We start from the raw sequence: 55,655 nt of genomic DNA, 5'->3' as shown, positions 1-55,655 counted from the left end.
CCAGATCACCCCGCATGACACACAGCGCACCCATGTTGTGCGCACCAGTCGGATCACCGAGTTCCGAGGCGCGGCGGAAGTACGTCGCAGCTTTCTCGTGGTCGTTCTCCGCGGTCAGAAGAGCCCCGAGGTTGACCAGGGCCTCACGGTCGTCCACGGCCACGAGCGGACGCAGCACGTCTTTCGCGGTGTTCGGATGTCCGGCGACCCTGGCCACCGTCGACACCACTACGCGACGCGCGTCCTCCACGACGCGTAGCGCCTCGGCCCACACTTCCGCTGGTAGATCATTCGGCCGGGACCGGCGCGCGACATGGGACACCAGGTAGTCGCACGGCTTCCACGTCCCGCCCCGGCCAGGTACCAGCGGACTGGTCACGCCCAGCACGATCCGCCCCGCCCAGCGCCACGCCTCGTCCAGTCCTTCCGGCCGCAGCGCGGGACCGCCCGCCTGGTCGAGGTAGTGCTCATGCAGACGCTCCACGGCGTCGGGCGGCAGGGCGGAGTCCACGCCGGTGCGTACGAGGTCGATTGCGGCGGCGACGAGCGCGGCTCCTCGCGGGTTGCCTCTCACACGGGAAGCGGAGCGCCACAGCGTGAGCACCTGTGGGCCTGCCGCGAGATATTCGGCCACTCCGTAGGCCCTGTCAGACCTCAACGCCTCTACGATACGCGGATCAGTGCTGTGGGAAGCGCTCCGCCGTTCACTGTCGCACCAGATGCGCTCAAGGGGGAGGCGCTGTGCCCTGCGGAGTATCCGGGCCGGAGAAGAGGGAAGTCGGGGGTCGGTGCCCCGGGTCAGGAGCGGTGTGTCCTTGTCATCGGTGTAGTGCTCGTAGAACTCCGTGCGCAGTGTGGCGAGCACCAGGACCCGGCGGCGAACCAGCCCGTCGAGCAGTGACAGGGTCAGTCCGTCGGAGCGCAGGTAGTCCTGCAGGTCGTCGAGCCATACGACCCTGTCTTCGCCGCCGGTGAAGGAGGGGAGCGCGGACAAATCCGCATCGGGGTCGGGCATGCAGACCAGCCGGTCACCCAGCTTTCGGCGCATACTCTCGAAAAGGGAGCGGGTCTTCCCCGCCGCCGAATCGCCCGTCAGCAGGAGCATGCCGCCGGAGTCGGCCAGTGCGTCGAGGTGCGCGTCCAACTGGGCGTCGACGGCGCGGCCTACGTACTCGACCACTTGCGAATGGCCTGGAGCCTCTGGTGCAGGGTGAATTCCGAATCTCATCGGATCGGCTTCCCGGACCGGCTGCCAGATGAATTCGAAGGAGTCAGGAGGTGGTTGAGCAGCTTCCGCTACCGGACTGACGGCATCCACCAACTCCGGTCGCACCCCGGCCGCTTCCCACACCGCACGATCGAACGAGGGATCGCCGACCAGGATGGAGACCGGTACCGCTTCGACGCGGGCGTGTCCCCACTGCACAGGGTCACCGCACACCACGCCGATTAGGTACTCCCCGGCGAAGAGGCCGGCTCCCGACATCCCTTGCCACGGCGACGGAGACGAGCCATCTACGCTGGGCGGAGGGGAATGGGCGCTGTCCAAGACGTAACGACCACGCAAGAGCGAGGAGCCGGGCTTCAAAGTTCCGACGATCTGCTCGGTGTCCGGCCGCTTTCCCTCCCCGAGGGAAATCCGGGGGTAGCCGATCGCCTCGCAATTCTCCCAAGAAGCCAGGCTCGCGACCCTGCCCCACATGACGTCGGATATCGGGCATGTCGCCGGGGCAGCCACCAGGTCGTCGGCGGTTTCCAGTAACGCGGCGTCACACGACGCGTCCCGACGGCGCCACAAAAGCCGGCCGTGCTGGACGCCCGTACCGCCCGGAACGGCGACGCGGGCGCCCTCCGTCCCGTCGAAAAGATGGGCCGAGGTCAGAACCAGCCGCGAGGTGAGCAGGAATCCGCTGCCCTGCCGGGCCGCCTGCACCATGGCGACACGCTCGGCGGACCGGGCGCTCATGCACAGTGCCCTTCGAGCGGGGCGCCGAAAACCTCCATGCTCACGTCGTCCTGATGCCCGATCTCCACCGGCCTGCCGTCCCGGGAGTCCTTCGGTTTCAGCTTCACGGCCACCTTGTGGGTGGCGGTGCGGGCCGCTCCCGCCTGCACGTCACCGGACATGACCCAAGCCTTGAACCCGGCCTTGGCATGCGCGTCGCGGCGCAGTTCGACGGCGAACTCCAGGTTGATTTCCTCGACCTCGAACCTGATGGGCTGTCCGTCCGACGCATCCACGGCGGACATGAGCTGATCCCTCAGCCCCTGCACAGCCGCGGTGAGTTCCACGTTCTCCAGAGGGTCCTGCGTGCCCATACCTTCCCCCGCTCCGACAGCCCGGGCGGCCGTCGCCATCACAAATCCGTGGCAGCGAACGTAGCATTCGGAGCTGCCAGGCGCGGGCGGTACGGGAGGTCATGCTGCCAGTGCCCGCAACTCCCGTCCCACCACCTCGGCGTACCGCCGCACCAGCAGCCGGGCGAGTTCCGGCGCCGGGCCGAGAACATCGGCGAGGACATCGGCCCCGGCCTCCTCGGCGCCGCGGGCGATGCGGTCCGGGAGGCGGCCGGGGGCGATCACGTACGGGGCCACCGCCACCCGTTCGGCGCCCTCGGCCCGCAGGGCCCGTACGGCGTCGGCCGTGCGGGGGAGGGAGGCGGAGGCGAACGCAGGCCGCACGGCGTACCAACCGGTGGTACGCCGCCACTCCCGCGCGATTTCAGCGATCACTGCGATCGCCTCCGGGTCGGAGGAGCCCGCCGAGGCCAGCACGACCCCGGTCGAGCGCCGGTCGCCGGGCCGCAGCCCGGCCTCGGACAGCCGCCGGTCCAGCGCGGCGGTCAGCAGCGGGGACGGGCCGAGGACATCGGCCCGGTGGACGGTCAGGCGGGGCAGCCGCGCGCCGGCCTCCCGCAGCACCGCCGGAATGTCCGTCTTGGCGTGGAACGCCCGGGTGAGCAGCAGCGGCAGGGCCACCACGTCCCGTACGCCGTCCGCCGCCAGCCGCTCAAGGGCCCGGGGCACGCCCGGCGCGTTGAAGTCGAGAAAGGCGACCTCGGTACGCAGGCCGGGGCGCAGCGCCCGTACCCGCGCGCAGAGCGCGGTGACGGCAGCCGCGTGCCGCGGGTCGCGGCTGCCGTGGGCGATGACGAGAAGGGCGGGGCGGGCGGATCGGGTGTCCATCGGTCAGCTCTTCACCAGCAGGCCGCGGCTGCGCAGCACCCGTCGCTCGATCGGCGCGAAGATCAGCAGCTCGATGCCGATGCCGACGACGAGGATGAGGAGGATGGCGGAGAGCACCCAGGACATGTCCTGGAGTTCGCGGCCCTGTTCCAGGAGCTGGCCGAGGCCGGTGCCCAGGTCGGCGGCGTTGACGATGAGTTCGGCGGCCATCAGGGAGCGCCAGGAGAACGCCCAGCCCTGCTTGAGCCCGGCGAGGTAGCCGGGCAGCGCGGCGGGCAGCAGGATGTGCCGTACGCCGGTCAGGCCGCGCGCGCCGATGGTGCGGCCCGCGCGGAGGTAGAGCGGTGAGATCTGGTCGACGCCGGCGACCAGGCCGTTGGCGATGGAGGGGACCGCGCCGAGCAGCACCACCGCGTAGATGGTGGCGTCGCTCAGGCCGAACCAGATGATGGCGGCGGGCACCCAGGCCACCGAGGGCAGCGACTGGAGGCCGCTGAGGATGGGGCCGATCGCGGCCCGTACCGGCTTGACGCGGGCGACCAGCAGGCCGAGCGGCGTACCGATCGCCACCGAGGCCAGGAAGCCGAGGGCGCCGCGCGACACGCTCGTCCACACGTAGTCGAGCAGGGTGCCTTCGAGCCACTTGTCCTGGAGCGAGCGGGCCACGTCGACCGGGCTGGGCAGCAGGTAGTGGTCCTTCAGCTCGAAGTGGTAGGCGAGCTGCCACAGGCCGAGCACGAGGGCGATCGCGACGACCGGGGGGACGGCCTTGGCGGTCAGCGTGCGCAGCCAGGGCTGGCGGTCGGAGACCTTGGCGTCCAAGGCGTCCAGGCCGGCTTCCAGGCCGGCGAGGTCGCCGGAGCCGCTGTCCGGCTTCTTCGCGGCGACGGGGGCTTCCTCGGCGGCGGGCGCCCCCGTGCCCGCGCCGTCGGCGGGCCCGTCGGCGGTTCCGGCGGCCTCGGCGGCCGTTCCGGTCTCAGTGCTGGCCATGGCGGCGGATCTCCCCACGGAGCTGTTCGGTGATCTCTACGGAAAGGTCGGCGACCGCCGCGTCCTCGATGCGCCGCGGATGCGGGATGTCCACGGTCCACTCGCGGGCGATCCGGCCGGGCCGGGAGGACAGCAGCACCACCCGCTCGGCGAGCCGCACCGCCTCCCGGACGTTGTGGGTGACGAACAGGACGGACAGGCCGCTGCCGGCGGCGCCGTCGTTGGCGTCCCGCCAGATGCGGGTCAGCTCGTCGTGCAGCACGTCGCGCGTGATGGCGTCGAGGGCGGCGAACGGTTCGTCCATCAGCAGAAGTCGGCTGTCCTGGGCGAGCGCGCGGGCCATCGCGACCCGCTGCCGCATGCCGCCCGACAGCTCGTGCACCCGCTTGCCGTACGCGCCCTTGAGCCGTACGAGCTCCAGCAGCCGCTCGGCCTCGCCCCGGCGCTCCGCGCGCGGCACCCCGCGCAGCCGCAGCGCCAGTTCGATGTTGCGGCCCGCGGTGAGCCACGGGAACAGCGCGTGCTCCTGGAACATCAGGGCCGGCCGGCCGCCCGGCGTCTCGATGCTGCCCGCGGTGGGTCCGTCGAGTCCGGCGACGAGGTTGAGCAGCGTCGACTTGCCGCAGCCGGACGCCCCCAGCAGGCAGACGAACTCGCCCGGCGCGACATCGATGCTGATGTCGTCCAGCACGTGCTGCTGCGCGCCGGGGCGGCCGAAGGACTTCGAGACGTGGTCGATGCGAGCGGCGTACGAAGGGTCCGCGCCGCCCGCGTCCGCCGTGGCGGACGGCCGGCTGCCGGGCTTGCTGAGCGTGGTGGTCGTCATCGGTGTCACCTCCTGGATGCGTGCGCGGACTGTTCGCTGCCGAGACCGGCGTCGTCGACGGCCGGCTTGCCCTCGGCCTTGAGCACCTTGTTGAGCAGCGTGAGGTCGTAGATACCCTTGAGGGCGGGCTTCTTCAGCAGGCCGGCCCGGACCGCGTGGTCCGCCTCCAGCTGGAGGGTGGCGGCCAGCGGGTCGTCGGTGACGTCGGTGTTGCGGAACGCCGGGTCGATCACGGACGGCGGCAGCGCCTTGCCGGCCGCGGCGGCCAGCTTGTCGTTGAGCGCCTGCTTGGCCTCGGCCGGGTGCGTCCTGATGTAGGTGTTGGTCTTCACCGAGCCGCGCAGCACCGCCTCGACGGCCTTCGGGTGCTCCTTGAGGAACTTCTGCGAGACGATCACGTTCGTGATGACGAACTTGCCGTCCTTCCACAGCTTCTTCTCGTCCAGCAGCACCTTGCCGCCCTCGGCGACCAGCTTGGAGGCGGTCGGCTCGGGCACCCACGCTGCGTCGATGCTGCCCTGCCGGAAGGCGACCGGAGTGACCTTGTTCTCGGTGCGCTGGACGGTCACGTCGCCCTTGCCGGTGGTCGCGTCGACCTTGTAGCCCTTCTCGGCCAGGTAGTTGAGCAGCGCCACGTCCTGGGTGTTGCCCAGCTGCGGGGTGGCGATCGTCTTGCCCTTGAGGTCGTCCAGGCTCTTGATCTTCTTGGGATCGACGACCAGCGAGACACCACCGGACGCCGACCCCGAGATGATCTTCAGACTCTTTCCCTGGGAGGTGGTCCACCCGTTGATGGCGGGGGACGGGCCGATCCAGCCGATGTCGATGGCGCCGGAGTTCAGCGCCTCGATCTCCGCCGGGCCCGCGTTGAACACCGACGGCGCGAACTTCGTACCGCCCAGCTCCTTCTGGAAGAAGCCCTTCCGGTCGCCGACCAGCGCGGTCGCGTGCGTGGTGTTGGCGAAGTAGCCGACCTTGACCCGGTCCAGGCCGTCGATCTTCGGACCCTTCGCCGCGACCGCGCCCTGTTCGTCCTGCTTGGCCCGGGAGCCGTAGCCGCAGGCGCCGAGCGCGCCCAGCAGGAGGGGGACGGTGGCGGCGGCCGCCAGCAGGCGGAGGCGTCGTACGGCAGGCACGGGAGGGGGTCCTCTCGGAGGGCCGGGCGGCGAGCGCCTACGGCGGGCCCGGCAGAGCGGTGGAATGTCGGAACAGGGACAGGTGGCGGTACGTCATCGGCGCACACATCGCCCGACGCCGCCCTGCCCGCTGCCCAGCGCGCCGCTGCCGATCCGGCCGCCTTCCTTGGCGAAGGTCGCGAAGACGTCCCCGAACAGGGACGTGGGCAGATCCCGCAGCGTCATGTCAGAAGTCCCATTCCGCGTCGTCGTCCGCGGCGGCCGCCGCGGCCTCGGCCGCCTCGGCGAACGCGGACCCGGCCATGCCCGCGGTCAGCGTGGTGCCGTCCGCCGGGTCGATGAGCAGGAACGATCCGGTACGCCGGGAGTCGGCGTACGGGTCCAGCGCGAGCGGCTCGGCGGTGCGCAGCACGACCCGGCCGATGTCGTTGGCGGCCAGCTCGCCGGGTGCCGGGTGCTGGGAGAGGTCGGCCAGCGTCAGCCGGGACGGGATGTCCTTGACGATCGCCTTGACCGTGCGGGTGGTGTGCTTGAGCAGGACCCGCCGGCCGGCCTTCAGCGGCCGGTCGGCGACGTGGCAGACGGTCGCCTCGACGTCGCGGGTGACGGCGGGCGGCGCGGCGGCCGGGGCGATCAGGTCGCCGCGCGAGATGTCCAGGTCGTTGGCGAGCCGTACGGTCACCGACTGCGGCGCCCAGGCCACGTCCACCGCCTCGCCCAGCACGTCCAGCGCCGCGACGGTGCTGGACCGGCCCGACGGCAGCACCGTCACCGCGTCGCCGACGCGCAGCACGCCCGAGGCGATCTGCCCCGCGTAGCCGCGGTAGTCGGGCAGTTCGGGGGTCTGCGGGCGGATGACGTACTGCACCGGGAAGCGCGCCGGGTCCTCGGACGGGTCGGCCACCACCGGCACGGTCTCCAGGTGCTCCAGCACGGTCGGCCCGCCGTACCAGTCCATGTTCGTGGACGGGGTCACGACGTTGTCGCCGGCCAGCGCCGAGATCGGGATGGCGGTGATCTCCGGTACGCCCAGGGACGCGGCGTACGTGGTGAACTCCGCGGCGATCGCCGCGAAGACCGGCTCCGCGTAGTCCACCAGGTCCATCTTGTTGACGGCGAGGACGACGTGCGGGACGCGCAGCAGCGCGGCGACGGCGGCGTGCCGGCGGGTCTGCTCGACCACGCCGTTGCGGGCGTCGACCAGCACCACGGCCAGCTCGGCGGTGGACGCGCCGGTGACCATGTTGCGGGTGTACTGCACATGGCCCGGGGTGTCGGCGAGGATGAAGCGGCGCCGGGGCGTGGCGAAGTAGCGGTAGGCGACATCGATGGTGATGCCCTGCTCCCGCTCGGCCCGCAGCCCGTCGGTCAGAAGGGCCAGGTCCGGCGCCTCCTGGCCGCGGCCCAGCGAGGCCCGTTCGACCGCTTCGAGCTGGTCGGCCAGCACCGACTTCGAATCGTGCAGCAGCCGCCCCACCAGCGTCGACTTGCCGTCGTCCACCGAACCGGCGGTGGCGAAGCGCAGCAGCGAGGTGGCGGCCGTACCGGCTGCATCGACCGGGTCCACGGGATCGACAATCGTGCTCATGATTAGAAATACCCCTCGCGCTTGCGGTCCTCCATGGCGGCCTCGGACAGCTTGTCGTCGGCCCGCGTCGCGCCCCGCTCGGTGAGCCGGGAGGCGGCGATCTCCGCGATGACGGCCTCGATGGTGTCCGCGTCGGAGTCGACGGCGCCGGTGCAGGACATGTCACCGACGGTGCGGTAGCGCACCTGCCGCGTCTCGACCCGCTCGCCGTCCTTGGGGCCGCCCCACCCGCCGGGCGCCAGCCACATGCCGTTGCGGGCGAAGACCTCGCGCTCGTGGGCGTAGTAGATGGCGGGCAGCTCGATCTTCTCGCGGGCGATGTACTGCCACACGTCCAGCTCGGTCCAGTTGGACAGCGGGAAGACGCGGACGTGCTCGCCGGGGGAGTGCCGGCCGTTGTAGAGCTGCCACAGCTCGGGGCGCTGGCGGCGCGGGTCCCAGCCGCCGAACTCGTCGCGCAGCGAGAAGACCCGTTCCTTGGCGCGCGCCTTCTCCTCGTCCCGGCGCCCGCCGCCGAACACCGCGTCGAAGCGGTTCGACTCGATGGCGTGCAGCAGCGGCACGGTCTGGAGGGGGTTGCGGGTGCCGTCGGGGCGCTCGCGGAGTTCGCCGCGGTCGATGAAGTCCTGTACGGAGGCGACGTGCAGCCGCAGTCCGTGCCGGGCCACCGTGCGGTCGCGGTAGTCGAGCACCTCGGGGAAGTTGTGGCCGGTGTCCACGTGCAGCAGCGCGAAGGGCACCGGTGCCGGCGCGAACGCCTTCAGCGCCAGGTGCAGCATGAGGATCGAGTCCTTGCCGCCGGAGAAGAGGATCACCGGCCGTTCGAACTCGCCCGCCACCTCGCGGAAGATGTGCACCGCCTCGGACTCCAGCGCGTCCAGGTGACTCAGCGCGTACGGGGTGTCGGTGTCCCCGGCGCTTCCGGCGTCTTGGGTACCGCCGGAGTTCCCGGCGCCCGTGCTCACGGCAGCGGCGGTCGTCATGCCAGTCCCCTCTCGGTGAGCAGCGCGTACAGCGCCGCCGCGGACTCCTGCACCGTCTGGGTGTGCGACGCGAGGCGCAGATCGGGCGACTCGGGCTGCTCGTACGGGTCGTCGACGCCGGTCAGCCCGGATATCTCGCCCGCCGCCTGCTTCGCGTACAGGCCCTTCACGTCCCGCTCGGAGCACACCTCGACGGGCGTGGCCACGTGGATCTCCAGGTACGGCGTGCCCTCGCGCTGGTGGCGCTTGCGCACCGCTTCCCGCGAGTCCGCGTACGGAGCGATCACCGGCACCAGTGCCTTGACGCCGTTGCTCGCCAGCAGCTCGGCGACGAAGCCGATGCGCTGCACGTTGGTGTCCCGGTCCGCCCGGCTGAACCCGAGCCCCGCCGAGAGGAACTCGCGGATCTCGTCGCCGTCCAGCACCTCGACGCGGTGGCCCTCGCCCCGCAGCCGCTCCGCCAGCGCGTACGCGATCGTGGTCTTGCCGGCGCTGGGCAGTCCGGTCAGCCACACCGTGGCGCCCGTCATCTTTCGCTCCCGAGAATCCTGGATGTCCTGGTGGTCCGGCGCCTGATGGCCGGACTCCCCGGGGCCGCTCATCAGTGCAGCCCGCATTCGGTCTTGTTGCTGCCGGCCCAGCGGCCGGCCCGCGCGTCCTCGCCCGCCAGCACCCGGCGGGTGCAGGGCGCGCAGCCCACCGAGGCGTAGCCGTCCAGCAGCAGCGGGTTGGTGAGCACGCCGTGCTCGGCGACGTACGTGTCCACGTCCTGCTGCGTCCAGCGTGCGATCGGCGAGACCTTCACCTTGCGGCGCCGTGCGTCCCAGCCCACGACCGGGGTGCCGGCGCGGGTCGGCGACTCGTCGCGGCGCAGCCCGGTCGCCCAGGCGTCGTACCCGGCCAGACCCTCTTCGAGCGGCGCGACCTTGCGCAGCGCGCAGCACCGGTCCGGGTCGCGGTCGTGCAGCTTCGGCCCGTACTCGGCGTCCTGCTCGGCCACCGTCCGCCGCGGCGTCAGGGTGATGACGTTGACGTCCATCACCTCGGCCACCGCGTCCCGGGTGCCGATGGTCTCCGGGAAGTGGTAGCCGGTGTCGAGGAAGACCACGTCGACACCGGGGAAGGCGCGCGCGGCCAGGTGCGCGACGACCGCGTCCTCCATGGAGGAGGTGACGCAGAAGCGGTCGCCGAAAACCCCGGCGGCCCAGGTGAGGATCTCCAGCGGGGAGGCGTCCTCCAGGTCGCGGCCCGCCCGCTCGGCGAGCGCCGCCAGCTCGGCTTCCGTACGTTCCTGAGTTGCCGTCATGTACTGCTGCCCCCTTGGCGGTTGTCGTGCTGCCGGGCCGGGGCGGTGACGCCCTTGGCCAGCAGTCCGAGGAACGAGAGCCGGAACGCACGGGCGCACGCCCCGCATTCCCACGAGCCGTGTCCCTCCTCGGACGGACGCAGGTCCTCGTCCCCGCAGTACGGGCAGTAGAACGGCGTGGCACGCGCGCTCACTTCAGCGCACCCTCTTCCGCGCGGGCGGCCCAGGTGGCGAACCGTTCGCCCTCCTCGCGCTGCTCCTGGAAGTTGGTCAGCACCCGCTCCACGTAGTCGGGCAGCTCGTCGGCGGTGACCTTCAGACCGCGCACCTTGCGGCCGAAGCCCGCCTGGAGGCCGAGCGCGCCGCCCAGGTGCACCTGGTAGCCCTCGACCTGGTTGCCGTCGGCGTCCAGCACCAGCTGGCCCTTGAGGCCGATGTCCGCGGTCTGGATGCGGGCGCAGGCGTTCGGGCAGCCGTTGATGTTGATGCTGACCGGCTCCTCGAAGTCCGGCATCCGGCGCTCCAGTTCGTCGATGAGCGAGGCGCCGCGCGCCTTGGTCTCGACGATCGCCAGCTTGCAGAACTCGATGCCGGTGCAGGCCATCGTGCCGCGCCGGAAGGGCGAGGGCCGGACCTGGAAGTCCAGTGCCTCCAGCCCCGCGACCAGCGGCTCGACCTGGTCCTCGGTCACATCGAGGATGATCATCTTCTGTTCGACGGTGGTGTTCAGCCGGTCCGAGCCGTGCGCCGCGGCCAGTTCGGCGATCTTGACGAGGGTGGCGCCGTCCACCCGGCCCACGCGCGGCGCGAAGCCCACGTAGAACCGGCCGTCCTTCTGGCGGTGCACGCCCACGTGGTCGCGCCAGCGGCTGCTGGGCTCGGCGGGCGCCGGGCCGTCGCTGAGCTTGCGCTTCAGGTACTCGTTCTCCAGCACCTCACGGAACTTCTCCGGGCCCCAGTCCGCCATCAGGAACTTCAGCCGGGCGCGGTTGCGCAGCCGCCGGTAGCCGTAGTCACGGAAGATCCCCACGACTCCGGCCCACACCTCGGGTACGTCCTCCAACGCCACCCACGCGCCCAGCCGTTCGCCGAGCCGCGGGTTGGTGGACAGGCCGCCGCCCACCCACAGGTCGAAGCCGGGGCCGTGCTCGGGGTGCTCGACGCCCACGAACGCGATGTCGTTGATCTCGTGCACCACGTCCTGCACGGGCGAGCCGGAGATTGCCGATTTGAACTTGCGCGGCAGGTTGGAGAACTCCTTGCTGCCGATGAAGCGCCGCTCGATCTCCGCGATCGCCGGCGAGCCGTCGATGATCTCGTCGGCCGCGATGCCGGCGACCGGCGAGCCGATGATGACGCGGGGGCAGTCGCCGCACGCCTCGGTCGTCGACAGGCCGACGGACTCCAGCTTCTCCCAGATCGCCGGGACGTCCTCGATGCGGATCCAGTGCAACTGGATGTTCTGCCGGTCGGTGATGTCCGCGGTGCCGCGCGCGTACTCCTGGGAGACCTCGCCGATGGCCCGCAGCTGCGCGACGCTCAGCCGCCCGCCGTCGACCCGGACCCGCAGCATGAAGTGGGTGTCGTCCAGCTCCTCCGGCTCCAGAACGGCGGTCTTGCCGCCGTCGATGCCGGGCTTGCGCTGGGTGTACAGGCCCCACCAGCGCATCCGGCCGCGCAGGTCGCTCGGGTCGATCGAGTCGAAACCGCGCTTGGCGTAGATCGTCTCAATGCGTGTCCGCACATTGAGACCGTCGTCGTCCTTCTTGAACTGTTCGTTGCCGTTCAGCGGGGTGAAGTGACCTACGGCCCACTGGCCCTCACCGCGGTGGCGTCCGGCCTTGCGGCGGGTCGTGGCGGGACCGGTTCGTTCGGGGGTGGCGGCCATGGCGGTATGTCCTTCTGGGCGGCTCGGTGAGGGCGGGGGCGGGCAGCGGCAACCCCACCGTGACCTGCGAGGACGCGTCTCGCTGCGGGGTGGCGCGAGGTGCTGGGAACAGAGCTGTCCGGGGCAGGTCGGATCAGGGTGCCCGCGCGTCCGCGACGGTGGGGACGGCGAAAAGGCGACGATGCTGCGACGTTGCTGAGGCTGTCAGCCCGCCGGACAGATGGCGCTGGACAGGCGGCCGAGGTCGACGTGCCGCCGACTCACCAAGGCAATTCCAGCTGTAGACATGACGGAAGCGTGTCATGGCGTTCTTGAGCCAGTCCACCGTCTTCCAGAATATGGACAAGAGTGTCCCGCATGGCGAGATTCCGTGGCGCCGGTCACGCCACGGAAGGGCGGATTCCGCGTCTCCCGCCCTCCCGTTTTACGGCATACCGTCACAAACGTCCGCCCGTGCGCGGCCGTCCGTGATCAGGCGCCCGGCCACGGCCCCGGAGTGGGCACCTCCGCCTCCTCCGTCTCCTCGGTCGCGTACACCCGGAAACCGCGCCGCCGGTAGTTGTCCAGCGCGTACCGCCCGTCCTTGCTGCACGTGTGCACCCACACCCGGCGCGTCTTCTCCCGCTCCGGCCACCGCCCGTCCAGATCCCAGGCCCGCGCGGTCCCGTACGCCAGCAGATGCCCGCCGATCCGCCGCCCCCGGAACGCCGGCAGCAGCCCGAAGTAGCTGATCTCGACGGCCCCTTCGGCCTGCGCGTCCAGCTCCACGAACCCGGCCGGCGTGTCCCGTTCGTACGCCACCCACGTCTCCACACCGGGCCGCCCGAGGAACTCCTCCCACTGCCCGTACGACCACCCCAGCCGGTCGGTCCAGGTGATGTCCCCGCCGACCGACGTGTACAGGAACCGGCTGAACTCCGGCGAGGCCACCTCCGCCCGCGCGATCCGGACCCGCTGCTCCGCAGGGGGAGCGGCGGCGGGGACAAGGTCGTCGGGCGAGGTCTGTTCGAGGTACCAGGTGGTCACGGTGAGAGTCATGGGGGCAGCACATCACAGGCACCGCTCAGAGCCCCGATGTACCTGGCTGACCTGCGGACTTCTATGATCGGCGCCACGACCTGCGGGGGGTCGCGCTGCATGGGGGTTTCCTGTCCGTGTCCTCATCCTCGCCCGGGACCGGGCCGGGGTCACAGCACCGCGTCGGCGATGCGGTCCACCTGGTCCGGGTCGGTGGCCCAGCAGTAGAGCATCACCTCGTCGGCGCCGATGCCGCGGAAGGCGGTCACCGCGTCGCGGATGCCGCGTTCCGTGGTGAGCAGCCCGTTCACGACATGGTCGGTGTACTCGAACGGGCCGTAGTACGCGCGGGCCTCGCGTCGGGCCTCGTCGAGGACGGGGTCCGGGCCGAGCGCCACGTTCACCTGCGCCACCAGCCGCGGACGGCCGGGCCGGTCCGCCGCGTCCCAGGCCTTCTCCACATCGCGGAACAGCCCGTCCATCAGCGACGGGGGCAGGGCCGCGCCGAGGAAGCCGTCGCCCCAGCGGGCCACCCGCCGGACCACGGCCGGTACGAAGCCGCCGAAGAGTACTTCCGGGCCGCCGGGACGGGCCGGCGCGGGGCCGACCGGGCCGACACCCTCGCCGTACGGCTCACCGGCCCAGACGGAGCGCAGCCGGGACATCTGGCCGTCCAGCCGGCGGCCACGGGTGTGCTGGTCGACACCCGCCGCCGCGTAGTCGTCCTCGCGTCCGCCCAGCCCGATGCCGAGCGTGAACCGGGAGCCGGAGAGCACGTCGAGGGTGGCGGCCTGCTTGGCGAGCAGCGCGGTGCGGTGCAGCGGCGCGAGCAGCACCTCGGTCTGCAGCCGTACGCGGGAGGTGGCGCCGGCCAGGGCGGCCAGGGTGATCAGGGGTTCCGGGTTGCCGTACGCCAGCCGGTCGAGCAGCGCGATGCTGCGGAACGGGACGGCGTCGGCACGCCGCGCCCAGGTCAGCAGGGATACGGGGGCGCCGATGGGCAGGCCGAGGCCGATGGACATGACAGGTCCTCCAGGAGGGCAGGGTCGAGCGCGAAAGGTCGTGTCGCCCGCTCGCCTGGCCGCACGCGCGCTGTGGCGTGGGCTGCTCCCGTTCTGCGACGTCCTCCTGGGGAGCTGATGTTCGAAGCGCCGCCAGATTACCTGAGGGGCGCGTGCGGCCGCACCGCATTTGAGCGGGGGTACGGGGTGCGGGCCCGCCCCCTCACGCGCGCCGCGCCGCCAGCACCGCCGGTGCCGTCGAGTGCGGCAGCAGGTCCACCGGACTCGGCGGCAGCCGCAGTTCCACGTCCACCCCGTCGGCGAAGCGGTACGGGCGGTGTGCCAGGACGCTCGCGAGATGGCGGCGCAGCCGGGACAGCTCGGCCCGTACCGTCACCGTCCGGGCACGGTCCCCGAAGAGATCCTGCGCCAGGTCGGCGGCGCTGCGCCCCTCCGGCCGCCGCGCCAGCACGAACAGCACCTCCGCGTGGCGCGGACTCAGCTCGTGCGTCCAGCTGCCCGCCGGGCCGGTGACCGTGACCGCCGGCCGCGTGCGGCTGCCGAGGTCCAGCAGCACCCGGCTGGCCCGCGGCTCCCCGCCCTGCGGCGCGCCGACGCGGATCAGCCAGCCGCCGGGCAGCGGCTCCAGCGTGCACATCCCGTAGCGCGGCAGCCACAGCGGCCCGGCCTCCGGGGACTTGGGCAGGGCGACCCGGTCCGGCGGCGCCAGCCCGGTGACCGCCGCGGTCCAGCCGTCCTTGTCGACGGCCAGCGCCTGCCCGCCGAGCCGGGCCAGTACGGGCGCGGCGCTCGCCCGCAGCCGGTCCAGCGCGCCGTGGTGCCGTTCGCGCAGCTCGCTCTCCGCGAGCCGGGCCACCGCGGAGACCAGCGACAGGGTGCTGGGGTGGAAGGTGTACGCCGGGCCGCTCACGTCCACGATGCCCAGCAGCCGCCCGTCGCGCGGATCGTGCAGCGGCGCCGCGGCGCACGTCCACTGGTGGTGGGTACGGACGAAGTGCTCGGCGGAGTGCACCAGGACGGGGCGGCGGGCCACCAGCGCGGTCCCGATGGCGTTGGTGCCGACGATCTCCTCGGTCCAGTCCGCGCCCTTGTCGAAGCCGTGCCGGTCGGCCATCCGCCGGACCGGCGCGCAGCCCTCCCGCCACAGCACCCGGCCCTCGGCGTCCGTGACGACCATGATCTGCTGGGCGGCGTCCGCGGCCGGCAGCAGACCGCTGTTGAACAGCGGCAGCAGCGAGGCGAGCCGGGAGCTGTGCCGCCGGTGCTCCAGCTCCTCGACGGTCAGCGGCCGTTCGCGCCGGTCCCGGTCCGGGTCGACGCCGCGGTCCAGCGCCCGGCGCCAGGATTCGCAGATCACGGCACGGGGCGCGGTGGCCGTCCGGCCGCCGCAGAGCGCGGCCTCACGGAGCGAGGCGAGCCGCCGCGTCGTCTCGCGTACCTCCTGGGCCGACCAGATGCCCATGTCGCTCGGTCTGTCGCTCACGCTCTTCTCTCCGTCGTGCACTGTCCGTGGGGTTGCCGCCCATGGTGCCGTCACCGGGCCGCTCCGAACGCGGGATTGCGTCAATTGGTTGCAACCGGCTGCAACTGTTGTGGCCTATGACGGCGGCGAGGAAGGTGACCGGCAGGACGAGAGGGGGCGACGCCATGGTGAGCGGAATCCCTCGTGCCGTCCTGGCCGCCGGTTTCGGAACCCGTGCCGCCGGGAGCCGCCGCGCTCCGGCCGTACAGTACGGGCCGCCGCGGCGACGGGCGGCGACAGACCTCGCGGGCCGGTCCTGAGGACCGGTCCGAGACCGGGGAGCGGCGCCGGGTCGGCGCGGCACCGCTCCCCGCCCACACGGTGGCGGGCCCTGGACCCCGACCCCCCTCCTGAGGGAACCGGGCCCGCCACCGCGTACCTCCCCGCGTACCGCACCGCGTCGTCGTCGCGTACCGCACCGGGCCGTCACCGCGTACCGCACCGCTCCCGCCCTCGGTACGTCACCGCCGACGTCACCGCTCCGCCACCGGCCGTGCCCGCTCCACGATCGCGCGCAGCGCGAGGGTGGGCGGCAGAGTGCCGAAGGAGGCGCCGTGGTCGGTGCCCAGGCGCGAGGCGCAGAACGCGTCGGCGACCTCGGGCGGCGCGTACCGTACGAGCAGGGAACCCTGGAGGACCAGCGCCAGCCGCTCCGCCAGCCGCCGGGCGCGGGCCTCGATGCCCTCCAGGTCGGCCAGTTCGGTCAGCAGCCCCTTGATCGCGCCGTCCAGCCGGTGGTCGGCGCCCCGGGCCGTACCGATCTCCGTCAGGAACGCGTGCAGCGCCGCCGGTTCGCGGCGCAGCGCCCGCAGCAGGTCCAGGGCCTGGATGTTGCCCGATCCCTCCCAGACGGAGTTCAGCGGCGACTCGCGCAGCAGCCGCGGCATCCCGGACTCCTCCACGTAACCGTTGCCGCCCAGACATTCCAGCGCCTCGGCAGCCACCGGTGTGCAGCGCTTGGTCACCCAGAACTTGGCCGCGGGCACCGCCAGCCGCAGGAAGTGCCGCTCCTGGTCGGTGTCCGCGTCGTACGCCGCCGCCAGCCGCAGTGCCAGCGCCGTCGCCGCCTCCGACTCCAGCGCTAGGTCCGCGAGGACGTTGCGCATCAGCGGCTGCCCGGCGAGGGGCTTGCCGAACGCCTCCCGGTACGTGGCGTGGTGCAGCGCCTGGGCCACCGCCTGCCGCATCACCGCCGCCGAGCCCGTCACGCAGTCCAGCCGGGTCGCCGCCACCATCTCGATGATCGTCGCGATGCCGCGCCCCTCCTCGCCGACCCGCCGCGCCCAGGTCGTACCGTCGAACTCGACCTCGGCCGACGCGTTCGCGCGGTTGCCGAGCTTGTCCTTGAGCCGCTGGATGCGGAAGGAGTTGCGGCGGCCGTCCGGCAGCACCCGGGGCAGCAGGAAACAGGAGAGCCCGGCCCCTTCCGCCTCCCCGCCCTCCCGCCGCGAGACGTCCCCCGACGTCCGCGCCAGCACCAGGAACGCGTCCGACATCGGCGCCGAACAGAACCACTTGTGCCCCGTCAGTACGTACTCCCCGTCGGACGCCAGGGGCTCCGCGACCGTCGTGGTCGCCCGCACGTCACTCCCGCCCTGCTTCTCCGTCATCGCCATCCCGGCCAGCGCGCCCGGCTTCTCCGCCACCGGCCGCAGCCCCGGCTCGTACACCCGCGAGGTCAGCAGCGGCTCCCACTCCGCCGCCAGCGCGGGGTCGGCCCGCAGTGCGGGAACCGCCGCGTGCGTCATCGACAGCGGACAGCCGTGCCCCGCCTCGGCCTGCGTCCACACCAGGAACCCCGCGGCACGCCGGACGTGCCCGGCCGGCCGCGACCAGGCGTCGGTGAGCCCGGAGGAGACGGCGTGTCCCAGCAGCCGGTGCCACGCCGGGTGGAATTCCACCTCGTCCACCCGGTGGCCGTAACGGTCGTGGGTACGCAGGACGGGTGGATTACCGTCGGCCAGCGCCCCCCAGCGCTGCGCGTGGGCGGACCCCGCGGCCCGGCCCAGTTCGCCCAGCTCCGTCCGCGCCTCGTCCCGGAGAGCGGGCGGAACGTGCCGTTCGACGCCCTCGGTGAGCGCCGCGTCCGCCGCGAAGACGTCGTACCCGACCAGCGGCGGAGGCTGGTTCGTGACCGTATGAGTGGTGGGTGCCATGGCAGATACGGTAAGGACGTGCAGCCAGTGAAAGAAGCAGCGCAGCGGCCGGCCGGCCGTCTGCACAGGGCCCGGGTCCTGTACCGGAACGTCTCCAAACGCCGCCTCGCCTGGCTGCTGCTGAAGGACACCGTCAACTCCTGCATGGAGTACCGCGTCACCGGGCTCGCCGCCGAGGCCGCGTTCTTCTGCCTGCTGTCGCTGCCGCCGCTGCTCCTCGGCTTCATCGGCCTGCTCGGCTACATGGAGCCCTGGATCGGCCAGGAGACCATCGACCACATCCGGGAGAACATCCTCAGCGCGTCCGACACGCTGCTGTCCAGCAAGGGCGTCAACGAGATCGCCCGGCCGCTGCTGGACGACATCTTCACCGGCCGCCGCCCGGACGTCATCTCCCTCGGCTTCGCCATCGCCCTGTGGTCCGGCTCCCGCGCGGTCAACGTCTTCGTCGACACCATCACGATCATGTACGGGCTGGACGGGCGGCGCGGCATCGTCCGGACCCGGCTGCTGGCCTTCGTGCTCTACCTCGCCGCGCTGGTCGTCGGCGCGGTCGCGCTGCCGCTGATGGTGGTCGGTCCGGACACCGTCGTCAGCTGGCTGCCGGCGAGCGAGACCGCCATCCGCATCCTGTACTGGCCGGTCGTCCTCATCCTCTCCGTCGCCTTCCTCACCACCCTCTACCACGTGTCCGTCCCCGTCCGCTCACCCTGGCGCGAGGACATTCCCGGCGCGGTCGTCGCCCTCGCCATGTGGGTCCTGGGCAGCCTGCTGCTGCGCGTCTACCTCACCCAGACCGTGGAAGGCCCCACCATCTACGGCTCCCTGGCCGCACCCGTCGCCGTCCTTCTCTGGATCGGCGTCTCCGCCTTCGCGGTCCTGGTGGGCGCGGCCATGAACGCCGCCCTCGACCGTGTATGGCCCTCGGTCGCCACCGCGGCGGGCCGCGCCGAGAAGGAACGCCGGGCCCGCGAGGTGACCGCGGCCCAGCGCTCCGCCCTGGCCGCCGTCGGCCTCGGCGCCACGGCCGCCGCCGGGGAGGCCGCCCTCACCGGCGCCCCGGAGCCGGACGGCGAGGAGGACGACGGCGACGAGGACGACGACCCGGGCGCGCCGCCCCCGGCCGAATACCCCGAACGCTGGGCCCACTTCCTGCCACCGGCCGACGTGCGGGCACGACTGCTCACGCACCCGAAGCGCCACTGGCGGCTCTGAAGGCGCGCTCACCCGGCGGCGCTGCCGAAGGTTGCGTAGCTGGAGCCACCTTCCGGTACGTGCCGGATCGTGTTCGGCGCAAACCGGTAGACGGCGCGGGTGTTCACTGGTGGCCTACCGGGTGGCGTCGCAGGTAGACGTTGCAGTCCGTCACGGTGGTCAGGTCGCCGACGGCGCGGGCCCGATCCCGGACGCTGGCGAGTTCGGTGCAGCCCGCGCAGCCTTCGACGGGGGCAGGGGCCCTCTCCAGCGGCAGGGGCAGGATGATCGGGGCAGTGGGGTACGGCGTCGGATTGGTCATGCGAGCCAGGGTGAAGCACCCTCAAGGACGCATCTCTACCTGGTCGAGGACGGTTGGGCCGTCGAGGCGCTACGTTCGCGAGAAGGCCCAGACGTCCAGGGGAGGGGTCTTGAACACTGCTCTACGCTCGGCTATGGCGAGCGCCGGGCTCAGCCCCCGTCGCCTTGCCGTGCGCGTCGGCGTCACCGGCAAGACGGTCGAGAGACGGCTGGCCGACGCGGAACTGACACCCCATGCACGAAAGCGCGAGGACGCCTGTCGGGCGTTGGGAGTGGGTGAAGAGATGATCTGGCCGCAGTCGGTCAAGGACCGCGTCAAGACCGGGCACGACCGGGAAGTGGTGCACAGCTATCCGTACCGGTCTGCCTGCCCTTCCGACGTATGGGGCGAGCTGACCCGGGGCGCGAGCAGGGAGCTGTTCTTCGCGGGGTACACGAATTACTTCTTGTGGTCGCAGATTCCGGCGTTTTCCGAAACACTGCGGCGGAAGGCGGGCGCGGGATGCCGGGTGCGGTTCCTGGTCGGTGATCCGGAAGGGGCGGTCACTCGCGGGCGGGAGCGCGCGGAGAATGTGGCGCTGTCGGTCTCCACGCGGATTCGGACCACATTGGAGCAACTGGAGCGTATGGGGCCGGTGGACGGCCTGGAGGTCCGGTTCAGTGACCCTGAGGATGCCGTCTATCACGTGGGGCTTTCGGTGTTCCGGTTTGATGACGACGCGCTGGTGACGCCGCATCTGGCCCGCCTTGTAGGACACGATTCGCCGCTCCTGCACCTGCACCGGCAGGAGGACAGTGGAATGTTCGACCGTTTCACGGAGCACGCCGAGGAATTGTGGGAGCGGGGGAGTCGCGTTCCCGCGTAGGGCGGGCCGGCAGATCCGGTGTGCTGGATTCGGGTGATCGGCGGGCGCGGCGGCGGTGAATGGGTGACGGGGCGGGGGTGGGTGCCGCATGGTGCTTTTCAGTGTCCGGCACCCTCGCCGTTCTCGGGAGACCTGTGAATCCGATGCTGATCTCGCCGGCCGCGCTGGGAGCGGTGGTGTTTCTCGTGGGGGCGGTGCTGCTGGCCGTGCTGCGGGATCTGGCGCATGCCCGGCGGAGGCGGAGGCGAGGGAGGGGGAAGAGGAGACGGCGTGGTGAACACAGCTTGGTGATCATGGAACGGATTCCTCGGGGCAGGAGGTGAACGACCAGCCGTAATCGTTCACCCGAAGCGAAGGAGCACCGCCGGTGGCCGCATTCCCGGGAAATGACGGGCCGTCGGCCCGGCGTCGTGTCCGTACGTATCCGATGCGGCGGACGGTGTTCGTCCTCGGCGTCCTCGGTGCCCTGGTGACGGGTGGGTTCCTCGCCGCGCGCGGAATGTTCCGGTGGGCGGTGGGGCACCCGGGTACGGCCACCCTCGTGACCGTCCTCGTCCTCCCGTTCGTCCTGGCGTTGGTCGTCGTGGCGGTGCGGGGGATGCCGCGCCTGCGCGAGCTGCGGCGGGCGGCCCGGGTGGGCAAGGCCGAGGCGGAGGCGGAAGTGGCCAAGGCCGTCGCGGCGGAGGAGGCTGCACCGGCCGTGGTGGACGAGCCCGAGCCGACAGTCGTCATGTGGAGCGTCGAGGACTTCCTCGCCATGGACGCGTACGCCTTCGAGCAGGCGATAGCCCGCCTCTGTGAACGCGACGGCTGCCGGGATGTCCAGGTGGTCGGCGGTGCGGGGGACCTGGGCGCGGACGTCCTGGCCATCACGTCCGACGGCCGGCGGATCATCGTCCAGTGCAAGCGCTACTGCGCGACGAACAAGGTCGGCTCCCAGGACATGCAGCGCTTCGGCGGCACCTGCTACACGGTGCACGAGGCCGATGTCGCGGCCGTCGTCACCACCAGCGCCTTCACCGAACCGGCCACCGAATACGCCGACACCTGCGGCATCCGCTGTTTCGACGGCGACCGGCTGGTGGCCTGGTCGAACGGCACCGGGCCGACGCCCTGGGGGTGACGGCGCGCTGGGTGCTTTCGCCGCATCCCGTTCGATCGCGAGGACGACGGCGCTCCGGATGGAGCAACTGGCCGGGCCGGGCGGGCCGGCCGCGACCGTGTGCCCCTCACGTTGGCGCTGCGTAACAGTGGATGGTCACTGTCTGGTCCGGGCGCCACGCCTGCTCGACGGTGGCCAGAAGCTCCCAGCCGAGCCGCTCGTACAAGGCCGCCGCTGCACCATCGGTATGCGACCACCAATGATTGAGATCAATTCTCGCGAACAGACCCTGGACGGCCTATGCGGTTGTGGCGATGCCGCCGTCGACGGGGATCACGGCGCCTGTCAGGTATGCGCCTGCCCGGCTGGCGAGGAACACCGCGACACCCGCCATGTCGTCGTCGCGGCCGATCCGCCGTAGTGGGGCCGACGCCGCGATCGCCTCGCCGAACTCGTCAAGGGTCGCAGCCATCATCGTCGACGGGAACGGTCCCGGCGCCACGGCGTTCACGGTGACGTGCTGCGGTCCTAGTTCCTTGGCGAGCACTCTGGTGAGCTGATGCAGTGCGGCCTTGCTGCTGGAGTACGAGTAGTTGGGCCGCTGGGGGATGTGGATGGCGGCGATGCTGCCGATGTTGATGATCCGCGCGGGATCGTCGGCGGTGCCCGCCTTGCGAAGTGCGGGCAGCAGCGCCTGAATCAGCCAGAACGGCGACTTCAGGTTGAGGTCGACGACCGTGTCCCAGGCCGCGTCCGGGAATGTCGCCAGCGGCTCGTCCCACATGGCGCCCGCGTTGTTGACGAGGATGTCGAGGCGCTCGGAGTCGGCGGTGACGAGGTCGGACAGCCGCCGGCACTCGTCGTGGCGGGACAGGTCGGCGGGGATGGCCCGTACCTCACCGAATTGGGAGAGCTGTTCCTGCGCCTGAGCGCACGCTTCTGCGTTGCGTGAGCTGATGACCACGCCGGCGCCCGCCTGGAGAAGGCCACGCGCGATCATCATTCCGATGCCTCGGGTGCCACCGGTGACCAGCGCGCGTTTTCCGCACAGGTCGAAAAGTTGTGCATGCGTGGTGAATTGGTTGACTGCCACTTGACGCCTTTCCAGTTGGTCGTGCGGGATGATGCGTCGACGCGTTGGGGGTTCGGTTCAGCTGTCTCAACGCTATGGCCTTGGAGTGCGCTCCAAGCAAGCGGATCCCGGCCCCGACGGACCGCTTCCGCAACCGCCTCAAGCGCGGATGGCGGGCGACCGTGCCGGCGCCGCCGCCCCGCTCGGGCGAGCGGAACCCGCAGATACCGCCCCGCTCAGGCGAGCGGCACCCGCACATACCGCCCCGCCGTGCGCAGATCCGCCTCGATGCGGGCGGCGGCCGTGCGCAGGTGGGGCAGGAGGGTGTCGCGGTCCTCGGTGGGGGAGCGGTGGCCCGCGTGGGTGGACACGTTGATCGCGGCGACGACCCGGGCGTGCCGGTCGCGTACGGGGACGGCGATCGACCGCAGGCCCTCCTCCAGCTCCTCGTCCACCAGCGCGTACCCGTCCTTGTGTGTCTGCTCCAGGATGGTGGCCAGGCTGTCGGGGGAGGTGACGGTGTGGCGGGTGAGGGGGATGAGGCCGGTTTGGGCGAGGTGGGCGGTGCGTTCCGCCGGGGGGAGGCCCGCCAGCAGGACCCGGCCCATGGAGGTCGGGTACGCGGGGAAGCGGGTGCCCACGGTGATGTTGACGCTCATGATCCGCACGGTGGGGACCCGGGCCACGTACCGGATGTCCGTGCCGGACAGCACCGCCATCGACGCGGAGTCGTGCACCCGCTCCACCAGCGCGGCCAGGTGGGGCTGGGCGATGTCCGGGAGGGACAGGCCGGAGAGCGGGGCGAAGCCCAGTTCCAGCACCTTCGGCGTGGGGCGGAAGAGCCGGCCGTCCGAGGTGAGGTAGCCGAGGTGTTCGAGGGTGAGCAGGGCGCGGCGCGCGGTGGCGCGGGCCAGGCCGGTGGCCTCGGCTACGGCGGTCAGGGGGAGGGCGGCCCGGCCGGTGCCGAACGCGGTGAGCGTGAGCAGGCCGCGGGCCAGGGACTCGACGAACTCGGGGCCCAGTTCCTGCTTGGCGGCGTGGGTCCAGGAAGCGTGGCGGGCGGGAGGCGGTTCGGGCGGCGAGGCGGATGGGGGTGTGGATGGGGGTGTGGATGGGGGTGGGGCTGGGGCGGCCAGGGAGTTCTCCATCTCGGCCACCGTTTTGCGCAGTTGCGGGAGTACGGCGGCGGGGAGGTCCTCGGCGGTCAGCCGGCTGGTGTGGCTGACGACGCTCACCGCGCACACCGGGCGGCCCCGGGGATCGCGTACGGGCATGGCGACGGCGACCAGGCCCGGTTCGATCAGCTGGTCGTCCAGTGACCAGCCGGCGGTCCGGGCCGCCTCGACCCGGGAGGTGAACTCCGCGACGGACCCACGGTGTGCCGTACCGGCGTCCTCGCCCCGGCGCGGCGGTACGGCCGGGAACCCGGCGTCCGTGGGGTCCGCCGCGCGCCGCTGCCGCCAGCGCAGCCACGCGTCCTCGTCCCAGTCGGCGGCGAACAGCGCGCCGACCGCGCCCCGTTCGGCGGGCAGCAGGTCGCCGATGCGGAACGCGAGCGACATCGCCCGCCGCCGCGTCGCCTGGTGCACGAAACGCACCCCGTCGCCGTCCGGTACGGCGAGCGAGACCGACTCGTCGAGCGCGTCGGCGAGCCGGTCGGCGGCCGGGGCGAGCCGGTCGGGCAGCTCGGAGGCGGCCAGATAGGCGTTGCCGAGTTCCAGCAGGCCGGGGGCGAGCACCGCGTCCCGGCCCTCGACGCGTACGTGGCCCAGGCGGGCGAGGGTGCTCAAGACGCGGTCGACGGTGGAGCGCGCCAGTCCGGTCGCGCGGACGAGGTCGCCGACGGCCTGCCGTCCGCCGCTCGCGGAGAGCGCGCGCAGTACGGACAGGCTGCGCATCAGCGGGCCCACCGCCTCCCGGGGCGGCGGTGGCGGGTCGGTGGCGGGGTGCGTCATGGGGCTCTCCACGGTGCGGGCATCTCGTCGGAACCGTACCCGGCGCCCCGTTGACAGGGCTGGGAGCGGGGGTCAGACTCGGGACGCGGTCAAATTTGAACGTAAGTTCACTGGGCGAACAAGGCCGGTGCGGCGGGGCGGTGGCGAGGTCCGCCGGGCACCGGCACCCGGGACGACGCGAGGGTGAGGACATGGCCGACATCCGTTCCCTGCACGACGCCGTGCGGGACCTGGTCCACGACGGGGACACCGTCGCGCTGGAGGGCTTCACCCACCTGATCCCGTTCGCCGCGGCGCACGAGATCATCCGGCAGGGCGTCACCGGCCTGACCCTGGCCCGGATGACCCCGGACGTGGTCTACGACCAGCTGATCGGCGCGGGCGCCGCCCGCCGACTGGTCTTCTCCTGGGGCGGCAACCCCGGCGTCGGCTCGCTGCACCGCTTCCGCGACGCGGTCGAGAACGGCTGGCCGCACCCGCTGGAACTGGATGAACACAGCCACGCCGGCATGGCCAACCGGTATGTCGCCGGCGCCTCGAAACTGCCGTTCGCGGTGCTGCGCGGCTACCGCGGCAGCGGCCTGCCCGCCCGTACGGACACCATCTCCACCGTCACCTGCCCGTTCACCGGCGAGGAACTGGCCGCCGTGGCCGCTCTCAACCCGGACGTCACGATCGTCCACGCCCAGCAGGCCGACCGGCAGGGCAATGTGCAGCTCTGGGGCCTGACCGGGGTGCAGAAGGAAGCGGTGCTGGCCGCCGGGCGGGTGCTGGTCACCGTCGAGGAGATCGTCGAGGGTGCCCTGGAGCCCCGGCCCGGCTCGGTGGTCCTGCCCGGCTGGGTGATCGACGCCGTCGCGCTCGTGCCCGGCGGCGCCCACCCCTCGTACGCGGCCGGGTACTCGGTCCGGGACAACGAGTTCTACCAGCGGTGGGACGCCGTCTCCCGCGACCGGGACACGTTCTTGCGGTGGCTCGACGAGAACGTGCGGAATGTGCGCACCGTACGGAAGGGCTCCTGATGAGCGGTACGCACGACGCCGCGCGCTGCGGCCGCGACGAACTGATGGAGGTCAACGCGGCCCGCGCGCTGGCCGGCGCGCGGAGCTGCTTCGTCGGCATCGGACTGCCCAGCACGGCCGCCAACCTGGCGCGCCGCACCGTCAACCCGGACCTGGTCCTGGTGTACGAGTCCGGCACCATCGGCTCCCGGCCGACCCAGCTGCCGCTGTCCATCGGCGACGGCGAACTGGCCGACACCGCCGACGCGGTGGTGTCCGTACCGGAGATGTTCAACTACTGGCTGCAGGGCGGCCGGATCGACGTGGGCTTCCTCGGGGCCGCCCAGCTCGACCGGTTCGCCAACATCAACACCACCGTCGTGGACCGCGGCCCGGACCGGCCCGAAGGCCGGCTGCCCGGCGCGGGCGGCGCCCCCGAGATCGCCGCGAACTGCGGCGCGGTCCTCATCGTGCTGCGGCACACCCGCCGCAACCTGGTGCCCGTACTCGACTTCGTCACCACCGTCGGGCACGGCGCCGGGCCGGGCGACCGCGCCGCCCTCGGCATGCGCGGCGCCGGGCCCACCGCCGTCATCACCGACCTCGGCGTGCTGCGCCCGGACCCGGACACCGCCGAACTCGTGCTGAGCGCGCTGCACCCCGGCGTGACGCCGGCACAGGCCCGGGAGGCGACCGGCTGGGACCTGCGTGTCGCACCGGACCTGACGACCACCCAGGCGCCCACCGACGCCGAACTGGCCGCCCTGCGCGCCCTCAAAGCCGCCGGCGGGAAGGCACCATGAGCAGCCGGACGCCTCCGCAGCCGTCTCAGGCTCTACCCCTGGAGAACTTCCGATGACTCCACCTGGCGCATCCGCCGCCCCGGCAACCCCGGCCCAACCGGTCCCCGCGGGCCCGGCGACACCGCCCCCTCACCCCGTATCCGAACAGCAGTCCGCCATCGACCGCGAGATCGCCGCCCTGCACACGGCCGCCGCCGACGCCCGCACGGCGGGCGGCCCGGTACCGGCGCACCCCGGCCGCGACTTCGCCCCGTACCGCAGCACCCGGCTGCGCCACCCCGTCCAGCCCCTGGCCGCGATCGACGCGCTGCGCGACCCGGAGGCCGTCGAACTGGCCGGGCCCGCCTTCGGGGGCACCGATGTCACCGCCCTGGACGCCGACCTCACCCGGCAGCACGCCGGCGAGCCGCTCGGCGAGCGGATCACCGTCACCGGCCGGGTACGGGACCGGGCCGGACGCCCGGTGCGCGGCCAGCTCGTCGAGATCTGGCAGGCCAACGCCGCCGGCCGGTACGCGCACCGGCGCGACCAGCACCCGGCCCCGCTCGACCCGAACTTCACCGGCGTCGGCCGCTGCCTGACGGACGACGCGGGCCGGTACGCGTTCACCACCGTCCGGCCCGGCGCCTACCCGTGGCGCAACCACCACAACGCCTGGCGCCCGGCCCACATCCACTTCTCGCTCTTCGGCACCGCCTTCACCCAGCGGCTGGTGACGCAGATGTACTTCCCCGGCGACCCGCTGTTCCCGTACGACCCGATCCTCGCCTCGTGCACCGACCCGCAGGCCCGCGCCCGGCTGGTCTGCGCGTACGCCCCGGAACTCGCCCGCGCGGAATGGTCCCTGGGCTACCGCTGGGACATCGTGCTGGACGGCCCGTCCGCCACCTGGACCGAGGAGGACCGCTGATGTCCGCGACACCGGGCGAGGCCACACCGGGCGAGGCCGCGCCGCGGCACGAGGGCGTACCGCAGCAGCCCGGCTTCCCGGACGTGTCCGGGAAGCCGGCGGAGGAAGCGCACGATCAGCTCCTCGCCCCCACCCCCTCCCAGACCATCGGCCCCTTCTACGGCTACGCGCTGCCGTTCCCCGGCGGCGGCGACATGGCCCCCACCGGCCACCCGGACACCGTCACCCTGCACGGCCGGGTCGTGGACGGCGCGGGGGAGCCGGTGCCGGACGCGCTGCTGGAGTTCTGGCAGGCCGGTCCGGACGGGAGCCTGCGCGGCGCGCCCGGCTCGCTGCGCCGCGACCCGGCGACCGGCGCGGTCGTCGGCCGTGACGGCGTGGACTTCACCGGCTTCGGCCGGGTGCCCACCGACACGGACGGCCGTTACGTCCTGCGGACCCTGCCCGCCACGGCCCCGGCGGGGCGCCCGGACGCGGCGCCGTACATCGCGGTGTGCGTCTTCGCCCGCGGTCTGCTGCACCACCTGTTCACCCGGGTCTACTTCCCCGAGGACACGGCGGCCCACGCGGCCGACCCGCTGCTGTCCCGGCTGCCCGCGCGCCGGGCGCGCACGCTGGTCGCGCGGGCCGACGGCGAGCGCCGGTACCGCTTCGACATCCGCCTTCAGGCGGCCGACGCCGGGGACGGCGGCGAGGAGTGCGACGAGGAGACGGTTTTCCTTGAGTTCCGCTGAGTACGGTCTGCTGGCGCCGGGCCGGGCGGACTCCGCCGTCGAGGCCGCGACCGGCGACGCCGCGTACGTACGGGCCCTGCTGGACGCGGAAGCGGCCCTGACCCGGGCGCAGGCGACGGTCGGCCTGGCGCCCCCCACGGCGGCCGAGGCCGTCACCGCCGCGGCGGCCGACACCGGCCGTCACGATCCCCGTGACCTCGTGGTACGGGCTCGCTCCGGCGGCAACCCGGTCATCCCGCTCGTCGCCGCGCTCACCACCGCCGTGGCCGGGCGCGACGCCGGGGCCGCCGCGTACGTCCACCGCGGCGCCACCAGCCAGGACATCCTCGACACCGCCACGATGCTGGTCTGTTCGCGGGCGCTGGAAGCCGTCCTCGGCGACCTGGACGAGACCGCCGCGGCCCTGGGACGGCTGGCGGCCGAGCACCGCGACACCCCGATGGCGGGCCGTACGCTCACCCAGCACGCGGTACCGGTCACCTTCGGTCTCAAGGCGGCGGGCTGGCGCACGCTGGTCCTGGACGCCCGGGACCGGATCGCCGCCGTACGGGCCGCGCTGCCCGCGCAGTTGGGCGGCGCGGCGGGCACCCTCGCGGCGTTCCACGCCTTCGCGGAGGCCGACGGTTCGAGGCCGGATCCCGGGGCCGGCGCGGACCTCGGGCTGCGGCTGCTCGCTGCGTACGCGGTCGAGACCGGCCTCGCCGGGCCCGCCCTGCCCTGGCACACGCTGCGCACTCCCGTCGCCGACCTCGCGGGCGCGCTGGCCCACACCGCCGGTGCCCTCGGCAAGATCGCCGCCGATGTGCTGGCCCTGTCCCGTACGGAGACCGCGGAGCTGGCCGAAGGCAGCGGCGGCGGCTCGTCGGCCATGCCGCACAAGTCCAACCCGGTACGGGCCACCCTGATCGCCGCCGCTGCCCGGCAGGTCCCGGCCCTGGCCGGGGTGCTGTACGGGTCGCTGGCCGCCGAGGACGAACGGCCGGCCGGGGCCTGGCACGCGGAGTGGCAGCCCCTGCGCGACGCCCTGCGCCTGGTGGGCGGCGCGGTCCGGGACGCCGCCGAACTGACCGCGGGCCTACGGGTGCGCCCCGACCGGATGCGTGCGAACCTCGCCGCGACCGGCGGCGGGATCGTCGCCGAACGCCTCGCGGCCGTGCTCGGCGCCCCTCTCGGGCGGGACACGGCGCAACGGCTGCTCACCGACGTGGCGCGGCGGGCCGCCGAGGACGGCACCGGCCTGGCCGAGGAACTGGACCGCGCCCTGCGCACCCGGCATCCCGCGGTCGCCGACGCCTTCCCCGCGGCACGGCTGCGGGAACTGACCGACCCGGCCGCGTACACGGGCTCGGCGGGCGCGCTCGTGGACCGCGCCCTGCGCCGCCCCGGCACCCACCGCGCCGCACCGACCGCTCAGGAGAACGCATGACGTCCCCCGCTCTCCCGCACCATCGCGAGGACGGCCCGGCCGACGCGCCCCCGCTCGTCCTGGGGCCGTCGCTGGGCACCTCGCTCTCCGTCTGGGAACCCCAGGCGGAGGCGCTGGCGCACCGGTTCCGGGTCGTGCGCTGGGACCTGCCGGGGCACGGCGGGACACCGTACGACGTGCTCACGGGCACTGGCGCAGGCGCCGGCGCGGGCACTGGCGCAGGCACCGGCACGGGCTCAGGCACGGTCCCGGGCGGCGGCACGGACACAGGCTCACGCACGGACACAGGCTCGGACACCGGCCGTACGGACGGGCCCTGCACGGTCGCCGGCCTCGGCGGCCTCGTCCTCGCCCTCGCCGACTCCCTCGGCATCGACCGGTTCGCGTACGCGGGCATCTCTCTGGGCGGCGCGGTCGGCGCCTGGCTCGCCGTGCACCACCCCGAGCGGATCGCCTCCCTGGCCCTGGTGTGCTCCTCGGCCCGCTTCGGCGACCCGGAAGGGTGGTACGAACGGGCCGCGCTCGTACGGGACCAGGGCCTCGCGCCGGTCGCCGCCACGGCCGCCGACCGCTGGTTCACCCCGGCCTTCGCCGGATCACCGGCGGCGGACGAACTGCTGGCCGGGCTGCATACGGTGGCCCCCGAGGGATACGCCGCCTGCTGCGACGCGCTCGCCACCTACGACCTGCGCGGCGAACTGGGCCGGATCGCGGCGCCCACCCTCGTCGTCGCGGGCCGCGACGACCCCGCGACGCCGCCTGCCCACGCCCGCGAACTCGCGGACAACATCCCCGCCGCGAGCCTGACCGAGATCGCCGGGGCCGCCCACCTGGCCGGCACCGAGCGGCCCGTACCCGTCCTCGCCGCGCTCCTCGGCCACCTCACGGCCTCCCCGTCGCCGGAACGCCCCACCGACGACCGCACCCGGCACGCCGCCGGTACCGCGGTCCGCCGCGCCGTCCTGGGGGACGACCACGTCGACCGCGCGGCCGCCCGCACCACCGCCTTCACCGCCGTCTTCCAGGACTTCATCACCCGCTACGCCTGGGGCGAGATCTGGACCCGCCCCGGCCTGTCCCGGCGCACCCGCAGCTGCGTCACGATCACCGCCCTGGTGGCGCGCGGCCACCACGACGAACTGGCCCTGCACCTGCGCGCGGCCCTGCGCAACGGGCTGACCCCCGAAGACATCCGCGAAGTACTGCTCCAGTCGGCCGTCTACTGCGGCGTGCCGGCGGCGAACTCCGCGTTCGCGCTGGCCGACCGCGTCCTCGCCGAGCACCGCGAAGAGAGCTGATCCCGATGCGCCCCACGTCTCCCGCCCCTGCCACGACCACGGTCGGCATCGTCGGCGGCGGCCCGGCGGGACTGCTCCTGGCGCGGCTGCTGCACCGCTGCGGCATCGACAGCGTCGTCCTGGAGAGCCGCGACCGCGCCTACGTCGAACACCGTCAGCGCGCCGGAGTCCTGGAACAGGGCACCGTCGACACACTGCGTGCCTGTGGCGCGGGGGAGCGTCTGGACCGGTACGGACTCGTCCACCACGGCATCCGGCTGCGCTACGACGGCCGCTCGCACCGGATCGATCTCCCCGCCCTGACCGGCGGCCGCAGCGTGGTCGTCTACGCGCAGACCGAGGTGGTCAAGGACCTCATCGGCCTCCAGCTCGCCGGCGGCGGACCGCTGGTCTTCGGGGCGCGGGCGCTCGCCGTGACCGGCGCGGACACCGCACGGCCCGTGATCCACTATGCGCACGAGGGCCGCGAACACACCCTGACCTGCGACTACGTCATAGGCTGCGACGGGTTCCACGGCGTCACCCGGGACGCGGTGCCGACCGGGGCCCGCCGCCTGTACGAGCGCGCGTACCCGTACTCCTGGCTCGGCGTCCTCGCCGACGTGCCGCCGTCCTGCGACGAGCTGGTGTACGCCCACTCCGAGCGCGGCTTCGCCCTGTTCAGCATGCGCTCGCCCACCGTCAGCCGTCTCTATCTCCAAGTGCCCAACGGCACCGACCCGGCCGACTGGCCCGACGAGCGGATCTGGGAGGAACTCGACGCCCGTTCCGCCACCGACGGCCCCTGGGAACTGGCGCGCGGCCCGATCACCGCCAAGTCCGTCCTGCCGATGCGCAGCGTGGTCACCGAACCCCTGCGGTACGGGCGGGTGCTGCTCGCCGGGGACGCGGCGCACATCGTCCCGCCGGCCGGGGCGAAGGGGCTGAACCTCGCCGTGTCCGACGTCACCGAGCTGGCCCGCGCCTTCGCCCACCTGAAGGAGACCGGTTCCGGTGAGCTGCTGGACGGCTGGTCCGACGCCTGCCTGCGCCGTGTCTGGCGGGCCGAGCACTTCTCGTACTTCATGACGACGACGCTGCACACGGCCCCCGGCCAGAGCACGTTCGACACCCGTCTCCAGCTCGCCCAGCTCGACCGCATCGCCTCGTCCCCGCACGCGGCCGCCGAACTGGCCGAGAACTACACGGGCGTCCCGCAGGCGCCCGTGCCCGTCCCCGTCGCCTCGCCGTCCTAGCCGTCCCCGCCGGACTCCGCCGCCACGTCCTCGGCCACCTGCTTGAGCGTGTGCCCGCTCAGCGCGGAGCGCGCCCGGCGGGGGTCGGGCGTGCCGTGCCCGTCGGCGTGGGCGTCGTCCGCCTTCACCAGCAGCCACGACTCCCGCTCGTCACTGCCGGGGCCGCCGCGGAACCGGGTGAGGGCATAACCGCCGTGCAGTTTCTTCCCCTCCATCCAGAACGTCGCATGGCCCTTTTCCAGCGATTCGGCGAAAGGGACCGCGCGGCCTTTCTTGTCGTGCGACATCGGGCGGTACCGGCCCTGGTCCCACACGATGACCGTACCGCCGCCGTATTCGCCCTTCGGGATGACGCCTTCGAAATCGCGGTAGTCCAGCGGGTGGTCCTCGGTCGGCATCGCCAGCCGTTTGTCCTTCGGGTCCGTGGACGGCCCTTTCGGTACGGACCATGATTTGAGCACCCCGTCGACCTCCAGCCGGAAGTCGAAATGCATGGTGCTCGCGTCGTGGATCTGCACCACGAAGCGCGGCTTCCCGGCGGAATCCGAGGATTCCGATGCGTCCGGGGATTTCTCCGCATCGCCGCCCCGCGGTTCCGACGTCCGGTCGAAATGCCGTTTGGACTGATAGGTCCGCAGCGGTTCCTTGCCCATGGCCGGTCCGCCGGATCAGCGGCCGAGGGCCTTGGCCAGCTGGTCCTTGTTCATGTTCGACCGGCCTTCCACGCCGCGCTGCTTGGCCTCGTTGTAGAGCTGGTCCCGCGTCGGGCCCTTGGAGCCGGTGCGGTTGCCGGAGCGCTGGCCGCCGCGCTCGGGTGCCGACTTGCGGTCCTTGGTCGAGGACTTGCTGGCGGTCTTGGACTCGCCGGAGCGGGCGCGTTCCTTGTTGACCGTACGGGCCGCGATCTCCTTGGCCCGGCCCTTGGACGTACCGCGCTTCTCGGCGCCTTCCTTGATGTGCTCGTACTGGCGCTCACGCTTGGCGTTCGATCCTGCGGGCATGATATTTCCCTTCGTCTCGCACACACCGCGGACCCGTACGGCGTACCGGTCCGGGCCTGCCGTGCACCGTTTCTCGCAGCTACGGTTACCCGTGAATGAAAGGTCGTAACGAATGGCCGCCGCGATCACACGACGGACTTGCGGGCCCGTACGCACCGGATGAATTCCTCCGCGTACGGCAGGGCGACGCAGGTGCCCACCCCGGCCGCGATGCCGGCCAGGTACTTCTTGGGCAGCGGCCGCTCCTTGGGCAGCAGTTTCCAGGCGTCCGGCTGCTTTCCGCCGCGCGCGAGGTCCCGTACGGACTCCCAGTGCAGGCAGGACGTGATGACCACGGCGGCCAGCGGCAGTACCTCCAGGAAACTGTGGATGTGCTGCTCCACCGGGCGTACCTCGCGGTCCTCGGTGGCCACCGTCACGTCCCAGATGGCGGTCGCGCTGTGCAGGGCGGCGGCCCCGCCCATCATGGACAGCACCAGCGGGTTGATCCGCGCGACCAGTCCGGCCAGCACCGGCACCCCGGCCTCCGCCATCATCAGCGCGTGGATCGCCGACTCCTTGACGCCGGTGGTCCGCTCGATGTCCGTACGCCGGTGCATCACCCAGTCGGCGACGGCCGGCACGAACCACATGGGCAGTACCCCGTACATCAGGACGCGCTGCGTCGCGTTCTCCACGTCGTCCGCGCCGGGGGCGGGGCGCAGGGCCCGCCCCCGCCGCCAGTGCCGCCAGTCCTTGAGTGCCGTCAACCTGGCCACGGGTCCTCCTTGTGATGCGCGTCGTCCGGTTCTGGCCGCGGTCCGGGCCCGGCGGTGGCGCGCCGGGCCCGGACCGGCCGGTCACTTGTCGCTGTCCCCGTGGCTCTTGCCCGGCAGGAACTCCTGGATCTTCGCCTTGACGCCCTGCTTGAGCACCCCGGCCGTCTCCGGGTCGCCCTTGAGGATCGCGGTCGCCGCCGCCTCGATCTGGTCCAGCGTGGCGTGCGGCGGGATCGGCGGCACGTTGGGGTCGGTACGGAAGTCGATGACGAACGGCCGGTCCGCGGCGAGCGCCTGCCGCCACGCGCTCTCCACCTCCTCGGGCTTCTCGACCCGGACGCCGCCGAGGCCGATGGAGCGCGCGAAGTCGGCGTACGGCACGTCCGGGATGCGCTGCGACTCCTCGAACTGCGGCGCCCCGGACATGGCCCGCATCTCCCACGTCACCTGGTTGAGGTCCTCGTTGTTCAGGACCGCGACGATCATGCGCGGGTCGCTCCACTCCCGCCAGTACTTGGACGCGGTGATCAGCTCCGCCATACCGTTCATCTGCATCGCCCCGTCACCGACGATGGCCAGCGCGGGCCGCTCCGGGTGGGCGAACTTGGCGCCGATGACGTACGGCACGCCCGGCCCCATGGTGGCCAGCGTCCCGGACAGCGAGCCGCGCATCGATCCGCGCAGCCGCAGGTGGCGCGCGTACCAGTTGGCCGCCGAGCCGGAGTCCGCGGCCAGGATCACGTCGTCGGGCAGCAGCGCGTCGAGCGCGTGCACCACGTACTCCGGGTTGACCGGGTCGGCCTGCACGGCGGCGCGCCGCTCCATGACCTTCCACCAGCGCTCGACGTCGGACTCGATCCGCTCCCGCCACTTGCGCGCCTTCTTGTGCTTGAGCAGCGGCAGCAGCCGCTCCAGCGTCGCGGACGCGTCACCGACGAGGTTGACCTCGAAGGGGTAGCGCAGGCCGACCATGAACGGGTCGATGTCGATCTGTACGGCGCGGGCCTGCCCGTACTCGGGCAGGAACTGCGAGTACGGGAAGCTGGAGCCGATCACCAGCAGCGTGTCGCACTCCTGCATCAGCTCGTAACTGGGCCGGGTGCCCAGCAGCCCGACGGCGCCGGTCACGTACGGCAGCTCGTCGGACAGCGCGTCCTTGCCGAGCAGCGCCTTGGCCACGCCCGCCCCCAGCAGCTCGGCGATCTCCTCGACCCGCTCACGGGCGCCCCGGGCCCCCTGGCCGACCAGGATCGCCACCTTCTCGCCCGCGTTGAGCACCTCGGCGGCGCGCCGCAGGTCCTCGTCGGCCGGCACCGGCGCGTACTGCGAGACGCCCAGGCTGGACGGCACCATCTTGAACTCGTGGGTCGGCGCGCTGTACTCCAGCTCCTGCACGTCACCGGGGATGATGACCGCGGTGACGGTGCGCTTGGCGTACGCGGTCCGCATCGCCCGGTCGATGACGTTCGGCAGTTGCTCGGGGACGGTCACCATCTCGCAGAACTCGGACGCGACGTCCTTGTAGAGGCTCATCAGGTCGACTTCCTGCTGGTAGGAGCCGCCCATCGCGCTGCGCGCGGTCTGGCCCACGATGGCCACCACGGGGACGTGGTCCAGCTTCGCGTCGTAGAGCCCGTTCAGCAGGTGGATCGCACCGGGCCCGGACGTCGCCGCGCACACGCCCACCTTGCCGGAGAACTTGGCGTACCCGACGGCCTCGAACGCGGCCATCTCCTCGTGCCGGGCCTGCACGAACTTCGGCTGGTTGTCCGCCCGTCCCCAGGCCGCGAGGAGGCCGTTGATGCCGTCTCCCGCGTAGGAGAAGACATGGTCGACGTCCCATTCGCGCAGGCGCTGGAGGATGTGGTCGGAAACTTTGGTGGTCATGCGGTTCTTTCCTCTCACAAATCGCGACGGCAAGTGCCGGCCCGGCTTTCCGTGTGCCCGCCCCGGCGCCACGGATGCACGGCCGACCGGACCGTTCTCAAACGGGCGTACCCCTCTCAAACGGTTGCACGATTCCTGGCCCGGTGATCAGCGGCGCAGCCTGCGCACCAGCAAACGGGTGACGGCCGCCAGCGCGCCGCCGGTGGTCACGGCCGCGGCGACGGTCAGCAGACGGCCGGTGCCGGCCGGGGGCGGGGCCGGACGGTCGGCGGTCCGCTCCGGACGGTCGGCGGGCAGCCGCCGGTCGAGCGCCAGGGCCAGCGCCTCGGCCAGGTGCACGGGCTGCCGTCCGGTGCCGCCCTGCTCGATCTGCGTACGGCAGCTGAAGCCATCGGCCAGCACGAGGGAGCCGGGCGGCGTGTCCCGTACGGCCGGGAGCACGCCCTGCTCCGCGATGGCCTTCGAGAGCCCGTGGTGCCCCCGCTCGAAGCCGAAGTTCCCGGCGAGCCCGCAGCATCCGGCGTCCAGCACCTCGGCGGCCACCCCGGCCCGGCGCATCAGCTCCCGGTCGGCGTCGAACGCCAGCACCGCGTGCTGGTGGCAGTGGGTCTGCACGGTCGCCGACCGGCCCAGTGACGGTGGCCGCCAGCCCTCGGGGGCGTGATTGACCAACTGCTCGGAGAAGGTGCGGAACTGCCGCGCCAGCCGCTGCACGTCCTCGTCGTCCGGCATCAGCTCGGGCGCGTCGGCCCGGAACACGGCGGTGCAGGACGGCTCCAGCCCGATGACGGGCGTACCGGCCTCGATCCACGGCCGCAGCACGTCCAGGGTCCGCCGCAGCACCCGCCCGGCGGTGTCCAGCTGGCCGGTGGAGATCCACGTCAGCCCGCAGCACACCGCCCGCTCCGGCACGGCGACCCGGAACCCGGCGTCCTCCAGCACCCGCACCGCCGCCTTCGCGACGCCCGGATGGAAGTACGTACTGAACGTGTCGGGCCACAGCACGACCGTCCGCGGGTCCGCCGGGTCCGGCTCGGGGGTGCCGCGCGCCCGCCACCACTGCACAAACGATTCGGGCGCGAAGACCGGCGCGTCCCGCTCGGCGGCCACCCCGGCCAGGCGCTTGCCGAGCCGGGCCAGTCCCGGCGCGTTCAGCGCGGCGTTGACCAGCTCCGGAGCGAGCCGGGAGAGCCGGGCCCACAGCGGCAGCCAGCCCATCGAGTAGTGCGCAGCGGGCCGCAGCCGCCCCGCGTAGTGGTGGGACAGGAACTCCGCCTTGTACGTCGCCATGTCGACACCGACCGGGCAGTCCGACTTGCAGCCCTTGCACGCCAGACAGAGGTCCAGGGCGTCCCGTACCTCCGTGGAGCGCCAGCCGTCGGTGACCGGGGAGTCCGCGTGGCCGCCCAGCATCTCGAACAGCAGCCGGGCCCTGCCGCGCGTGGAGTGCTCCTCCTCGCCCGTGGCCCGGTACGAGGGGCACATCACGCCGCCCTCGTGCGTACGGCAGTTGCCGACGCCGACGCAGCGCATCACGGCCTGGGTGAAGCTGTGGTCGTCGTCGGAATAGGCGAAGTGGGTGTCCGGGCTCCGCGGCCGCCAGGCGGCGCCCAGGCGCAGGTGCTCGTCGACCGCGGCCGGGTGCACGACCTTGCCGGGGTTCATCCGGTCGTCCGGGTCGAACAGCCCCTTGAGCTCGGCGAACGCCGTCATCAGCCGCTCGCCGAACATCCGCGGCAGCAGTTCCCCGCGGGCCTGTCCGTCGCCGTGCTCGCCGGACAGCGACCCGCCGTACGAGGCGACCAGGTCGGCGGCGCGGAAGAGGAACGCGCGGAAGTCCGCGACGCCCTCGGCGCTCTTGAGGTCGAACGGGACACGGGTGTGCACACAGCCCTGTCCGAAGTGTCCGTACAGCGCCGCGTGGTCGTAGCCGAACTCGTGGAACAGATCGCCCAGGTCCCGCAGATAGTCCCCGAGCCGGTCCGGCGGCACCGCGGAGTCCTCCCAGCCCTCCCAGGTCTCCCGGTCGTCCGGCGGCCGGGCGGTCACGCCGAGCCCCGCCTCCCGCGCCTTGAGCATCTTCTGCTCACGCCCGGGATCGTCGGAGAAGGCCACCGACGCGTCCTCCTGGGACCGGCCGATCCCGTCGAGCAGCGCCTGGCACTGGGAATCCACCTCCTCCCGGCTGTCACCGCTGAACTGCAACAGCAGCCAGCTGTCGCCCTCAGGGAAGTTCTCCAGCGAGTCCAGATAGGCGCCTTCTTCCCGCATCAGCTGCGCCATCCGGCCGTCTATGGCCTCCAGCTGCGTCGGGTCGCCGTGCTGGAGGAGGTGCGGCACGTCGTCGGCGGCCGTGCAGATGTCCGGGTAGCCGAGGACCAGCATCGCCTCGTAAGGCAGTACGGGGACGAGCTCCAGCTCCGCGCGCAGGACGGTGACCAGCGTGCCTTCGCTGCCCACCAGCGCGCGGGCGAGGTTGAAGCCGTGCTCCGGCAGCAGCGCGTCCAGGTTGTAGCCGGAGACCCGCCGGGGAATGTCCGGGAAGTCGCGGCGGACATCGGCCATATAGCGCGTGGCGATGCTCCGCAGCCCCTCGTAGAGCTGCCCCTTGCGCCCACCCTCGGCGACCGCCGCCTCGTACGCGTCCTCGGACGTCGCGCCGACCCAGCAGCGCAGTCCGTCGTACGTCAGGACCTCCAGCCGCCGTACGTTGTCCGCCGTCTTGCCGTACGCCTGCGCGGACGCGCCGCACGAGTTGTTGCCGATCATGCCGCCCAGTGCGCAGTGGCTGTGCGTCGACGGCTTGGGCCCGAACTTCAGTCCGTGCGGCGCCAGCTGCCGGTTCAGCTCGTCCAGCACGATGCCGGGTTCCACCACACACGTACGGGCGTCGGGGTCCACGGTCAGCAGCGCGTTGCAGTACTTGGTCCAGTCGATGACCACGGCGGTGTTGGTGCACTGGCCGCCCAGGCTCGTCCCACCGCCCCGCGACAGCACCGGCGCGCCGAACTCCGCGCACACCGCGACGGCTTCCGCGCCCGCGTCGGTCGTCCGCGGCACCACCACGCCGATCGGCACCTGACGGTAGTTCGACCCGTCGGTGGCATACGCGCCCCGGCTGCCCGCGTCGAACCGCACCTCGCCGTCCACACGGGCACGCAGCGCGGCCTCCAGCGCCGCGGTGCGCGCCTCCGGCCACGGCGCGGGGCGGTGTCCGTCGGGGACCGGCCCCGCCGTCATCGCCTTCCCGGCGCCGCGAGCAGGCTGCTGTCCAGCCGCTCGGCCAGGTCCGCCGGGCCCTCGTACACCTCGTGCGCGCCCGCCTCCCGCAGGTCACGCTCCGGGAAGCCGCCGCTGAGCACCCCCAGGCACGGCACACCGGCACGGTGGCTGGCCCGTACGTCCCAGACGGTGTCACCGATGAAGACGGCGGAGTCCGCGGCGGCACCGCTCTGCTCCAGGGCGCTCTGCACCAGGTCGGGGGCCGGCTTGCTCGCCGACACGTCGTCGGAGCTGGTCACGGAGGTGATGGCGTCCTCCGCGTCCAGCGCGCGGCGCATCGCCTCCAGCTCGGGGCCGTGCGCCGAACTGGCCAGCACCACCGTCCAGCCGCGCTTCGCGCACGCCCGCAGCAGCTCGGCGGCGCCGTCGAGCGGGGCCAGCCGCTCCCAGTACTGGGCGAAGAGCGTGCCGTGCGCCGTCCGGATGGTCTCGTCCTCGTCCTCGGCGCGGTCCCGGCCCTCGCCCAGCAGATGGTCGATCAGGTGGTCCGACCCCATGCCGATGGTCCGGTGGATCTCCGCCATCGGCACCCGGTGCCCGGACTGCCGGAACGCCTCCCACCAGGTGACGGCGTGCAGGTAGGTGCTGTCGACCAGCGTTCCGTCGACGTCGAAGAGTGCGGCTCCGCGTGGGCTCACCCGTGTCCATCCTTCCGCGTGGGCCGGTCACGCACGGACCGGCCGTGTTGCCTTGTCGCCGGGGTCCGGCCCCGTGCACACCGGGCCGGACCACCGGTCAGCGGGTGGGCGGCGCTGCCCGCCCGTACTGGTTCAGGCGTCCGGCGGCCCGGTCGTTGAGCGCGCTGAACACCTTGCGCAGCCGTGAGGCGGGGGCCCGCCCGCCGTTCTCCACCGCGATGCCCTCGGTCACGCCCGGCTCGCCCACCGCGTCCCGCGGCAGGACCCGGGCCAGAACGGACGACAGGCGGGTGGTGGTCACGGGTGCCAGGCCGTGGGCCTTCGCGGCCAGGTGGGCGGCCGGCGTCAGGACGACACGGGGGCGGCGGCGCTGTACGCCGGAGACGATGCGCTCGGCGGCGCGCGCGGCGTTCATCGACAGCACGGGCGTGCCCGCCAGCGCCGAGAACCAGGCGTACTCCCGAGGGGCGTCCCCGCCGAACTGCGCGTGCAGATGGGAACCGGTCCGCATCAGCCCCGGATGCACCGCCGTCACCGACACCCCGTACCCGCTCTCCTCCGCGTGCAGCCCCTCGGCCAGCGCGGCGACCGCGAACTTGGCGCACGAGTACGGCAGCAGATGCGGCACGGCCAGCAGACCGCCGACCGAACCGATCAGCGCCAGCCGCCCGCCGGCCGGACTGCGCCGCAGATGGGGCAGGGCCGCCAGGGACGTGTTGAGCGCCCCGTCGAAGATCGTCCGCATGGCGTCGTGGAACGCCGCGTGCCCCACGGAGGCGGACGGCCCCACCTGGATGACCCCGGCGTTGCCGATGACGATGTCCAGCCCGCCCTCCCGCGCCGCGACCTCCTCGACGGCGGCCTCGACCGCCGCCCGGTCGCGGACGTCGCACACCGCCGTACCGACCGGCGGCCCGCCGGGACGGGACAGCGACCGGGCGGCCTCCGCCAGTTCCTTCCCGTCGCGCGCCAGGATCGTCACCCGGCAGCCGCGCCCCACGAGCTGACGTGCCATCAGCAGTCCCAGGCCGCGCGACCCGCCCGTCACCAGGGCCGTCAGCCCCGCGATCGGCGGTGCGGCAGCGAAATGCGGCATGACCGGTCCTTTCACCTCGCCCCGTGCGTACCCGGGCGCGCCATGTGCCGCCCCGTCACGGGGTGAACAGCACCTTGATCGCCCCGTCGGTCTTCTTCTGGAACATCTCGTACGCCTCGGGCGCCCGGTCCAGCGGCAGCCGGTGGGTGGCGAAGTCGTCCACGCCCAGCGGGTCCTCGTCGGTCAGCAGCGGAAGGATGTCGTCCGCCCAGTGCCGGACATTGGCCTGCCCCATCCGGAACGTGAGCTGCTTGTCGAACATCACCAGCATCGGCATCGGGTCGCTCATCCCGCCGTACACCCCGCTGATGGAGATCGTGCCGCCGCGCCGCGCCATCGAGATCGCCAGGTGCAGGGCGCTCAGCCGGTCCACCCCCGCCTTGCTCATCAGCTTCTCGGCCCAGCGCGACGGCATCAGCCCGGCCGCCTGCTGCGCCAGTTTTCCGGCGGGGCTGCCGTGTGCCTCCGTGCCCACCGCGTCGATGACGGCGTCCGGGCCGCGCCCGTCGGTGACGTCCTTGACGGCGTCCAGCAGCCCGTCCTCGTCGTCGAAGGCGTCCAGGTCGAAGACGGTCGCCCCGTCGCGGCGGGCCCGCGCCAGCCGCTCGGGCACATGATCGACGCCGATCACCTGCCCGGCTCCGAGATGCCGGGCGATCCGGCAGGCCATCGCGCCGATCGGCCCCAGTCCCAGGACGGCGACGCTGCTGCCCTTGGTGACACCCGCGTACCGCACGGCCTGCCAGGCGGTGGGCAGCACGTCCGACAGGTAGACGAAGCGGTCGTCGGCTGGCCCGTGCGGCACCTTGATCGGTCCGTACTGGGCCTGCGGCACCCGCAGGAACTCGGCCTGCGCACCCGGCACCGAGCCGTAGAGCTTGGTGTAGCCGAACAGCGCGGCGCCCGAGCCGTGCTCGCGCACCTGCGTGGTCTCGCACTGGGTCTGCAGGCCTTCGCCGCACATCCGGCAGGAGCCGCAGGCGATCTGGAAGGGGATCACCACCCGGTCGCCCGGCCTGAGGTTCGTCACCTCGGAGCCGACCTCCTCCACGATGCCCATCGGCTCGTGCCCCAGAATGTCGCCCGGCGTCATGAACGGCGTGAGGACCTCGTACAGATGCAGGTCCGACCCGCACAGGCCACTGGACGTGACCTTGATGACCGCGTCGGTCGGCTTCTCGATCTGCGGGTCGGGCACGTTCTCCACGCGGACGTCACGCTTGCCGTGCCAGACGTTCGCTCGCATCGCGGATCTCCTAGTTCTGGCGGCCGGTCCGGCGGCCGGCCCGGTGACCGGTCCGGCAGTCGGCCGGTCGGGATCACCACTCTCCAGCCACCCAAAAGCCGCTTTCGAGTCTAAAGCGGTGTTCTTTGTCGTGGCAGCTCCAGTACCCCGATCACCCGACCCGAATCGTTTCCGTACGGCAGCGGCACGCCGGTGGTCCGCCGGCGGTACGGCCCCGGCGTACGCCGCGCGGGTTTTCCCGGCCGCGAAAGGGTTACCCGGCGCAGCACCCACGGGGGCGAGCCACCAGCCACCCACCCCGGCCCTCCGCGGGCCGTCGAGACCGCACGGAGCCCCGATGACCGACTACGGATACTTCCTCTCCTGCGAGGAGCACAGCCCGGCGGACCTGGTCGAACAGGCCCGCATGGCGGAGCAGGCCGGCTTCACCAAGCTGTGGATCTCCGACCACTTCCACCCGTGGAACGACGCCCAGGGCCAGAGCCCCTTCGTCTGGTCGATGATCGGAGCGCTGTCCCAGGTCACCTCACTGCCCGTGGAGACCGCGGTGACCTGCCCGATCATGCGGCTGCACCCCGTGGTCACGGCGCAGGCGGCGGCCACCAGCGCGGTCCTCCTCGACGGCCGCTTCCGGCTCGGCGTGGGCAGCGGCGAGGCCCTCAACGAGCACATCCTCGGCGACCACTGGCCGCAGGCCTCGGTACGGCTGGAGATGCTGGAGGAGGCCGTCCAGGTGATGCGGCAGCTCTTCGAGGGCGGCGAGGTCAGCCACCACGGCAAGCACTACACCGTGGAGAACGCCCGGCTCTACACCGTTCCCGCGGAACCGGTGCCCATCGACGTCTCCGCGTTCGGCCCCAACGCCACCGAACTGGCCGCCCGCGTCGGCGACGGCTTCGTGACCATGACACCGGACGCGGACGCCGTCGAACGCTTCCGGCGCGGTGGCGGCGGCAACAAACCCGTGCTGGGCGGCGTGAAGGTCTGCTGGAACCCGGACCGCGACGAGGCCGTGCGCACCGCGCACCGCCTGTGGGCCAACGAACAGCTCCCCGGCGAACTGCCGCAGATCCTCCCCACGCCCCGCCACTTCGAGCAGGCGTCCCAACTGGTCACCCCCGAACGCGTCGCGGAGGCGGTCACCTGCGGCGACGACGTGGACGCGCACGTGTCCGCGCTCCAGGCGTACGCCGAGGCCGGTTTCGACACCGTCTACGTCAACCAGATCGGCCCGGAGCAGCGGGGATTCTTCGACTTCTACCGTACGAAGGTGCTGCCGCAACTGACGGACTGAGCACCGGCGCCGGTACCGCCCACCCGCCTACCCGTCCGTGCGCCGGGCGGCCCGATGCCGTTCCACCGCGGCCTGCAACTGCGTACGCACCGGTTCCGGCGCGGCGGTCCCGGTGGCACTCGCGACCACCTCGCCGGCGACCTCGTACACCTTGGTGTTCGTGTGCTGGGACGTCTGCCGCAGGATGTCCCAGGCCTGCTCGGCGGTGCAGGACTCGGTGGCCATCAGGATGCCGCGGGCCTGGTCGATCACCGGCCGGCTGTCGAGCGCCTGCCGCAACTGCGCGTTCTCCGCCCGCAGCTGGTCGACCACCGTCTCGTCACGGCTGCGCGCCGCCTCGTCCGGGCCGTCGGACGCCTCCGCCGTCTTCGCGCGCCGCGCACTCGGGACGGTGGCCAGCCGCAGGGCCGCCAGGGAACGCCGCCTCACTGCGGTTCCTGCGCGGTCGGCACCCCGGCCGGGGCCGCCGGGCCGGGAACCGCGCCCGGCCGCGGCGTGCCGGGCCACTTACGGGCCAGTTCCATCACCCGCTGGGGCTGCCGCCGCAGGTTGAGCGCCCGCACCGGAATGCGCCGCCGCTGCCCGTAGGCGTCCAGGCGCCGCAGGAAGTGCAGCCCGGCCGCGTCCATGAACGTGACCCCGGTCATCTCCACGACCACACTCCCCAGGCCGGACGGCAACGCTTCGACGGCCTCGTCCAGAACCGGCACGGTGCCGTAGTCGATCTCGCCCCGTACGGTCAGCACGGCACAGGAGCCGAACAGCCGGGTACGGACCCCCAGGGCATCCGGACCGGCCAGGGAAGACCGGTCTGTCTGTAGGGACATGGCCCCATCGTGGCAGGAGCCAAACCGGTCTGTCCACGCCCGCACCGGAGCCACCCCGACGACCGAGAGCACACCGCGGGCACACGCCCGGTACCGCACGCCGGGGCGGACCCGGGGGCCGCGGAACGGGCCCTGGGCGCCGCCTGGATGCCGCCCGGTCCTGCCCGCGCCCGGGAAAACGGCGGCCCTTCGCCGAGTATCAGGCCAACAGCTCCGCGAACGCGGCCATGTCGGCCTCCGGGTCCACCACGGGCTGGATCACCAGCTCGTCGACCCCCGACTTCTCCAGCCCGTCGATCCGCTCGATGACCTCGCTCCTGGTGCCGACCAGGCCGAATCTGTCCACCAGGGAGGGCACGATGAGCTCGCGGTCCCCGGGCGACAGCCGGCCCAGGTAGTTGCGGTAGAGCGCCTGGTGGCGCTCGGGATCGGTGGGGGTGGTGCCGCGCGACTGGAGCAGACGGCCGACGGCCGCGGCCTCTTCCGGAGGGAGGGCCGCGTGGAAGGCGGGGTTCTCCGCGGCGAGGATCAGTGCGCTCAGGGCGATGTGCCCCATCGAGTCCTTGACCCGGTCGCCGTAGCGGTCCTCGCCGTCGGCGAGGACGTGCAGGGAGGACATGAGATACGAACGGGACCGCACGGCGCTGCCCGCGTCCCGCGCCGCCGTCCGCCGGGCCTGGCCGAGGGCGGACCAGACCGCGGGGTCGTGCATCGCGAAGGAGATCACTCCCGCGCCGAGCCGGCCGGCGACCGCGGCGGCCTTCGGGCCGAACGCGGCCACCACGAACTCCACGGGGGCCTCGGTGTCGACGTACGGCCCGACGTGCAGGAAGCGCACCTTGCTGGACCGGTCACCCTCGCGGTAGTCCGCCTCGCGGCCCGCGGTGAGATTCTGCAGGGCGGCCGTGAACGACTCCAGCTCCGCCAACTTCGTGGGCCGCATGCCGAGCGTACGGCGCGCCGTGTTGCCGGTGCCGACCCCGCAGACGATGCGGCCGGGGGCGAGGGCGTTGAGGCTGCCGACGGCCGCCGCCGCGGCGGGCGCGGAGCGCAGTGCCGGTGAGGTGACACCGATGCCGAGCCTGATCCGGCGGGTGGCCTTGGCGCAGAGCGCGAGGCTCACGAACGGATCGCCGTGGAGCATCGGCGTGTCGAACACCCAGAAACTGTCGAAACCGAGGTCCTCCGCGCGGGCGGCCAGGTGTTCCACACCCGGCCCTGCTGTCATGACGATGCCGGTCCGCATGGCGACTCTCCTCGCCGTCCAGTGAGGTGGCTGATCCGTTCCCGGTGCAGTTCGCTGTCGTCCAGCTTCGTGCAGATCGGGTGCCCGTGGAGCGAAGCGGTGAAAAAAACCGTTGGCGTCACAGCGCGCGCACCTCTACGGTGATGGTGTTCGACGCGGCCGTGACCGGCCGTCATGTCCGGCTGGGTGAGGAAAGGGAGGTGTGACCGATGGCTGTCTCTGTGACGGGCCCTGCCCGCGACCAGAAGTTCATCCACTCCACCTCCGTGGTCTCCGGCTGACCCTTCCGCACTTTCTGCCGCGCGCCGTGCGCGTGGAGCCGGGGCCACCCTTGTGAAGGGTTTCCCTTGCAATCGTCTTCCGCTTCTTCCTCCGCTTCGCCGCGCCCGCTGACCGATTACGGCTGGGACGACGGCTTCGCGGAAAGTTTCGCCTCCTTCGCCGGGCAGGGGTACGTGCCCGGCCGAATCGTCCGCGTCGACCGCGGGCGGGTGGACGCCGTGGTACCCGACGGGGACGGCGTCCGGACCGTACTGGCGGACACCGCGCTGGTGGCGACCGGCGACCCCATGCGGGTGCCGTGCACCGGTGACTGGGCGGTGATCGACCTCGGCGAGATCGGCGCGGGCCGGGACGGTGCGGTGCGGGCGCTGCTGCCGCGGCGTACCGCGTTCGTGCGGTCCACCTCCTCCAAGCGGTCCGAGGGACAGGTACTGGCGGCGAACGTGGACCACGCCGTGGTCGCGGTCTCGCTCGCCGTAGAGCTGGACCTCGGACGCATCGAACGCTTCGTCTCCCTGGCCTGGGAGAGCGGGGCACAGCCGCTGGTCGTCCTGACCAAGGCCGACCTGGTCGGCGACCCGGCAGGGCTGGCACACCTGGTGGCTGACGCGGAGACCGCCGCGCCCGGGGTGCGGGTGCTGGCGGTCAGTTCGGCCGCCGGTGAAGGGCTGGACGTCCTCGCCTCGGTGGTCGCGGGCGGAACGTCCGTCCTGCTCGGACAGTCCGGCGCGGGCAAGTCCACGCTCGCCAACGCGCTGCTGGGCGAGGACGTCCAGGACGTACGGGCGGCCCGCGACCGGGACGGCAAGGGCCGGCACACCACGACCACCCGGGACCTGCTGGTGCTGCCCGGCGGCGGGGTGCTCATCGACACCCCGGGGCTGCGCGGCGTCGGCATGTGGGACGCCGACGCGGGCCTCGCGCGCGCCTTCTCGGACGTCGAGGAACTGGCCGCGCGCTGCCGCTTCCACGACTGCGCGCACGCTACGGAGCCGGGCTGCGCGGTGCTGTCGGCCGTCGACAGCGGCGCACTGCCGCAGCGACGGCTGGACAGTTACCGCAAGCTCCTGCGCGAGAACGAACGCCTCGTAGCCAAGACGGACGCCCGGCTGCGCGCGGAGATGCGCCGGGACTGGAAGCAGAAGCAGGCCCTGGGCCGCCACATGGTGGAGCGGAAGCGGGGTGGTTCCCGAAGGTGAGGTGACCCCACGGAATCGGTGAACTCGTCACCCAGCAGCGCCCCGTCACCAACCAGCGGATGACGGGGCGCTCGGGCCTGCACGTCCGGTGACACAAGAGGGCAGGCAGCGTCAGCCTGAGTGACTGGGTGCGGCGGTCCGGGTGGGAACAGCCGTACCCGCTTGGTGCGAGTCGGAATGTGCGGCTGACAGACAGGGCAACACCGCAAAACCGCGACACCTGGGGCAGTGAAGTATCGGCCCGACCCCGAGAACATCGACGTCCCGCACCGACGTCCCGCATCGGCGTAGGTGTCTCGGTCCCGACCGGAAGGGACGGATCGAGGCTGCCTACGCCACCGATCCCGCCCATGACAGGGACGGTAAGGACCGGTGGACCGCACCGTCATCATCGTCGTTCTCGCCATCGCTGGCGTGGCATCCGTGCGTCTCTTCGCTCTGAAGAGGCTTCTGGACCATAGCGGGCGCACCGGGCCGGGCTCTGCCCCAGCGCGATGTCCGTTTTCCGCCAGAAGCGGTGCGGCTGGTGGCGCACACTGGATCGTGTGATGGACGACGAGACCAGGTACGAGGCGGTGTCCAGCCGGGACGCGCGGTTCGACGGGGAGTTCTTCTTCGCTGTCGTGACGACCGGCATCTACTGCCGTCCGAGCTGCCCGGCCGTCACGCCCAAGCGCGCGAACGTGCGGTTCTACCTGTCCGCCGCGGCCGCGCAGGGGGCCGGGTTCCGGGCCTGTCGCCGGTGCCGGCCGGACGCCGTGCCGGGGTCGGCGGAGTGGAACGTCCGGGCCGACCTGGTCGGGCGTGCCATGCGCTTCATCGGTGACGGTGTGATCGACCGGGAGGGTGTCGGCGGGCTCGCGCGGCGGCTGGGGTACAGCGCGCGGCAGGTGCAGCGGCAGCTCACCGCCGAGCTGGGTGCCGGGCCCGTGGCCCTGGCGCGGGCCCGGCGTGCGCACACCGCCCGCCTGCTGCTCCAGACCACCGGCCTGCCGGTCACCGACCTGGCCTTCGCCGCCGGGTTCGCCAGCATCCGGCAGTTCAACGACACGATGCGGGAGATCTACGCCAGTACGCCGAGTGAGCTGCGGGCGGCGGCGGGGCCCCGGGCGGGTAAGGGAGCGCCGGGTGAGGCAGGGGCCGGTGCCGGGCGGCAGGCGGCACCTGCCGGGGTGCCGTTGCGGCTCGCTCATCGGGGCCCGTACGCGGCCGCCGAGATCTTCGACTTCCTCCAGGTGCGCGCGGTGCCCGGCGTGGAGGAGGTACGTGGCGGCCGGGGTTCCCGTACGTACCGCCGTACGCTGCGCCTAACCCACGGCAGCGGTGTCGCCGAGGTCGACGAGCACACCGGGGCCCGGCAGCCGCGCCGGCCACGCGCCGGGCTGGTGTGCCCGGCCGCCCGGGGCGCGGACGGCGGCTGGCTGGAGTGCCGTCTGCACCTGACCGATCTGCGGGACCTGTCCACCGCCGTCCAGCGGATGCGCCGCCTGTTCGACCTGGACGCCGATCCGTTCGCCGTCGCCGAGCGGCTGGGCGCCGATCCGCTGCTCGGCCCGCTCGTCGCGGCCCGCCCCGGGCTGCGCTCGCCGGGCGCGGCCGACCCGGAGGAGCTGGCCGTACGGACCGTGCTCGGCGGGCCGCCCGAGCGCGCCGCCGAGCTGGTACGGACGTACGGCAAGCCGCTGGACGCGGCGGACGGCGCGCTGACCCACCTCTTCCCCGAGCCCGCCGCGCTGACCGGGGACGGGGTGCCGGAGGCGGTGCGTACGCTGTGCGTCGCCCTCGCGGACGGCACGGTCACGCTGGACGCGGGCGCGGACCGGGAAGCCGCCGAACGGGCGCTGCGCGATCTGCCCGGGGTGAGCCCGGCGGCCGCCGCGTACATCAGGATGCGGGCGCTGGGCGATCCGGACGTGGGGCCGGTGGACGGAGGCGGCGACGGGGCGGCCCGGGACGCGTGGCGGCCGTGGCGGTCGTACGCCCTGCACCACCTGTGGCAGGAGGCGGGCACCGGCCCCCAGGCGGGTCAGCTCGCGATGACCGCACCCGTCCAGGCGCCCACCACCAGCAGGCAGGCGAGGAGTTCGGTCAGCACGGCGAGCCCGATGGACCGCATGGCCGTACGGGTGGCGGCCCACGCGTCGCCGTGACTGCCCAGCCGCTGCCGCTCCAGCAGGTACAGCACACCGACCGAGCCCAGCACGGCCCCCACCACGGGTACGAGGAAGAAGCCGGCGATCCCCGCGACGCCCGCCAAGAACAGCGTGCGGTACGGCGCGCCCGCGGCCCTCGGGTCGCGCGGCGGCAGCAGCCATTTCAGGACCTGGTCGATCAGCAGCACGGCGCTCGCGCCGAACAGGACGTACCAGGCCAGGGCGGTCTGCTCGGTCATCGCCCACCACAGCACGCCCGCCCAGACGATCGGCGGCCCCGGCACCCCGGGGACCAGCACGCCGAGCAGGCCGAGCAGGAAGACGAGACCGACCGCGAGCAACTGCCACACGCCCATGGCCCCAGCGTGCCGGAAGCGGGCCCGGCGCGCTTCCTGGCCGGGGCCGGGCGTTCGGGGGCAGGCGTACGGGGCCGGGCGTACGGGAGGCGGGCATCCGGGGCCGGGCGTACGGGAGGCGGGCATCCGGGGCCGGACCGCCGGTACCGCGCCGCCGGGGCCGGGGCGAGGTGGCCGCGGGTGGCCTGAACCGGCCGGGCACCCTCCGTGGCGCGTACCCGCCGGGCGGCCCGCCGGGAGCCCTCCGGGCCCCTGTCTCCGGGCCGCCGACCGGTGGACAATACGCCGCATGAACCCACAGGGGGATCGGCGCCACCACGAGAACTCCTGGTGGCGGGAGTTGTACGAGGACCACGGCGAAGCGGCGCGGGACACCGGCCCCGCGACGGCCCCGGACACGCTCGACGACCGTGTGGACTCCGCCTTCCGCGCGGTGAACCGGACACCAGGGACCGGCCCCGAGCCGATGGCCCTGCCCGCCGCGGACCCGGCCGCGCTCGACGACCTCGTACCCGACACGGAACTGGACGGCGCCGGATACGGCCCGCTCACCCTGCGCGCCGCCTCGCTGCGCGGCGAAGCGGCCCGCCGCCGGGCCGAGCCGCGCGGGGACGCCCTGCTCACCGCCCGGTTCGGCGCCGGGCAGCACGCCCTGATCCTGGTCGCCGTGGCCACCGCGGGCGGCGGCGACGGCGGGGCGTACGCGTACGCGGGCGCCCACCGCGCCGCCCGCGACGTCTGCCGCTGGATCGGCGGCGCCGTCGGCCGCAGCTACCCCCGGCTGGCCGAGGACGTCCGTACGGGCGACCGCTGCGCCCTCAAGTCCGGCCTGCACCGCCTCACCGACCGCAGCTACGGCAGGCTTCGCGCGTACGCGGGCGAGCACGGCTTGGAACCCGGGCAGTACACGGCGGCGCTGCGCTGTCTGTTGCTGCCCGCCGATCCGGCCTGCCGCACCCGGGTGTTCTTCGGCGTCGGCGCGGGCGGCTTCCTCCGGCTGCGCGACGGCGCCTGGCAGGACCTGGAGCCCGCGCCGACCCGGGACGGCGCGGCGGCCGCCGGAGACGGCCCGGACGCCGCCGGGCAGCCGGGCGACGGTCCGGCGGGCGGCGAGGCACGTGCGCAGGAGGCGCCGGGCGCCACGCCGCCCTGGCCGGTCCCCGACGACCCTGCCACGGACGCGCTCCGCGAGGGGGCCGGGCAACCACCCGGCCCCCGTCCCGATCTCCGGCTGCCGTCCGGCCCCCGCCCCGACCTCCGTACGCCGTCCGACACCCGCCCCGACCTCCGGCAACCGTCCGCCACCCGTTCCGACCTGCGGCTGCCCTCCGATGCCGGTCCCGGCCCCGGCCTTTTGCCGCCCGGCCCGGAACCGGGCGGCACCCTTCCCGGGCTGCCTCGCGCGCCGTCCGGCCAGCCGTGGCGTCCGCCGTACGACTCCGCGCCGCGGACGTGGCCGGAGCCGTTCCGCTTCCGGGCCTGTGTGACCCGGCCCGGTGACGCCCTGCTGCTGTGCAGCGCCGGGTTCGCCGGTCCGCTGAGCGAGGCGGCCGGTTTCGCGGGCCGGCTGGCGGCCCGCTGGTCCAGCACCGGGCCGCCGGACCTCGCGGCCTTCCTGGCCGATGTCCGGCTGCACGCGGAGGGGTACGGGCGGGACCGTACGGCCGTGGTGGTCTGGGAGGGGCGCGACGGCCCCGGTGCAGAGAAAGGGGAGTGACGCGGCAGGCGTAGTCCGGCCGGACACGGACCCGGGGGAGTGGTAGAACCGAAGGAATGCCGCAAAAGGGCCATTGTCGGGCATGCGTCCGCCCCTCGGTCCAGCACCGGAGGAGCGAGGCGACATGGCGAAACAGACCGTGGCCGGGCAGTTCGTCGACATTCTGGTGCGCGCCGGGGTGCAGCGGCTCTACGGGGTCGTCGGCGACAGCCTCAACCCCGTCGTCGACGCGATCCGCCGCAACGCCGCGATCGACTGGGTGCAGGTCCGCCACGAAGAGGTCGCCGCCTTCGCGGCGGGCGCCGAGGCGCAGATCACCGGCCGGCTGACGGCCTGCGCGGGCTCCTGCGGCCCCGGCAACCTGCACCTGATCAACGGCCTCTTCGACGCCCACCGCTCGATGGCCCCGGTGCTCGCGCTCGCCTCGCACATCCCCTCCAGCGAGATCGGCACCGGTTTCTTCCAGGAGACCCACCCGGACCGGCTGTTCACCGAGTGCAGTCACTACAGCGAGATGATCTCCACCCGCGACCAGATGCCGCGGGTGCTGCAGACCGCCGTGCAGAACGCCATCGGGCTCAGCGGTGTCGCGGTCGTCTCACTGCCCGGCGACATCGCCGACGAGGAGGCGCCCGAGCGCTCCATCGAGACCGCGCTGGTCACCTCGCGCCCCTCGGTACGCCCCGGCGACGCGGAGATCGACCGGCTGGTCCGCATGATCGAGGACGCCGGGAAGGTCACGCTGTTCTGCGGCAGCGGCACGGCGGGGGCGCACGCCGAGGTGATGGAGTTCGCCGAACGGCTCAAAGCCCCGGTGGGCCACGCGCTGCGCGGCAAGGAGTGGATCCAGTACGACAATCCGTACGACGTGGGCATGAGCGGCCTGCTCGGCTACGGCGCGGCCTACGAGGCCACGCACGAGTGCGATCTGCTGATCCTGCTGGGCACGGACTTCCCGTACAACGCCTTCCTGCCGGACGACGTGAAGATCGTGCAGGTCGACGTGCGTCCGGAGCGGCTGGGCCGGCGCTCCAAGCTGGACCTCGCGGTCTGGGGCGACGTACGCGAGACGCTGCGCTGCCTCAACCCGCGCGTCACGCCCAAGAAGAGCCGCAAGTTCCTCGACCGGATGCTCAAGAAGCACGCCGATGCCCTGGAAGGCGTCGTCAAGGCGTACACGCGCAAGGTCGACAAGCACACGCCGATCCACCCCGAGTACGTCGCGTCCGTGCTGGACGAGGAGGCGGCGGAGGACGCGGTCTTCACGGTCGACACGGGGATGTGCAATGTCTGGGCGGCGCGCTACATCAGTCCCAACGGCCGCCGCCGGGTGATCGGTTCCTTCACCCACGGATCGATGGCCAACGCCTTGCCGCAGGCGATCGGCGCGCAGTTCACCGACCGGCGCCGCCAGGTCGTCTCGATGTCCGGCGACGGCGGCTTCTCCATGCTGATGGGCGACTTCCTCACCCTCGTCCAGCACGACCTGCCGGTGAAGGTGATCCTCTTCAACAACTCCTCGCTCGGCATGGTCGAGCTGGAGATGATGGTCGCCGGCCTGCCCGCGTACGGGACCGACAACCACAACCCCGACTTCGCCGCCATCGCGCGGGCCGCCGGGGCGCACGGCGTACGGGTCGAGAAGCCCAAGGAACTGCGCGGCGCGTTGCGCGACGCCTTCAAGCACAAGGGACCGGCCCTGGTCGACATCGTCACCGACCCCAACGCGCTGTCCATGCCGCCGAAGATCAGCAAGGACATGGTCCAGGGCTTCGCGCTCTCGGCCGGCAAGATCGTGCTGGACGGCGGGGTCGGCCGGATGCTCCAGATGGCCCGCTCCAACCTCCGCAACATCCCGCGCCCCTGAAAACGGCGCCGGACCGGGCATTCCCCGAGGTGAGCCGCGGGCACATGCCTGCGGTCTGCTGTCGTGCCGAGTCGTGGGCCGAAGCATGGCGCCGGGTCGGGTGGGAATGCATGACCGTGAAGCTGTTCGAGACCACGGTACGGAAATGCGTACGGGGCGGGGAGGATGAAGCGTCAGTCTGTGCGGCGCGAGGACAGAACCGGACCGGTGGACGGACGCGCCGGCGTCCGCAACGGCACCCGGTTGCCGGGGAAGATGGAGCGCACACTGCGGCGTGCGGACCTGACGGCGGTGGCGGGCGTACGCGCCGAGCTGCGTCAGCTGCTGCGCCAGTGGGGGGAGTCCGGGGACGCCGACATAGCGGAACTGCTCATCAGCGAGCTGGTCACCAACGCTCTCGTGCACACCAACGGGGGTGCCGTGGTGACCGCCACGGTCACCGACCGGCTGCGCGTGGAGGTACGGGACTTCGTGGGGCGGCGGCCCAGGCTGCGCCCGCCGACGACGGACGGCACCTCGGGAAGGGGGCTGATGCTGGTGCACTCCCTCGCGGACGCGTGGGGGGTCAAGGCCCACGGCGTGGGCAAGTGCGTCTGGTTCGAGCTGGGCGGCGGACCGGCCTGACGGGCCGTGCCGAGCGGTGGAGCGGCCTGGCGAATGAGCTGGGCGGCGGACCGGCCTGACTGAGGCCCTGTCGGGCCGAGGCCGGGGGTGCGGGCTCGGCCCGCCGCGGGTCAGCCGAACTGCTTCTCGATCTGGGCCAGTTTCTTCTCCAGCGAGTCCAGCCGGGGCAGTGCCTGGGTGTCGTCCTCGGCGGTCAGGTCCACCGTTCGCCGGTACGGGCCCGCCGGGTCGGCGCCGGGGCCGTGCACGGCCTTCAGCGCCGGGCGGGAACCAGCCGGATGCAGTGGGTCGGACCCCGTGGACAGCGGTCCGGGCGGCAGGGATTCGGGGTCGCCGGCTATCGCAGGTTCCGCGCCGGCCTGCTGCGCGGCGGCGGGGGAGCCGTGGGACGTCGGGACGCCCGCCGTCAGCGGGACCTGCCGGCCGCCGCGGCCGCGGCTCCAGTGCCGGTGCTGGCGGTTGATCGCCTTGATGCGGGCACGGTCCAGCTTGTCCCGCTCCCGCCTGCGGTGACGGTTCTGCTCCTTCTGCCGCCGGTCCTCGCGTACCTCTTCGACTGCCTCGTCCAGGGTCCGTACGCCTTCCAGCAGCATCAGCGACCAGGCGCCGAACGTCTCCCGGGGGGCCCGCAGCCACCGTACGACGCGGATCTGCGGCAACGGGCGCGGCACCAGTCCCTGTTCGCGCAGCGCGGCCCGCCGGGTCTGCTTGAGTGCCCGGTCGAACAGGACCGCCGCCGACAGGGACATCCCGGCGAAGAACTGGGGCGCGCCGTCGTGGCCGAAGCCCCGGGGCGCGTGCACCCAGTTGAACCAGGCGGCGGCCCCGGCGAACAGCCAGACGAGCAGACGCGAGCCGAGCGCCGCGTCACCGTGGCTGGCCTCGCGCACGGCGAGCACGGAGCAGAACATCGCCGCGCCGTCGAGCCCGAACGGCACCAGGTACTCCCAGCCTCCGGAGAGGTTGAGGTTGGTGACGCCGAAGCCGACCAGTCCGTGGAAGGAGAGGGCCGCCGCCACCGCCGCGCAGCAGAACAGCAGCAGGTACGAGGCGGTGCCGTAGACGGCCTCCTTGCGGCGCCTGCGTTCCTCGCTGCGCTCCCAGGAGTCCTCGCTCCCGGCCGCCGCTTCGGACGAGCGCTTGCCGCGCAGGACCACGAACACGGCGGAGAGGATGCCGACGAGCAGCAGCACCCCCGGAGCCAGCCAATTCAGCGATATATCGGTCATTCTCATCCAGGGGCCCCTTGCCTCGGCGTACGCGGTTTCGCGCGACATCCTGGCGGAATCCGGCCGCGGCGCCGGGGGGTTTCGCAACAAGAGCACCGCAAGGGAGTGCGGGGGCCCACGGATGGGTGCGTTCGGTTCGAACTCCCCCGCAGCGGTGCAGGGTTGAGTTCGAATTCGACGACTCGTTCGGGTGGTGTGGGAGTCAGGTGGTTGCGGTGAGGCGGCTGATGCGATCCGCGTCGCACGTACGCGGGCAGGTCACACAGGTGTCCTCGGGGCGCAGCGTGTAGAACATGCAGCAGCTCGCCCGGTCCCGGGTGGGCAGCGCCGCGCCGTCCGGACCGGTCAGCTCCCGGAAGGCGGCGCCGCCCGGGTACGGGGCCGTGCCGCCCGGCAGCAGCCGCTTCAGCTCGGCCACCGCGCGCGGCTCCTCGCCCAGCAGGTGCCCCAGGTACCACAGGCCCTCGGCGATCTCGTCCGACACCATGCCCCACAGGGCCCGGGGCCCGCGCCGCATCCGGGGCCGGAAGGCGTCCAGGACCGGCCCGAGGTGCTCGGCGACCGCCTCCCGCACCTCGGCGCGCAGGGCCTCTTCGTCCGGGACGACCCGGGCCCCGGGCAGCCCGGCGGCCGGGTCGCCGGGCAGGCACGCGAACGAGCGCACCCGTACGGCCATCCGGCCCTGCTCGCGGTGGTGGGCGACGGCCTCGACGGGCAGCCGCGGCACCCGCCGGTGCAGGAACCAGGGGATGGTGATCAGCAGGCAGGCGGGCCAGGCGTAGCGGTGCAGCGCGAAGGTGGCGACGACGTCGGGGCGGGCCCGCTGTCCGTAGTCCGCCACCACCTGTGCGTCGTCCCAGGCCAGGAAGGCGTCCAGGGTCGCGGGGTCGGTGGCCAGCCCGGCGGCCGTCACCCAGCCCGCGCCGTGCGGTGCCGCCGTCTCCCAGTCGGTCACCTTCAGGGTGGGGAACACCTCGGTCAGCCGGGCGTACGCGCCGGCGAAGGGCTCGATGCGCGGCCGGGCGGCGAGCAGAGAGGCCATGCGGGGCACCACCGATATCACGTCCGTTGGCAGGTAAGGCTTACCTTACCCGATCTTCAGCGGTTTTGAGCCGGGTTTGCACTGTCACAGGGGGCGCCTATGGTGCTGGAGGACGTGAGGAGGAACCCGCATGGAGCAGGGCAGAGCGGAACCGGCGCCGCGGCTGCGCGCCCAGGTGCCCGCGCAGGGCGGCTCGCAGCCCGTGCGGGGCGAGCACACCGGGCGCGACGTGTCCGCGCGGCACCCCGCCGCGCACACCGGCCCCGGCGCGCCGGACGCCGCGTACGGGCACGACCCCGGCGTGCCCGACCCCGCCACGGCATACGTGCCCGTGCCGCTGTCCCCTCTTACGGCTCCCCCCGGGGCGATGCCCA

General features: G+C 72.8%; 51 protein-coding genes and 2 pseudogenes (2 of these 53 running past the window's edge). 17 read left to right on the top strand and 36 right to left on the bottom strand.

What is annotated here, in order from left to right:
- From OEIGOIKO_RS08700 to OEIGOIKO_RS08620, 18 genes are all read right to left on the bottom strand, one after another.
- On the bottom strand, nt 1-1,966 hold the 5' portion of the coding sequence (locus OEIGOIKO_RS08700) for a tetratricopeptide repeat protein (RefSeq protein WP_125053440.1). 1,181 nt of this gene lie to the left of the window's left edge; the window shows 1,966 of its 3,147 coding nt (coding positions 1-1,966); it begins with the start codon at nt 1,964-1,966; its stop codon lies off the left edge, out of view.
- Entirely contained in the window at nt 1,963-2,319 is a 357-nt protein-coding gene (locus OEIGOIKO_RS08695) for a trypco2 family protein (RefSeq protein WP_125053438.1), read from the bottom strand. Before OEIGOIKO_RS08695 ends, OEIGOIKO_RS08700 begins: the two co-directional genes overlap by 4 nt.
- Before the next feature lie 99 nt (nt 2,320-2,418).
- Nucleotides 2,419-3,186 (bottom strand): sirohydrochlorin chelatase, encoded by a 768-nt coding sequence (locus OEIGOIKO_RS08690; protein WP_125053437.1) that lies wholly within the window; start codon nt 3,184-3,186, stop codon nt 2,419-2,421.
- Nucleotides 3,187-3,189: 3 nt separating this feature from the next.
- On the bottom strand, nt 3,190-4,176 hold the full coding sequence (locus OEIGOIKO_RS08685; protein WP_125053435.1) for an ABC transporter permease: 987 nt from the start codon (nt 4,174-4,176) through the stop codon (nt 3,190-3,192).
- Nucleotides 4,163-5,002 (bottom strand): ABC transporter ATP-binding protein, encoded by an 840-nt coding sequence (locus OEIGOIKO_RS08680; protein ID WP_125053433.1) that lies wholly within the window; start codon nt 5,000-5,002, stop codon nt 4,163-4,165. The genes OEIGOIKO_RS08685 and OEIGOIKO_RS08680 overlap by 14 nt, the downstream gene beginning before the upstream one ends.
- A gap of 5 nt (nt 5,003-5,007) precedes the next feature.
- Complete coding sequence (locus OEIGOIKO_RS08675; protein ID WP_125053431.1) at nt 5,008-6,138, bottom strand: ABC transporter substrate-binding protein; 1,131 nt, start codon at nt 6,136-6,138, stop codon at nt 5,008-5,010.
- A 93-nt stretch (nt 6,139-6,231) separates the two neighbouring features.
- On the bottom strand, nt 6,232-6,363 hold the full coding sequence (locus tag OEIGOIKO_RS08670; RefSeq protein WP_125053429.1) for a hypothetical protein: 132 nt from the start codon (nt 6,361-6,363) through the stop codon (nt 6,232-6,234).
- Between the two features lies 1 nt (nt 6,364).
- Entirely contained in the window at nt 6,365-7,726 is a 1,362-nt protein-coding gene (locus tag OEIGOIKO_RS08665) for a sulfate adenylyltransferase subunit 1 (RefSeq protein ID WP_125053427.1), read from the bottom strand.
- 2 nt (nt 7,727-7,728) lie between these two features.
- Nucleotides 7,729-8,709: a sulfate adenylyltransferase subunit CysD gene (gene cysD, locus OEIGOIKO_RS08660; RefSeq protein WP_246177274.1), complete on the bottom strand. Its 981-nt coding sequence runs from the start codon at nt 8,707-8,709 to the stop codon at nt 7,729-7,731.
- On the bottom strand, nt 8,706-9,311 hold the full coding sequence (gene cysC / locus OEIGOIKO_RS08655) for an adenylyl-sulfate kinase (RefSeq protein ID WP_281288430.1): 606 nt from the start codon (nt 9,309-9,311) through the stop codon (nt 8,706-8,708). Before cysC ends, cysD begins: the two co-directional genes overlap by 4 nt.
- Complete coding sequence (locus OEIGOIKO_RS08650) at nt 9,311-10,015, bottom strand: phosphoadenylyl-sulfate reductase (RefSeq protein ID WP_125053423.1); 705 nt, start codon at nt 10,013-10,015, stop codon at nt 9,311-9,313. The genes cysC and OEIGOIKO_RS08650 overlap by 1 nt, the downstream gene beginning before the upstream one ends.
- Complete coding sequence (locus tag OEIGOIKO_RS08645) at nt 10,012-10,209, bottom strand: hypothetical protein (RefSeq protein ID WP_125053421.1); 198 nt, start codon at nt 10,207-10,209, stop codon at nt 10,012-10,014. Before OEIGOIKO_RS08645 ends, OEIGOIKO_RS08650 begins: the two co-directional genes overlap by 4 nt.
- On the bottom strand, nt 10,206-11,903 hold the full coding sequence (locus OEIGOIKO_RS08640; RefSeq protein ID WP_125053420.1) for a nitrite/sulfite reductase: 1,698 nt from the start codon (nt 11,901-11,903) through the stop codon (nt 10,206-10,208). Before OEIGOIKO_RS08640 ends, OEIGOIKO_RS08645 begins: the two co-directional genes overlap by 4 nt.
- 204 nt (nt 11,904-12,107) lie before the next feature.
- Nucleotides 12,108-12,191 (bottom strand): putative leader peptide, encoded by an 84-nt coding sequence (locus tag OEIGOIKO_RS43870; RefSeq protein ID WP_331785330.1) that lies wholly within the window; start codon nt 12,189-12,191, stop codon nt 12,108-12,110.
- Nucleotides 12,192-12,374: 183 nt separating this feature from the next.
- Nucleotides 12,375-12,941, bottom strand: coding sequence for a GNAT family N-acetyltransferase (locus OEIGOIKO_RS08635; protein WP_125053419.1), 567 nt, complete (start codon nt 12,939-12,941; stop codon nt 12,375-12,377).
- A gap of 149 nt (nt 12,942-13,090) precedes the next feature.
- Nucleotides 13,091-13,942, bottom strand: coding sequence for an LLM class flavin-dependent oxidoreductase (locus tag OEIGOIKO_RS08630; RefSeq protein WP_125053418.1), 852 nt, complete (start codon nt 13,940-13,942; stop codon nt 13,091-13,093).
- A 202-nt stretch (nt 13,943-14,144) separates the two neighbouring features.
- Nucleotides 14,145-15,425 (bottom strand): GAF domain-containing protein, encoded by a 1,281-nt coding sequence (locus OEIGOIKO_RS08625; protein WP_125053417.1) that lies wholly within the window; start codon nt 15,423-15,425, stop codon nt 14,145-14,147.
- 512 nt (nt 15,426-15,937) lie between these two features.
- Entirely contained in the window at nt 15,938-17,620 is a 1,683-nt protein-coding gene (locus OEIGOIKO_RS08620) for an acyl-CoA dehydrogenase family protein (protein WP_125053416.1), read from the bottom strand.
- An 18-nt stretch (nt 17,621-17,638) separates the two neighbouring features.
- Here OEIGOIKO_RS08620 and OEIGOIKO_RS08615 point away from each other — a divergent pair, with 18 nt between their 5' ends.
- Nucleotides 17,639-18,835 (top strand): YihY/virulence factor BrkB family protein, encoded by a 1,197-nt coding sequence (locus OEIGOIKO_RS08615; RefSeq protein WP_125053415.1) that lies wholly within the window; start codon nt 17,639-17,641, stop codon nt 18,833-18,835.
- Nucleotides 18,836-18,938: 103 nt separating this feature from the next.
- Here OEIGOIKO_RS08615 and OEIGOIKO_RS08610 read toward each other — a convergent pair whose 3' ends face one another.
- Nucleotides 18,939-19,136, bottom strand: a complete 198-nt coding sequence (locus tag OEIGOIKO_RS08610; protein WP_125053414.1) for a hypothetical protein — start codon at nt 19,134-19,136, stop codon at nt 18,939-18,941.
- Nucleotides 19,137-19,269: 133 nt separating this feature from the next.
- On the opposite strand from OEIGOIKO_RS08610, the gene OEIGOIKO_RS08605 reads away from it, so the two are divergent.
- Together OEIGOIKO_RS08605 and OEIGOIKO_RS08600 are read left to right on the top strand one after the other, a co-directional pair.
- The gene (locus tag OEIGOIKO_RS08605) at nt 19,270-20,001 is read left to right on the top strand and encodes an XRE family transcriptional regulator (RefSeq protein WP_125053413.1); all 732 of its coding nucleotides are present in this window, start codon (nt 19,270-19,272) and stop codon (nt 19,999-20,001) included.
- 427 nt (nt 20,002-20,428) lie between these two features.
- Entirely contained in the window at nt 20,429-21,124 is a 696-nt protein-coding gene (locus OEIGOIKO_RS08600) for a restriction endonuclease (protein ID WP_125058583.1), read from the top strand.
- A 106-nt stretch (nt 21,125-21,230) separates the two neighbouring features.
- Here OEIGOIKO_RS08600 and OEIGOIKO_RS42585 read toward each other — a convergent pair.
- The 3 genes and pseudogenes from OEIGOIKO_RS42585 to OEIGOIKO_RS08585 all read right to left on the bottom strand — a co-directional run.
- Nucleotides 21,231-21,350 (bottom strand): annotated as a pseudogene (locus tag OEIGOIKO_RS42585) (GNAT family N-acetyltransferase); the annotation flags it as partial.
- A 51-nt stretch (nt 21,351-21,401) separates the two neighbouring features.
- Nucleotides 21,402-22,196, bottom strand: coding sequence for an SDR family oxidoreductase (locus OEIGOIKO_RS08590; RefSeq protein ID WP_125053411.1), 795 nt, complete (start codon nt 22,194-22,196; stop codon nt 21,402-21,404).
- 215 nt (nt 22,197-22,411) lie between these two features.
- Nucleotides 22,412-24,130, bottom strand: coding sequence for an IclR family transcriptional regulator domain-containing protein (locus OEIGOIKO_RS08585; protein WP_125053409.1), 1,719 nt, complete (start codon nt 24,128-24,130; stop codon nt 22,412-22,414).
- A 191-nt stretch (nt 24,131-24,321) separates the two neighbouring features.
- Here OEIGOIKO_RS08585 and OEIGOIKO_RS08580 point away from each other — a divergent pair, with 191 nt between their 5' ends.
- Genes OEIGOIKO_RS08580 through OEIGOIKO_RS08550 form a run of 7 tightly spaced genes read left to right on the top strand, consistent with a single transcriptional unit; the run spans nt 24,322 to nt 31,537 of the window.
- Entirely contained in the window at nt 24,322-25,152 is an 831-nt protein-coding gene (locus OEIGOIKO_RS08580; RefSeq protein WP_125053407.1) for a CoA transferase subunit A, read from the top strand.
- Nucleotides 25,152-25,934, top strand: coding sequence for a CoA-transferase subunit beta (locus tag OEIGOIKO_RS08575; protein WP_125053405.1), 783 nt, complete (start codon nt 25,152-25,154; stop codon nt 25,932-25,934). Before OEIGOIKO_RS08580 ends, OEIGOIKO_RS08575 begins: the two co-directional genes overlap by 1 nt.
- 52 nt (nt 25,935-25,986) lie before the next feature.
- Nucleotides 25,987-26,844, top strand: a complete 858-nt coding sequence (gene pcaH, locus OEIGOIKO_RS08570) for a protocatechuate 3,4-dioxygenase subunit beta (RefSeq protein WP_281288344.1) — start codon at nt 25,987-25,989, stop codon at nt 26,842-26,844.
- On the top strand, nt 26,844-27,578 hold the full coding sequence (gene pcaG / locus OEIGOIKO_RS08565) for a protocatechuate 3,4-dioxygenase subunit alpha (RefSeq protein WP_246177272.1): 735 nt from the start codon (nt 26,844-26,846) through the stop codon (nt 27,576-27,578). The genes pcaH and pcaG overlap by 1 nt, the downstream gene beginning before the upstream one ends.
- Nucleotides 27,565-29,004, top strand: coding sequence for a 3-carboxy-cis,cis-muconate cycloisomerase (gene pcaB / locus OEIGOIKO_RS08560; RefSeq protein WP_125053403.1), 1,440 nt, complete (start codon nt 27,565-27,567; stop codon nt 29,002-29,004). The genes pcaG and pcaB overlap by 14 nt, the downstream gene beginning before the upstream one ends.
- Nucleotides 29,001-30,302: a bifunctional 3-oxoadipate enol-lactonase/4-carboxymuconolactone decarboxylase PcaDC gene (gene pcaDC / locus OEIGOIKO_RS08555; protein ID WP_125053401.1), complete on the top strand. Its 1,302-nt coding sequence runs from the start codon at nt 29,001-29,003 to the stop codon at nt 30,300-30,302. The genes pcaB and pcaDC overlap by 4 nt, the downstream gene beginning before the upstream one ends.
- 5 nt (nt 30,303-30,307) lie before the next feature.
- The gene (locus OEIGOIKO_RS08550) at nt 30,308-31,537 is read left to right on the top strand and encodes a 4-hydroxybenzoate 3-monooxygenase (protein WP_125053399.1); all 1,230 of its coding nucleotides are present in this window, start codon (nt 30,308-30,310) and stop codon (nt 31,535-31,537) included.
- Here OEIGOIKO_RS08550 and OEIGOIKO_RS08545 read toward each other — a convergent pair.
- From OEIGOIKO_RS08545 to OEIGOIKO_RS08510, 8 genes are all read right to left on the bottom strand, one after another.
- Nucleotides 31,534-32,190 carry a DNA polymerase ligase N-terminal domain-containing protein gene (locus OEIGOIKO_RS08545; protein WP_125053397.1) on the bottom strand — a complete coding sequence of 219 codons (657 nt, stop codon included), beginning with the start codon at nt 32,188-32,190 and terminating at the stop codon, nt 31,534-31,536. The two genes, OEIGOIKO_RS08550 and OEIGOIKO_RS08545, sit on opposite strands and share 4 nt — an antisense overlap.
- A gap of 15 nt (nt 32,191-32,205) precedes the next feature.
- Nucleotides 32,206-32,538, bottom strand: coding sequence for a plasmid stabilization protein (locus OEIGOIKO_RS08540; RefSeq protein WP_125053395.1), 333 nt, complete (start codon nt 32,536-32,538; stop codon nt 32,206-32,208).
- 125 nt (nt 32,539-32,663) lie between these two features.
- Nucleotides 32,664-33,296, bottom strand: coding sequence for a diguanylate cyclase (locus tag OEIGOIKO_RS08535; protein WP_125053393.1), 633 nt, complete (start codon nt 33,294-33,296; stop codon nt 32,664-32,666).
- A gap of 81 nt (nt 33,297-33,377) precedes the next feature.
- The gene (locus tag OEIGOIKO_RS08530) at nt 33,378-35,183 is read right to left on the bottom strand and encodes a thiamine pyrophosphate-requiring protein (RefSeq protein ID WP_125053391.1); all 1,806 of its coding nucleotides are present in this window, start codon (nt 35,181-35,183) and stop codon (nt 33,378-33,380) included.
- 147 nt (nt 35,184-35,330) lie between these two features.
- The gene (locus OEIGOIKO_RS08525; RefSeq protein ID WP_125053389.1) at nt 35,331-38,423 is read right to left on the bottom strand and encodes an FAD-binding and (Fe-S)-binding domain-containing protein; all 3,093 of its coding nucleotides are present in this window, start codon (nt 38,421-38,423) and stop codon (nt 35,331-35,333) included.
- Nucleotides 38,420-39,103 (bottom strand): HAD family hydrolase, encoded by a 684-nt coding sequence (locus OEIGOIKO_RS08520; protein ID WP_125053387.1) that lies wholly within the window; start codon nt 39,101-39,103, stop codon nt 38,420-38,422. Before OEIGOIKO_RS08520 ends, OEIGOIKO_RS08525 begins: the two co-directional genes overlap by 4 nt.
- 97 nt (nt 39,104-39,200) lie before the next feature.
- Entirely contained in the window at nt 39,201-40,199 is a 999-nt protein-coding gene (locus OEIGOIKO_RS08515) for an SDR family NAD(P)-dependent oxidoreductase (RefSeq protein ID WP_125053385.1), read from the bottom strand.
- A gap of 55 nt (nt 40,200-40,254) precedes the next feature.
- On the bottom strand, nt 40,255-41,445 hold the full coding sequence (locus tag OEIGOIKO_RS08510) for a zinc-dependent alcohol dehydrogenase (RefSeq protein ID WP_125053383.1): 1,191 nt from the start codon (nt 41,443-41,445) through the stop codon (nt 40,255-40,257).
- Between the two features lie 337 nt (nt 41,446-41,782).
- Here OEIGOIKO_RS08510 and OEIGOIKO_RS08505 point away from each other — a divergent pair, with 337 nt between their 5' ends.
- Nucleotides 41,783-42,739 carry an LLM class F420-dependent oxidoreductase gene (locus tag OEIGOIKO_RS08505; protein WP_125053381.1) on the top strand — a complete coding sequence of 319 codons (957 nt, stop codon included), beginning with the start codon at nt 41,783-41,785 and terminating at the stop codon, nt 42,737-42,739.
- Nucleotides 42,740-42,766: 27 nt separating this feature from the next.
- Here the strand turns inward: OEIGOIKO_RS08505 and OEIGOIKO_RS08500 are convergent, their stop codons facing one another.
- The 3 genes from OEIGOIKO_RS08500 to OEIGOIKO_RS08490 form a co-directional block, all read right to left on the bottom strand.
- The gene (locus tag OEIGOIKO_RS08500; protein ID WP_125053379.1) at nt 42,767-43,168 is read right to left on the bottom strand and encodes an ANTAR domain-containing response regulator; all 402 of its coding nucleotides are present in this window, start codon (nt 43,166-43,168) and stop codon (nt 42,767-42,769) included.
- Complete coding sequence (locus tag OEIGOIKO_RS08495; RefSeq protein WP_125053377.1) at nt 43,165-43,566, bottom strand: STAS domain-containing protein; 402 nt, start codon at nt 43,564-43,566, stop codon at nt 43,165-43,167. The genes OEIGOIKO_RS08500 and OEIGOIKO_RS08495 overlap by 4 nt, the downstream gene beginning before the upstream one ends.
- 199 nt (nt 43,567-43,765) lie before the next feature.
- Nucleotides 43,766-44,812, bottom strand: coding sequence for an LLM class flavin-dependent oxidoreductase (locus OEIGOIKO_RS08490; RefSeq protein WP_125053375.1), 1,047 nt, complete (start codon nt 44,810-44,812; stop codon nt 43,766-43,768).
- 347 nt (nt 44,813-45,159) lie between these two features.
- Between OEIGOIKO_RS08490 and rsgA the strand changes: the two genes are divergently transcribed.
- Both rsgA and OEIGOIKO_RS08480 read left to right on the top strand, forming a co-directional pair.
- On the top strand, nt 45,160-46,293 hold the full coding sequence (gene rsgA, locus OEIGOIKO_RS08485) for a ribosome small subunit-dependent GTPase A (RefSeq protein WP_125053373.1): 1,134 nt from the start codon (nt 45,160-45,162) through the stop codon (nt 46,291-46,293).
- 548 nt (nt 46,294-46,841) lie between these two features.
- The gene (locus OEIGOIKO_RS08480; protein ID WP_125053371.1) at nt 46,842-48,443 is read left to right on the top strand and encodes a DNA-3-methyladenine glycosylase 2 family protein; all 1,602 of its coding nucleotides are present in this window, start codon (nt 46,842-46,844) and stop codon (nt 48,441-48,443) included.
- Here OEIGOIKO_RS08480 and OEIGOIKO_RS08475 read toward each other — a convergent pair.
- Nucleotides 48,329-48,802: pseudogene (locus OEIGOIKO_RS08475) on the bottom strand (DUF456 domain-containing protein); the annotation flags it as partial. The gene OEIGOIKO_RS08480 and the pseudogene OEIGOIKO_RS08475 overlap by 115 nt on opposite strands.
- Nucleotides 48,803-49,091: 289 nt before the next feature.
- Between OEIGOIKO_RS08475 and OEIGOIKO_RS08470 the strand changes: the two are divergent.
- From OEIGOIKO_RS08470 to OEIGOIKO_RS08460, 3 genes are all read left to right on the top strand, one after another.
- On the top strand, nt 49,092-50,519 hold the full coding sequence (locus OEIGOIKO_RS08470) for a protein phosphatase 2C domain-containing protein (RefSeq protein WP_125053368.1): 1,428 nt from the start codon (nt 49,092-49,094) through the stop codon (nt 50,517-50,519).
- Nucleotides 50,520-50,643: 124 nt separating this feature from the next.
- Nucleotides 50,644-52,386 (top strand): pyruvate dehydrogenase, encoded by a 1,743-nt coding sequence (locus tag OEIGOIKO_RS08465; RefSeq protein ID WP_125053366.1) that lies wholly within the window; start codon nt 50,644-50,646, stop codon nt 52,384-52,386.
- Nucleotides 52,387-52,551: 165 nt separating this feature from the next.
- Nucleotides 52,552-53,010 (top strand): ATP-binding protein, encoded by a 459-nt coding sequence (locus OEIGOIKO_RS08460; RefSeq protein ID WP_371858899.1) that lies wholly within the window; start codon nt 52,552-52,554, stop codon nt 53,008-53,010.
- Nucleotides 53,011-53,120: 110 nt separating this feature from the next.
- On the opposite strand, the gene OEIGOIKO_RS08455 is transcribed toward OEIGOIKO_RS08460, so the two are convergent.
- Nucleotides 53,121-54,245 carry a DUF2637 domain-containing protein gene (locus OEIGOIKO_RS08455; RefSeq protein WP_125053364.1) on the bottom strand — a complete coding sequence of 375 codons (1,125 nt, stop codon included), beginning with the start codon at nt 54,243-54,245 and terminating at the stop codon, nt 53,121-53,123.
- A 196-nt stretch (nt 54,246-54,441) separates the two neighbouring features.
- Nucleotides 54,442-55,281 (bottom strand): (2Fe-2S)-binding protein, encoded by an 840-nt coding sequence (locus OEIGOIKO_RS08450; protein ID WP_125053362.1) that lies wholly within the window; start codon nt 55,279-55,281, stop codon nt 54,442-54,444.
- A 130-nt stretch (nt 55,282-55,411) separates the two neighbouring features.
- Here OEIGOIKO_RS08450 and OEIGOIKO_RS08445 point away from each other — a divergent pair, with 130 nt between their 5' ends.
- On the top strand, nt 55,412-55,655 hold the beginning of the coding sequence (locus tag OEIGOIKO_RS08445) for a GntR family transcriptional regulator (RefSeq protein ID WP_246177271.1). 692 nt of this gene lie beyond the right edge of the window; only the first 244 of its 936 coding nucleotides appear in the window; its start codon is at nt 55,412-55,414; the stop codon falls past the right edge of the window.

It is taken from the genome of Streptomyces paromomycinus (assembly GCF_003865155.1).
GTDB classification, from domain to species: domain Bacteria; phylum Actinomycetota; class Actinomycetes; order Streptomycetales; family Streptomycetaceae; genus Streptomyces; species Streptomyces chrestomyceticus.
The sequence above is the reverse complement of the archived record's forward strand: the minus strand, read 5'-3'. Positions and strand labels throughout refer to the sequence as shown.

Coding starts and splice junctions, on each gene's coding strand:
- OEIGOIKO_RS08510 (WP_125053383.1), bottom strand. CDS start 41,445: ATGCGAGCGAACGTCTGGCACGGCAAGCGTGACGTCCGCGTGGAGAAC.
- OEIGOIKO_RS08515 (WP_125053385.1), bottom strand. CDS start 40,199: ATGCCGCATTTCGCTGCCGCACCGCCGATCGCGGGGCTGACGGCCCTG.
- OEIGOIKO_RS08525 (WP_125053389.1), bottom strand. CDS start 38,423: ATGACGGCGGGGCCGGTCCCCGACGGACACCGCCCCGCGCCGTGGCCG.
- OEIGOIKO_RS08670 (WP_125053429.1), bottom strand. CDS start 6,363: ATGACGCTGCGGGATCTGCCCACGTCCCTGTTCGGGGACGTCTTCGCG.
- OEIGOIKO_RS08540 (WP_125053395.1), bottom strand. CDS start 32,538: ATGCCCGCAGGATCGAACGCCAAGCGTGAGCGCCAGTACGAGCACATC.
- OEIGOIKO_RS08635 (WP_125053419.1), bottom strand. CDS start 12,941: ATGACTCTCACCGTGACCACCTGGTACCTCGAACAGACCTCGCCCGAC.
- OEIGOIKO_RS08620 (WP_125053416.1), bottom strand. CDS start 17,620: ATGGCACCCACCACTCATACGGTCACGAACCAGCCTCCGCCGCTGGTC.
- OEIGOIKO_RS08680 (WP_125053433.1), bottom strand. CDS start 5,002: ATGACGACCACCACGCTCAGCAAGCCCGGCAGCCGGCCGTCCGCCACG.
- OEIGOIKO_RS08470 (WP_125053368.1), top strand. CDS start 49,092: ATGAACCCACAGGGGGATCGGCGCCACCACGAGAACTCCTGGTGGCGG.
- OEIGOIKO_RS08630 (WP_125053418.1), bottom strand. CDS start 13,942: ATGTCCATCGGCCTCGGCCTGCCCATCGGCGCCCCCGTATCCCTGCTG.
- OEIGOIKO_RS08650 (WP_125053423.1), bottom strand. CDS start 10,015: ATGACGGCAACTCAGGAACGTACGGAAGCCGAGCTGGCGGCGCTCGCC.
- OEIGOIKO_RS08575 (WP_125053405.1), top strand. CDS start 25,152: ATGAGCGGTACGCACGACGCCGCGCGCTGCGGCCGCGACGAACTGATG.
- pcaH (WP_281288344.1), top strand. CDS start 25,987: ATGACTCCACCTGGCGCATCCGCCGCCCCGGCAACCCCGGCCCAACCG.
- OEIGOIKO_RS08490 (WP_125053375.1), bottom strand. CDS start 44,812: ATGCGGACCGGCATCGTCATGACAGCAGGGCCGGGTGTGGAACACCTG.
- pcaG (WP_246177272.1), top strand. CDS start 26,844: ATGTCCGCGACACCGGGCGAGGCCACACCGGGCGAGGCCGCGCCGCGG.
- OEIGOIKO_RS08610 (WP_125053414.1), bottom strand. CDS start 19,136: ATGACCAATCCGACGCCGTACCCCACTGCCCCGATCATCCTGCCCCTG.
- OEIGOIKO_RS08665 (WP_125053427.1), bottom strand. CDS start 7,726: ATGAGCACGATTGTCGATCCCGTGGACCCGGTCGATGCAGCCGGTACG.
- pcaDC (WP_125053401.1), top strand. CDS start 29,001: ATGACGTCCCCCGCTCTCCCGCACCATCGCGAGGACGGCCCGGCCGAC.
- OEIGOIKO_RS08550 (WP_125053399.1), top strand. CDS start 30,308: ATGCGCCCCACGTCTCCCGCCCCTGCCACGACCACGGTCGGCATCGTC.
- OEIGOIKO_RS08460 (WP_371858899.1), top strand. CDS start 52,552: ATGAAGCGTCAGTCTGTGCGGCGCGAGGACAGAACCGGACCGGTGGAC.
- cysD (WP_246177274.1), bottom strand. CDS start 8,709: ATGACGACCGCCGCTGCCGTGAGCACGGGCGCCGGGAACTCCGGCGGT.
- OEIGOIKO_RS08695 (WP_125053438.1), bottom strand. CDS start 2,319: ATGGGCACGCAGGACCCTCTGGAGAACGTGGAACTCACCGCGGCTGTG.
- OEIGOIKO_RS08545 (WP_125053397.1), bottom strand. CDS start 32,190: ATGGGCAAGGAACCGCTGCGGACCTATCAGTCCAAACGGCATTTCGAC.
- OEIGOIKO_RS08690 (WP_125053437.1), bottom strand. CDS start 3,186: ATGGACACCCGATCCGCCCGCCCCGCCCTTCTCGTCATCGCCCACGGC.
- OEIGOIKO_RS08685 (WP_125053435.1), bottom strand. CDS start 4,176: ATGGCCAGCACTGAGACCGGAACGGCCGCCGAGGCCGCCGGAACCGCC.
- OEIGOIKO_RS08580 (WP_125053407.1), top strand. CDS start 24,322: ATGGCCGACATCCGTTCCCTGCACGACGCCGTGCGGGACCTGGTCCAC.
- OEIGOIKO_RS08495 (WP_125053377.1), bottom strand. CDS start 43,566: ATGTCCCTACAGACAGACCGGTCTTCCCTGGCCGGTCCGGATGCCCTG.
- OEIGOIKO_RS08480 (WP_125053371.1), top strand. CDS start 46,842: ATGGACGACGAGACCAGGTACGAGGCGGTGTCCAGCCGGGACGCGCGG.
- OEIGOIKO_RS08530 (WP_125053391.1), bottom strand. CDS start 35,183: ATGACCACCAAAGTTTCCGACCACATCCTCCAGCGCCTGCGCGAATGG.
- cysC (WP_281288430.1), bottom strand. CDS start 9,311: ATGAGCGGCCCCGGGGAGTCCGGCCATCAGGCGCCGGACCACCAGGAC.
- OEIGOIKO_RS08640 (WP_125053420.1), bottom strand. CDS start 11,903: ATGGCCGCCACCCCCGAACGAACCGGTCCCGCCACGACCCGCCGCAAG.
- OEIGOIKO_RS08600 (WP_125058583.1), top strand. CDS start 20,429: ATGCGGCGGACGGTGTTCGTCCTCGGCGTCCTCGGTGCCCTGGTGACG.
- OEIGOIKO_RS43870 (WP_331785330.1), bottom strand. CDS start 12,191: ATGTCTACAGCTGGAATTGCCTTGGTGAGTCGGCGGCACGTCGACCTC.
- OEIGOIKO_RS08455 (WP_125053364.1), bottom strand. CDS start 54,245: ATGAGAATGACCGATATATCGCTGAATTGGCTGGCTCCGGGGGTGCTG.
- OEIGOIKO_RS08585 (WP_125053409.1), bottom strand. CDS start 24,130: ATGACGCACCCCGCCACCGACCCGCCACCGCCGCCCCGGGAGGCGGTG.
- OEIGOIKO_RS08605 (WP_125053413.1), top strand. CDS start 19,270: ATGGCGAGCGCCGGGCTCAGCCCCCGTCGCCTTGCCGTGCGCGTCGGC.
- OEIGOIKO_RS08505 (WP_125053381.1), top strand. CDS start 41,783: ATGACCGACTACGGATACTTCCTCTCCTGCGAGGAGCACAGCCCGGCG.
- OEIGOIKO_RS08450 (WP_125053362.1), bottom strand. CDS start 55,281: ATGGCCTCTCTGCTCGCCGCCCGGCCGCGCATCGAGCCCTTCGCCGGC.
- OEIGOIKO_RS08465 (WP_125053366.1), top strand. CDS start 50,644: ATGGCGAAACAGACCGTGGCCGGGCAGTTCGTCGACATTCTGGTGCGC.